Annotated in this window: 51 protein-coding genes and 1 tRNA gene (1 of these 52 running past the window's edge); 26 read left to right on the top strand and 26 right to left on the bottom strand. The window is 68.2% G+C overall.

The window, feature by feature from the left end; all coding sequences use genetic code 11:
• Together E3T61_RS10865 and E3T61_RS22580 are read right to left on the bottom strand one after the other, a co-directional pair.
• Positions 1-142 carry the beginning of a hypothetical protein gene (locus E3T61_RS10865; RefSeq protein ID WP_241992512.1) on the bottom strand. Its footprint begins 1,433 nt before the window's first position, so 142 of the gene's 1,575 nt are visible here — the first part of the coding sequence; it begins with the start codon at positions 140-142; its stop codon lies off the left edge, out of view.
• Complete coding sequence (locus E3T61_RS22580; protein ID WP_338145524.1) at positions 118-2,382, bottom strand: ABC transporter ATP-binding protein; 2,265 nt, start codon at positions 2,380-2,382, stop codon at positions 118-120. Before E3T61_RS22580 ends, E3T61_RS10865 begins: the two co-directional genes overlap by 25 nt.
• Before the next feature lie 440 nt (positions 2,383-2,822).
• On the opposite strand from E3T61_RS22580, the gene E3T61_RS10855 reads away from it, so the two are divergent.
• The 4 genes from E3T61_RS10855 (at position 2,823) to E3T61_RS10840 (ending at position 6,129) form a co-directional block, all read left to right on the top strand.
• Positions 2,823-3,515 (top strand): phosphocholine cytidylyltransferase family protein, encoded by a 693-nt coding sequence (locus E3T61_RS10855; protein WP_134640877.1) that lies wholly within the window; start codon positions 2,823-2,825, stop codon positions 3,513-3,515.
• 70 nt (positions 3,516-3,585) lie between these two features.
• Positions 3,586-4,386 (top strand): ABC transporter permease, encoded by an 801-nt coding sequence (locus tag E3T61_RS10850; protein ID WP_241992511.1) that lies wholly within the window; start codon positions 3,586-3,588, stop codon positions 4,384-4,386.
• The gene (locus tag E3T61_RS10845) at positions 4,386-5,135 is read left to right on the top strand and encodes an ABC transporter ATP-binding protein (RefSeq protein WP_134640876.1); all 750 of its coding nucleotides are present in this window, start codon (positions 4,386-4,388) and stop codon (positions 5,133-5,135) included. Before E3T61_RS10850 ends, E3T61_RS10845 begins: the two co-directional genes overlap by 1 nt.
• A 112-nt stretch (positions 5,136-5,247) precedes the next feature.
• A complete protein-coding gene (locus E3T61_RS10840) occupies positions 5,248-6,129 on the top strand; it encodes a hypothetical protein (RefSeq protein WP_420898482.1) in 882 nt (293 codons plus the stop codon).
• Here E3T61_RS10840 and E3T61_RS10835 read toward each other — a convergent pair.
• The 7 genes from E3T61_RS10835 to E3T61_RS10805 all read right to left on the bottom strand — a co-directional run bounded on the left by E3T61_RS10835 (position 6,126) and on the right by E3T61_RS10805 (position 13,728).
• Positions 6,126-7,409, bottom strand: coding sequence for a hypothetical protein (locus E3T61_RS10835; protein WP_134640875.1), 1,284 nt, complete (start codon positions 7,407-7,409; stop codon positions 6,126-6,128). The genes E3T61_RS10840 and E3T61_RS10835 overlap by 4 nt on opposite strands.
• Before the next feature lie 86 nt (positions 7,410-7,495).
• The gene (locus E3T61_RS10830) at positions 7,496-8,362 is read right to left on the bottom strand and encodes a glycosyltransferase family 2 protein (protein WP_134640874.1); all 867 of its coding nucleotides are present in this window, start codon (positions 8,360-8,362) and stop codon (positions 7,496-7,498) included.
• Between the two features lie 14 nt (positions 8,363-8,376).
• Positions 8,377-9,189, bottom strand: coding sequence for a CDP-alcohol phosphatidyltransferase family protein (locus E3T61_RS10825; RefSeq protein ID WP_134640873.1), 813 nt, complete (start codon positions 9,187-9,189; stop codon positions 8,377-8,379).
• Positions 9,186-10,247 carry a glycosyltransferase family 2 protein gene (locus E3T61_RS10820; protein ID WP_241992510.1) on the bottom strand — a complete coding sequence of 354 codons (1,062 nt, stop codon included), beginning with the start codon at positions 10,245-10,247 and terminating at the stop codon, positions 9,186-9,188. Before E3T61_RS10820 ends, E3T61_RS10825 begins: the two co-directional genes overlap by 4 nt.
• Positions 10,248-10,411: 164 nt before the next feature.
• On the bottom strand, positions 10,412-12,160 hold the full coding sequence (locus tag E3T61_RS10815) for a S1C family serine protease (protein ID WP_134640872.1): 1,749 nt from the start codon (positions 12,158-12,160) through the stop codon (positions 10,412-10,414).
• A gap of 141 nt (positions 12,161-12,301) precedes the next feature.
• Entirely contained in the window at positions 12,302-12,775 is a 474-nt protein-coding gene (locus E3T61_RS10810) for a hypothetical protein (RefSeq protein WP_134640871.1), read from the bottom strand.
• Positions 12,776-13,185: 410 nt separating this feature from the next.
• Complete coding sequence (locus E3T61_RS10805; protein ID WP_134640870.1) at positions 13,186-13,728, bottom strand: hypothetical protein; 543 nt, start codon at positions 13,726-13,728, stop codon at positions 13,186-13,188.
• Between the two features lie 160 nt (positions 13,729-13,888).
• Between E3T61_RS10805 and E3T61_RS10800 the strand changes: the two genes are divergently transcribed.
• Positions 13,889-15,079 carry an aminotransferase class I/II-fold pyridoxal phosphate-dependent enzyme gene (locus E3T61_RS10800; protein ID WP_134640869.1) on the top strand — a complete coding sequence of 397 codons (1,191 nt, stop codon included), beginning with the start codon at positions 13,889-13,891 and terminating at the stop codon, positions 15,077-15,079.
• A 70-nt stretch (positions 15,080-15,149) separates the two neighbouring features.
• Here E3T61_RS10800 and E3T61_RS10795 read toward each other — a convergent pair whose 3' ends face one another.
• Positions 15,150-16,223: an alkene reductase gene (locus tag E3T61_RS10795; RefSeq protein ID WP_134640868.1), complete on the bottom strand. Its 1,074-nt coding sequence runs from the start codon at positions 16,221-16,223 to the stop codon at positions 15,150-15,152.
• A gap of 187 nt (positions 16,224-16,410) precedes the next feature.
• Here E3T61_RS10795 and E3T61_RS10790 point away from each other — a divergent pair, with 187 nt between their 5' ends.
• Complete coding sequence (locus tag E3T61_RS10790) at positions 16,411-17,406, top strand: alpha/beta fold hydrolase (RefSeq protein ID WP_134640867.1); 996 nt, start codon at positions 16,411-16,413, stop codon at positions 17,404-17,406.
• A gap of 93 nt (positions 17,407-17,499) precedes the next feature.
• Positions 17,500-17,886: a DUF7882 family protein gene (locus E3T61_RS10785; RefSeq protein ID WP_241992509.1), complete on the top strand. Its 387-nt coding sequence runs from the start codon at positions 17,500-17,502 to the stop codon at positions 17,884-17,886.
• Positions 17,887-17,899: 13 nt separating this feature from the next.
• Here E3T61_RS10785 and E3T61_RS10780 read toward each other — a convergent pair whose 3' ends face one another.
• Positions 17,900-18,721, bottom strand: coding sequence for a carbon-nitrogen hydrolase family protein (locus E3T61_RS10780; RefSeq protein ID WP_134640866.1), 822 nt, complete (start codon positions 18,719-18,721; stop codon positions 17,900-17,902).
• Positions 18,722-18,826: 105 nt separating this feature from the next.
• Here E3T61_RS10780 and E3T61_RS10775 point away from each other — a divergent pair, with 105 nt between their 5' ends.
• From E3T61_RS10775 to adhE, 10 genes are all read left to right on the top strand, one after another.
• A complete protein-coding gene (locus tag E3T61_RS10775; protein WP_134640865.1) occupies positions 18,827-19,501 on the top strand; it encodes a response regulator transcription factor in 675 nt (224 codons plus the stop codon).
• Positions 19,502-19,514: 13 nt separating this feature from the next.
• Positions 19,515-20,894 (top strand): sensor histidine kinase, encoded by a 1,380-nt coding sequence (locus tag E3T61_RS10770; RefSeq protein ID WP_166793206.1) that lies wholly within the window; start codon positions 19,515-19,517, stop codon positions 20,892-20,894.
• A 108-nt stretch (positions 20,895-21,002) separates the two neighbouring features.
• The gene (locus tag E3T61_RS10765) at positions 21,003-22,550 is read left to right on the top strand and encodes a glycosyltransferase family 39 protein (protein ID WP_134640863.1); all 1,548 of its coding nucleotides are present in this window, start codon (positions 21,003-21,005) and stop codon (positions 22,548-22,550) included.
• A 3-nt stretch (positions 22,551-22,553) separates the two neighbouring features.
• Positions 22,554-23,309 (top strand): polyprenol monophosphomannose synthase, encoded by a 756-nt coding sequence (locus E3T61_RS10760; RefSeq protein ID WP_134640862.1) that lies wholly within the window; start codon positions 22,554-22,556, stop codon positions 23,307-23,309.
• A gap of 127 nt (positions 23,310-23,436) precedes the next feature.
• A complete protein-coding gene (locus tag E3T61_RS10755; RefSeq protein WP_134640861.1) occupies positions 23,437-24,180 on the top strand; it encodes an NUDIX hydrolase in 744 nt (247 codons plus the stop codon).
• Positions 24,177-25,493, top strand: coding sequence for a quinolinate synthase NadA (gene nadA / locus E3T61_RS10750; RefSeq protein WP_134640860.1), 1,317 nt, complete (start codon positions 24,177-24,179; stop codon positions 25,491-25,493). Before E3T61_RS10755 ends, nadA begins: the two co-directional genes overlap by 4 nt.
• Before the next feature lie 2 nt (positions 25,494-25,495).
• Complete coding sequence (nadB, locus tag E3T61_RS10745; RefSeq protein ID WP_134640859.1) at positions 25,496-27,172, top strand: L-aspartate oxidase; 1,677 nt, start codon at positions 25,496-25,498, stop codon at positions 27,170-27,172.
• Positions 27,166-28,026, top strand: a complete 861-nt coding sequence (nadC, locus tag E3T61_RS10740; RefSeq protein WP_134640858.1) for a carboxylating nicotinate-nucleotide diphosphorylase — start codon at positions 27,166-27,168, stop codon at positions 28,024-28,026. The genes nadB and nadC overlap by 7 nt, the downstream gene beginning before the upstream one ends.
• Before the next feature lie 22 nt (positions 28,027-28,048).
• Positions 28,049-29,194, top strand: coding sequence for a cysteine desulfurase family protein (locus E3T61_RS10735; RefSeq protein ID WP_134640857.1), 1,146 nt, complete (start codon positions 28,049-28,051; stop codon positions 29,192-29,194).
• A gap of 202 nt (positions 29,195-29,396) precedes the next feature.
• Entirely contained in the window at positions 29,397-32,150 is a 2,754-nt protein-coding gene (gene adhE, locus E3T61_RS10730; protein ID WP_174777006.1) for a bifunctional acetaldehyde-CoA/alcohol dehydrogenase, read from the top strand.
• 102 nt (positions 32,151-32,252) lie between these two features.
• Here adhE and E3T61_RS10725 read toward each other — a convergent pair whose 3' ends face one another.
• On the bottom strand, positions 32,253-32,912 hold the full coding sequence (locus E3T61_RS10725; RefSeq protein ID WP_134640856.1) for an arsenate reductase/protein-tyrosine-phosphatase family protein: 660 nt from the start codon (positions 32,910-32,912) through the stop codon (positions 32,253-32,255).
• A 10-nt stretch (positions 32,913-32,922) separates the two neighbouring features.
• Complete coding sequence (locus E3T61_RS10720; RefSeq protein WP_134640855.1) at positions 32,923-33,357, bottom strand: arsenate reductase ArsC; 435 nt, start codon at positions 33,355-33,357, stop codon at positions 32,923-32,925.
• 228 nt (positions 33,358-33,585) lie between these two features.
• Between E3T61_RS10720 and arsD the strand changes: the two genes are divergently transcribed.
• The gene (gene arsD / locus E3T61_RS10715) at positions 33,586-34,002 is read left to right on the top strand and encodes an arsenite efflux transporter metallochaperone ArsD (RefSeq protein WP_134640854.1); all 417 of its coding nucleotides are present in this window, start codon (positions 33,586-33,588) and stop codon (positions 34,000-34,002) included.
• Positions 34,002-35,846, top strand: a complete 1,845-nt coding sequence (arsA, locus tag E3T61_RS10710) for an arsenical pump-driving ATPase (protein WP_134640853.1) — start codon at positions 34,002-34,004, stop codon at positions 35,844-35,846. The genes arsD and arsA overlap by 1 nt, the downstream gene beginning before the upstream one ends.
• Before the next feature lie 42 nt (positions 35,847-35,888).
• Here arsA and E3T61_RS10705 read toward each other — a convergent pair.
• From E3T61_RS10705 to E3T61_RS10695, 3 genes are all read right to left on the bottom strand, one after another.
• Positions 35,889-35,962 (bottom strand) — tRNA-Met (locus E3T61_RS10705).
• A gap of 164 nt (positions 35,963-36,126) precedes the next feature.
• The gene (locus tag E3T61_RS10700) at positions 36,127-39,030 is read right to left on the bottom strand and encodes a UPF0182 family membrane protein (protein ID WP_174777005.1); all 2,904 of its coding nucleotides are present in this window, start codon (positions 39,028-39,030) and stop codon (positions 36,127-36,129) included.
• A 109-nt stretch (positions 39,031-39,139) separates the two neighbouring features.
• Complete coding sequence (locus E3T61_RS10695; RefSeq protein WP_134640852.1) at positions 39,140-40,243, bottom strand: YlbL family protein; 1,104 nt, start codon at positions 40,241-40,243, stop codon at positions 39,140-39,142.
• Positions 40,244-40,384: 141 nt separating this feature from the next.
• Here E3T61_RS10695 and E3T61_RS10690 point away from each other — a divergent pair, with 141 nt between their 5' ends.
• The gene (locus E3T61_RS10690) at positions 40,385-41,746 is read left to right on the top strand and encodes a zinc-dependent metalloprotease (RefSeq protein ID WP_420898481.1); all 1,362 of its coding nucleotides are present in this window, start codon (positions 40,385-40,387) and stop codon (positions 41,744-41,746) included.
• A 57-nt stretch (positions 41,747-41,803) separates the two neighbouring features.
• On the opposite strand, the gene E3T61_RS10685 is transcribed toward E3T61_RS10690, so the two are convergent.
• Both E3T61_RS10685 and E3T61_RS10680 read right to left on the bottom strand, forming a co-directional pair.
• On the bottom strand, positions 41,804-42,751 hold the full coding sequence (locus E3T61_RS10685) for a sugar-binding transcriptional regulator (protein WP_134640851.1): 948 nt from the start codon (positions 42,749-42,751) through the stop codon (positions 41,804-41,806).
• A gap of 90 nt (positions 42,752-42,841) precedes the next feature.
• A complete protein-coding gene (locus E3T61_RS10680; RefSeq protein WP_134640850.1) occupies positions 42,842-44,071 on the bottom strand; it encodes an MFS transporter in 1,230 nt (409 codons plus the stop codon).
• A 23-nt stretch (positions 44,072-44,094) separates the two neighbouring features.
• Between E3T61_RS10680 and E3T61_RS10675 the strand changes: the two genes are divergently transcribed.
• Complete coding sequence (locus E3T61_RS10675) at positions 44,095-44,784, top strand: maleylpyruvate isomerase family mycothiol-dependent enzyme (protein WP_134640849.1); 690 nt, start codon at positions 44,095-44,097, stop codon at positions 44,782-44,784.
• Positions 44,785-44,805: 21 nt separating this feature from the next.
• Here the strand turns inward: E3T61_RS10675 and E3T61_RS10670 are convergent, their stop codons facing one another.
• From E3T61_RS10670 to E3T61_RS10650, 5 genes are read right to left on the bottom strand one after another with little or no spacing between them, the layout of a single operon-like run.
• Entirely contained in the window at positions 44,806-45,747 is a 942-nt protein-coding gene (locus E3T61_RS10670; protein ID WP_134640954.1) for a bifunctional riboflavin kinase/FAD synthetase, read from the bottom strand.
• Between the two features lie 44 nt (positions 45,748-45,791).
• Positions 45,792-46,256, bottom strand: a complete 465-nt coding sequence (locus E3T61_RS10665) for a hypothetical protein (protein ID WP_134640848.1) — start codon at positions 46,254-46,256, stop codon at positions 45,792-45,794.
• A 57-nt stretch (positions 46,257-46,313) separates the two neighbouring features.
• Positions 46,314-46,682 carry a hypothetical protein gene (locus E3T61_RS10660; protein ID WP_134640847.1) on the bottom strand — a complete coding sequence of 123 codons (369 nt, stop codon included), beginning with the start codon at positions 46,680-46,682 and terminating at the stop codon, positions 46,314-46,316.
• Positions 46,679-47,659: a tRNA pseudouridine(55) synthase TruB gene (truB, locus tag E3T61_RS10655; RefSeq protein WP_134640846.1), complete on the bottom strand. Its 981-nt coding sequence runs from the start codon at positions 47,657-47,659 to the stop codon at positions 46,679-46,681. The genes E3T61_RS10660 and truB overlap by 4 nt, the downstream gene beginning before the upstream one ends.
• A 21-nt stretch (positions 47,660-47,680) precedes the next feature.
• Entirely contained in the window at positions 47,681-48,328 is a 648-nt protein-coding gene (locus tag E3T61_RS10650; protein WP_134640845.1) for a TetR/AcrR family transcriptional regulator, read from the bottom strand.
• A 93-nt stretch (positions 48,329-48,421) separates the two neighbouring features.
• Between E3T61_RS10650 and E3T61_RS10645 the strand changes: the two genes are divergently transcribed.
• Both E3T61_RS10645 and E3T61_RS10640 read left to right on the top strand, forming a co-directional pair.
• Positions 48,422-49,876 (top strand): DHA2 family efflux MFS transporter permease subunit, encoded by a 1,455-nt coding sequence (locus E3T61_RS10645; RefSeq protein ID WP_134640953.1) that lies wholly within the window; start codon positions 48,422-48,424, stop codon positions 49,874-49,876.
• Between the two features lie 35 nt (positions 49,877-49,911).
• Complete coding sequence (locus E3T61_RS10640; RefSeq protein ID WP_134640844.1) at positions 49,912-50,913, top strand: ketopantoate reductase family protein; 1,002 nt, start codon at positions 49,912-49,914, stop codon at positions 50,911-50,913.
• Here E3T61_RS10640 and E3T61_RS10635 read toward each other — a convergent pair.
• Positions 50,897-51,499: a nucleoside/nucleotide kinase family protein gene (locus E3T61_RS10635; protein ID WP_134640843.1), complete on the bottom strand. Its 603-nt coding sequence runs from the start codon at positions 51,497-51,499 to the stop codon at positions 50,897-50,899. The genes E3T61_RS10640 and E3T61_RS10635 overlap by 17 nt on opposite strands.
• 23 nt (positions 51,500-51,522) lie before the next feature.
• Between E3T61_RS10635 and E3T61_RS10630 the strand changes: the two genes are divergently transcribed.
• The 3 genes from E3T61_RS10630 to E3T61_RS10620 are packed head-to-tail and all read left to right on the top strand — an operon-like array spanning position 51,523 to position 54,746.
• A complete protein-coding gene (locus E3T61_RS10630) occupies positions 51,523-52,476 on the top strand; it encodes an HhH-GPD family protein (RefSeq protein ID WP_134640842.1) in 954 nt (317 codons plus the stop codon).
• Between the two features lie 34 nt (positions 52,477-52,510).
• A complete protein-coding gene (locus E3T61_RS10625) occupies positions 52,511-53,782 on the top strand; it encodes a D-arabinono-1,4-lactone oxidase (protein WP_134640841.1) in 1,272 nt (423 codons plus the stop codon).
• The gene (locus E3T61_RS10620; RefSeq protein ID WP_134640840.1) at positions 53,775-54,746 is read left to right on the top strand and encodes an aldose 1-epimerase family protein; all 972 of its coding nucleotides are present in this window, start codon (positions 53,775-53,777) and stop codon (positions 54,744-54,746) included. Before E3T61_RS10625 ends, E3T61_RS10620 begins: the two co-directional genes overlap by 8 nt.
• 151 nt (positions 54,747-54,897) lie before the next feature.
• Here the strand turns inward: E3T61_RS10620 and rbfA are convergent, their stop codons facing one another.
• Together rbfA and infB are read right to left on the bottom strand one after the other, a co-directional pair.
• On the bottom strand, positions 54,898-55,425 hold the full coding sequence (gene rbfA / locus E3T61_RS10615) for a 30S ribosome-binding factor RbfA (RefSeq protein ID WP_134640839.1): 528 nt from the start codon (positions 55,423-55,425) through the stop codon (positions 54,898-54,900).
• A 207-nt stretch (positions 55,426-55,632) separates the two neighbouring features.
• Positions 55,633-57,671, bottom strand: a 2,039-nt coding sequence (gene infB / locus E3T61_RS10610) for a translation initiation factor IF-2 (protein ID WP_134640838.1), incomplete at its 5' end; no start/stop codon positions are given.

Below are 57,671 nucleotides of genomic sequence, written 5' to 3'. Positions count from 1 at the left end.
AGGCGATGAGCATGGCGAACAGCGCCGCGGCGACGAGCAGCCCGTACAGCAGGCCGAGCACCACTCCCACGACCTGCCAGGGGCTACGCCGGAACAGATTGGCGAGAAGCCTCAGTTTCAGTCCGAGAAATTGTGCAACCACTCCAGGCCCTCCGCAACCTTTCGTCCGCCGGCCAGGTCCACGAAGCGTTCTTCGAGTGACACGTTGCCGCGCACCTCGTCGATCGTTCCCGCGGCCAGCACGGAGCCCTGCACGATGATCGCCACGTGGTCGCAGACCCGCTGGATGAGGTCCATTCCGTGGCTGGAGAGAATCACGGTTCCGCCTGCGGCGACGTAGCGCTGCAGGATCTCGGTGACGTTCACGGCCGACACCGGGTCAACCGATTCGAACGGTTCGTCGAGCACGAGCACCCGTGGCGAGTGGATCATGGCGCAGGCCAGGGCGATCTTCTTGGTCATGCCGGCCGAGTAGTCCGCGACCAGGCGGTTGAGGGCGTCCTCGAGGCCGAACGCCGCGGCCAGGTCGGCGGAGCGGGCGCGCACGGTTTCGCTCTCGAGACCACGCAGAACGCCGGAGTAGTAAAGCAGCTGCGCTCCGGTGAGCCTGTCGAACAGGCGCAGCCGGTCAGGGAGGACCCCGATGGTGCGCTTGGCGGCGATGGGATCTGCCCACACGTCAACACCGTGCACCTGGATCGAACCGGAGTCCGGCCGCAATAACCCGGTGATCATCGAAAGCGTCGTGGTCTTGCCCGCGCCGTTGGGTCCGACGATGCCGTAGAACGACCCGGCCCGCACCTCGAGGTTGACGTCGGCGACGGCGATGTTCTGGCCGAAACGCTTGTTCAATCCGCTGACCGCGATTTCGACGGGGGCGACGCCCCCGACCACTGCGGATGCGCCGGTGCGCGGCACCGACGGCTTGCGCACGACCGAGGGGATGCGCAGCCCGCCCGTGGTCGCGGGACCTGGCACGACCGTGGCCGGGCGGGCGGCGTCTGCGGCCATGACGACGGGTGCCGCAGCCGTGACGGCAGCCTTGCCGGTCAGGGACTCGCCAGGCGCGGCAGCAGCCGGAGACTCCTCACCGGTGACGACCTCGCTGGGCTCGGCCGGCATCTCGGCCGGGGCCACGGTGTCGGACTGCCGCAGGGTCAACCGGGGCAGTTTCCAAAACGGCCGGCGCGACGGCTGGACCGGCTCGGTGACAGGACTGCTCACGGCCCCAGCAGTGCCCAGCACCACGGTGTCGTCCGAGTCGGCTGTGGATGTTGTGAGGACGGCGGTCTCGTCGGCGGCGGCGGGCACGGGCAGGTCGACGTTCTCGTCGGCCGGCCCGGAAGCCCGCGTGATCGGCAGTACCACCGTGTGCGCGATGACGACGGGCTCGTCAACCATGGGCTCGTCAACCACGGCCTCGTCAACTTCGGCCTCGTCGACTACGGGCTCGGCAACTGAAGGCTCGGCGACTACGGGCTCGTGCACGACGGGCTCAGCGGTTTCGGAGCCGGTGGTGACGGGCGCGGCAGCAGCACCGGATGTCGTGTCGTCGACGGCAGCAGAGCGGGCGGCGGCGGCAGCGGCGGCCGCAGCGGTAGCGGCGCGGGCCGAGGCCGTGGCGGCGGTCCTGGCAGCGGCAGACCTCGTCGCGGCGGCCTTCGTTGCGGCAGCGCGGGCGGCGCCGGCCTTGGTCGCCGATTCCGATTTGGCGGCGGCCGCTTTCGCCGCGGCGGCCTTCGAGGCCGCCGTGCGCGCGCTACTCGAGCGCGCCGCTGCGGTGGCGGGCTTGTCGGCAGTCGCCTGAGCGGGGTCGGCGGGCAGGTCCTGGTCGACGACGGCGGCGGCCTCGACGGCAGCAGCGGTATCCGCCGTGGCGGTTGTGGTGGCCGGCAGCCTGATGGCCTTGGCAGGCGCCTTCACGGGCGTCTTTCGGGCAGCGGGGGCGCGGGTCACCGGAACTCGCGGGGCATCCGCGACGGGTTCGGCGCGGTCGACATCGGCGTCGGCATCCGGTACCACGGGCGTCGTCGGGGGCGCAGCCACGTCTTCGGCGAGAGCCTTCGTGACGGGCTTCTTCTTGGCCGGTGCGCGCGGGGTCGTCGCGGCTCGCGGGGACGCGGGGGTGCGCGGTGCGCGGGTGGTGCTCCGCACGGGCTTGACCGGCGCGGCCGAGTCGGCGGCGGTCGCTGCGTCGGGAGTAGCAGCGTCGGGAGCAGTTACGTCGGGAGCAGCCGCGTCGGCCGAGGCCGTCGTGCCGGCGGCATCGGCGGGCGCGCTCGACGCCCCACCGGCCCTGGGCGTCATCGGCTTGGGCGCGGTGGTCCTGGGCGCGCGGCGCACCGGGGTCTTGCGGGGCGGTTTCGCGTCTGTCGGCGGCACGGCCGTAGACGGGGAAACGGGCTCATGGGGGCGGTCCGCAGGGGTGTCGTGTTCGATGGCACTACCCTCACGTTCCGGCTCCGTATCGGGAACGGGCAAGACAGGAGTCTGCTCGTCAGGCTCGGAGTTCGGAGGCACTGGAGTCACCTCGCTAACCTACCAAGGACCGTCTGACCTCGCTGAGGATGGCGCCATCCGCAGGCGTATTCCCACCAAGTTTTCGACCGGATTCACCACTGGAATCCCCGGTCGTGGGGCCGCACCATCGTTACGATCCGGACACGCATTGGGTCGTCTCTTCCCCCGGAACGGGGTGGTCGGCTAGTCTGAAGGTGGCATAACGGAGTGTCTATACGTGAACTTAAGGGTGAACCGCAGGCAAACTCGGCTAAAACGTCCGGCTGCCGCGGGGCCACCCAGATCTTTCTTAGGAGATATTCGTGACCACCCAGGTAGTAATACTTGCAGCAGGAATGGGCAGCCGTCTCGGCCGCTCGCTGCCCAAACCTTTGACCGAACTCAATGACGGCCGCACGATCATGCAGCAGCAGTTCGACAACATCGAGCACGCCTTCGGCAAGAAGACCAAGGTCACCATCGTCGTCGGCTACAAGCTCGAGCACATCATCGAGGCCTTCCCGCAGGCGTCCTTCGTCTACAACGAGCAGTACGACGTGACCAACACGTCCAAGAGCCTGCTGCGCGCCCTTCGCGCATCCGCCAACGGTGGCGTGCTGTGGATGAACGGCGACGTCGTCTTCGATCCCGCCATCCTCGACCGCGCCGCAGCGATGATGAAGCGCGACCAGTCCTTCGTCACGGTCAACACGTCCAAGGTCTCTGACGAGGAAGTCAAGTACACGACGAGCGCCGAGGGCTACATCAAGGAGCTCTCCAAGACCGTGAAGAACGGTCTCGGCGAGGCCGTTGGCATCAACTACGTGTCCGGTGCCGACAAGGCCATGCTGATCCACCACCTCAGCAAGGTCGCCGACCAGGACTACTTTGAGCGCGGCATCGAGCTCGCCATCGAGAAGAACCGCATGCTCGTCGAACCCGTCGACATCTCGGACTTCTACGCAGTCGAGGTCGACTTCGCCGAGGACCTCGAGCGCGCCAACCTGTTCGTCTGATCAGTCTGCAGCCGTGGGGCGCCGCCGCCGATGGCGCGGCGCCCCATTTCGCTCCCATACGATAGAGCGCGTGAGTAGTTACGCTCAGGTGCGTCCTGAACAGCGCACCCCGTTTGCGCGTTACCGTCATTCCCTCTGGCTGCTGACCCAGCGCGACCTGCGGGTGCGGTACTCAACGTCTGTGCTCGGCTACTTCTGGTCGATCCTCGACCCGCTCGTTATGGCCGGCATCTACTGGTTCGTTTTCACCCAGGTTTTCCAGCGCACCGTGGGCAACGACCCGTACATCGTCTTCCTGCTCGCCGCGCTCCTGCCGTGGATGTGGTTCAACGGTGCCGTCTCCGACTGCACCCGGGCCTTCCTGCGCGAAGCGAAGCTGATCCGCTCCACCCGCATCCCCCGCACCATCTGGGTGAACCGCCTCGTGCTCTCCAAAGGCATCGAGTTCGTCGCCGCCATCCCCGTCCTGATCCTCTTCGCCATCTGGTCCGGTGCCGAGATCAGCATTGACGCGATCTTCTTTCCGCTGGCCATCATCATCCAGGCCATCCTCACCGCCGGCGTCGGCTTGATCGTGGCCCCGCTGGTCGTGTTCTTCCGCGACCTCGAACGAGCCGTCAAGCTCATCCTGCGCTTCCTGTTCTATGCGTCGCCGATCATCTACGGCACCAGCGACCTGCCGGAACAGCTGCATTTCTGGGCGGCATTCAACCCGCTCAGCGGTATCTTCAGCCTCTACCGTGCCGCGTTCTTCCCTGGCGAACTGGATTGGTTCGTCGTGACCGTCAGCGCGGTCATGTCCGTGGCCTTCCTCGGGATCGGTCTGCTGGTCTTTTCACGCACCGAGCGCGCCGTTCTGAAGGAGATCTGATGACCGAGACCGTCATCTCCCTGAACGACGTCGGGATCAGGTTCCGCCGCAACCGACGCAGCCGCCGCAGCTTCAAGGACCTGTTCGCCAGCACCCGCCGTCGCACCAGGCCCGGTGAGTTCTGGGCGCTGCAGAACGTGTCGTTCACAGTGCAACGTGGAGAGGCCATCGGAGTCGTCGGCCGGAACGGCCAAGGCAAGTCCACCCTGCTCAAGCTGGTGACCGGCGTTGTCCTGCCCGACGAGGGCACCGTGAACGTCATCGAGGGGGTCGCCCCGCTGATCGAGATCACCGGAGGCTTCGTCGACGACCTCACCGTGCGCGACAACGTCTACCTCACCGCGGGTCTGCATGGCATGACCCGCAAGCAGATCGATTCCAGATTCGACGACATCATCGCGTTCGCCGAGATCGCCGATTTCATCGACACCCCGTACAAGCACCTCTCCAGCGGTATGAAGGTGCGCATCGCGTTCGCCGTGATCTCCAGGCTCGAGGAGCCGATCATCCTCGTCGACGAGGTGTTGGCCGTCGGCGACAAGGCCTTCCGCGAGAAGTGTTACCGCCGCATCGAAGAGCTCCTCGCGGGCGGACGCACCCTGTTCTTCGTCTCGCACAACGAACGCGATCTGCGGCGTTTCTGCGCCAGAGGCCTCTATCTCGACAAGGGCGCCCTCGTCCTCGACGCCCCGATCAACGAGGTGCTCGACCGGTACAACGCTGAATACGGCATCAAACCGGCGACGTAACCCGACCTCAATTCGTCACGGCCAACGCACCGCATCTGACTGGGAATTATCTCGCCGACGCTCAGTTTCGAACCGTAAACTCATGCTTTGCGCACCCGAGGAGGACCGCACCATGGCCAAGAAGCCCACACCACTGCTGTCGCCCACCGGCGGACTGCCGCGGGGCGGCCAGCTGCCCACCGGGGTCGCCACCGGGTTCGACAGGGTCATGGCAATCCACCGCCCGGCAGTTCTCGCGCACATTCGCAGCATCCGCCACCGTCACCCGGATGCCACCCCGGAGCAGCTCGTGCGCATCCTGGAGCGGCGTTATCTCGCCGCGGTGACCAGCGGTGGCGCCGCCGTCGGTGCGACCGCCGTGATCCCCGGAGTGGGCACCGGCATCACCCTCGCACTGTCGGGCGTTGAGACGGCCGGGTTCCTCGAAGCGACCGCGCTGTTCTCGCAGTCCATCAGCGAGGTTCACGGCATCACGGTGAGCGACCCCGAGCGGGCCAGGGCCTTGGTGATGACCATGATGCTCGGCCACGAGGGTTCCGACCTGGTGCGCCAGCTGGCCGGCCAGGTCACCGGCGGCGGCGTGGCGCGCACGGCGTACTGGGGCGAACTGGTGACCACCAGCCTCCCCCGGGCCATCATGGGCCCGCTGACCGACCGCCTGAAGCGTTCCTTCATCCGGCAGTTCGCCGCCAAGGGCGGAGCCAGCCTGATCGGCAAGGCCGTGCCGTTCGGCATCGGCGCCGTCATCGGCGGAATGGGCAACCACATTCTCGGCAAACGCGTCGTCGGCTCGTCCAGGCTCGCGTTCGGCCAGGCGCCCGCCTGGTTCGGCGCCGAGCTGGACCCGAAGGTGCACACCATCACGCTGCAGAACGGCACCGTGGTACCCGGCAACCGGCTCACTCAGTTGGGTCACGGGGCGCTCAAGGCCCTCCCCCGCCCGCTGCGCCGCAGGAGCGCGCCCGCAGACCAGGTCGACCCTGCGGAGGGCTAGACCTCTTCGATCTCGCTGACGTCGTCGACGAACTCGGCCAGGCCGTCATCGACGTCGGCGTTCACCTCGGCGAAGCGGTCCCACTCTGCCATCAGGTGCTCGACCGCTGCATGGAATCGCGCCGTCGGTGCGCCAGGGGTCGGATCGCCGAAGTACTGCTCCACCCAGACCTGCAGCCGCTGCTCGGCGCCACTGTCGCTGACAAGCTCGTCCAGAGTCTCCACGATGCCAGCGGTGTCACCGGCATCGAGCCACTCGCAGTCGGACAGGTATCCGCTGGTGTCGATGGCGGCGTGAGGGTTCAATGGCCGTGTCACCATGAGCGGCTTGCCTGACGCGAGCCGGTCGTAGACCATCGCCGAGATGTCCACGATGGCCACATCAGCGGCGGACAGTTGCCAGCCGAGTTCAGCGCCAGTGTCGACTATGTGCTGGGCACCGGCGTCGCGGCCGTTCGCGGCCGTGATGGCGGCCATGATCTGCTTGTTCGCCACACCGTATTCGTGGTCGACGACTCCGGAGCGCGGGTGCGGACGGTAGATCACCCGGTGCCGGGGGCTTCGCAACAGCGCCGTGACGAGAGCCACGCCGTGTGTGGCGATGGACCCGTAGGCGGCGGCGGCACGGTCGCCTTCCCAGGTGGGCGCGTAGAGCACGACCGTGCGCTCATCGGGCGTGTACGGCAGCAGGCCGGAATAGTGGTCAGCCTGGGGTCGACCGATGGCGATCGCCCGCTTGTCGAAGTCGTAGTCCCAGAGCACCTTGCCGAGCCTGTCGACAGCAGCCTGGCCGGCGACGAACGAGTAGTCATACGCCTTGAACTGGTTGGTGGTCATGTACATCTTGTCGCTCTCACCATGGTTGATGAAAACGTGCCAGCGGCGCCCGTAGCGCATCATCTGGAAGTTGCGGGAATTCTGGTTGACGTAGAGGACGATCCGGATGTCCTGCTCAGCGATCACCCGTTCAAGGTCGACCACCTTGCGCACGTAGGCGACCGGTATCGGGCTTTCCTCGAGCAGCTTATTCGTGCCGCCGGCGGTGCGGCTCAGGATGACCACTGGCCAGGTCTCGGCGAGCTTGGCGAGCGGCTTGTACCACTGGCGCATCTGGTAGAGGTTGACCGGCCCATCCGCGAAGTACACGGCGATCTTGTAGGTATGCGCAGGCAACGGGCCGCGCACGGCGAGGCGCTCGGTCAGGAGACGCTGGGCCTTGCGGGAACCGAGCACATCCTTCACCAGCTTTGCTGCGAGTCGGACGTCTTTCCTGCTTACCACCGTTCCAGCCTACCCACCGAGGTGGGACCTAAGGCCTACTGACCCCCGGATGAGGCGCACCGGTAGCCAATCGTTAGGCGATGCGGTCAGATGACGGGGGGCCGGCCGGCGCGGGTCATCCGCCAGATGGTACGCGCCGACAGCGGCCGCCGCTCGCCCGGGTCGGTGGTCCAGCCTTCCCACCAGCCGCGGAACCAGGCCTTCAGGGCGGCCGGGTCGCGGGCGCCGCGCAGCACCTGGATCACCGTCCAGGACCCCACGTAGAGCGGCATCAACGGCACCGGCAGGTTGCGCCGGGCGATCCACACCCGGTTGCGGGCATTGAGCCTGTAGAAATCGGCGTGCCGGGTGGGCAGGATCACCGGGTGGTTCGCCACCAGGTCGCCGGCGTACCAGGTGCGCAGGCCCTGGTCCCAGACCCGCCAGGCCAGCTCGATGCCCTCGTGGGCGTAGAAGAACGGTTCGGCCCAACCGCCGGTGGCGTCGAAGACCGGCCGCGGCATCAGCACTGCGCCTTCCCACACCGAGAAGACGGCGCCGGATTCGGTGGCTTCGCCCTTGCGGATGCGCGGGATCCACCGGCGCGGCGCGGTGAGACCGGCCGGGTCGACCACTTGCGGTTGCAACAGCCCGATGCTGGGATCGGCGCGCAGCACGGTCACGGCGTCGATCAGGAACCGGGGGTCCGGCAGGCTGGCGTCGTCGTCCAGAAAGAACAGGTAGTCGCCGGTGACGTGCTCCACCCCGCGGTTGCGGCCGGCGGGGATGCCCAGGTTCTCGGGCAGGGCGAGGGCGGCGACGCCGTCGGGCAGTCCGGTGGGCTGCCAGCCGTTGCCGACACAGACGATGTCGAGCTGCACATCCTGCTGGGCGAGCAGACTGCGGATGCCGCGCTCCAGGTCGTCCGGACGACGGCCCTGGGTGAGCACGACGACGCCGACGGTGACGGGCATGCTGTCGCCTGAACTCAGGAGCGCACCCGCTTCGACGCCATGATCGCCAGGAAGTGGCCCATCAACGCGAGGAAGGCGAGCGGAACGAGCACGGCCAGGAAGACCCGGTCGGTGACCGGCTGTCCGGCGACCAGGCCGATGACCGCGGCAACGAAGATCACCATGGTCATTTCCACCGAGTGGTACAGGCGGTGGAACGGCAGGAACCTCGCCAGGCGGCGCAGGGTGGCGATCAGGCCGGCCTGCGGCACCTTCTCGCCCTTGTTGTCGGCCAGCTTGGGCAGGCCGGCGTTGGCGCGGGCCACGTGCACCATGTCGTTGAGCGCCTTGTTGAGCACGATCAGCAGTGCGAGGGCAAGGCCCAAGGTGGTGAACAGGAAGTCGGCCGGTGCCTCGAACGGGTAGGCGGCGGCGCGGATGCCCAGGGCGATGGGGATCAGGGCTTCGGTGGAGTAGTGCCCGACCTTGTCGAGGAACACGCCGGCGGGCGACGATGTCTTGCGCCAGCGGGCGACCTCGCCGTCGCAGCAGTCGACCAGCATTTGCAGCTGGCCGAGCACCAGCGCGAGCAGGGCGCCCCAGATGCCGGGGATCAGCAGGGCCGCGGCGGTGGACCAGCCGACGAGGATCATCAGGCCGGTGACACCATTGGCCGAGATGCGCGTCTTCAGCAGCATCCAGGTGAGATACGGCGACAGATCACGCAGGTAGAGCGAGGCCGTCCAGTGCTCGGCGTTGGCGCGCATCCGCACCTCGGGAGGTTGCGCGACGGCACGAAGCTCGGCGATCGAAGAGGGCCGAGCCGTGTTGGGCGAAGCAGACGTCATTGATGTCTTCCCGTGTGTGCCGAGATGTTGGTGGTGAGCTTGAGGTAACCGAGCAGAAAGCCGACGCCCCAGCAGAAGTGAATGCACGGCAAGACTACGAGAAACCAGAGCGCGACACGAACGCCGTCGGCGCGGGTGGACGCGACCGTGGCGGCGAGAACGATGAGTAGGTAGGCCAGTGGGGCCACGAACCCCAGCAGCAGCCAGCCCGGACCGCCCAGGAGCACCTGGACCAGGCCGGCAAGGCCCAGCAGGATGCCGAGCGAGACGCCGAGCACCATGACGGGCGGAGCGAAGTAGCGCAGCCCGTTCGATTCGGGGTACCTGCGGGCCAGTTCGCCCCGCCAGAGCCCGGTCGAGACCATCTGGCGAGCCAGTCGGGACAGGCTGGGCCGCGGCCGGTAGATGACCTTCAACGCGGGCGTGAACCAGACCGAGCCGCCGTGCTCGCGCAGACGGCGGTTGAGTTCCCAGTCCTGGCCACGCTTGATGCCCTCGTCGAACATTCCCACCCGCAGCAGGCTGTCACGGCGGAAGCAGCCGAGGTACACCGTCTCGGCCTCCCCCTCAGGCCCGCCGACGTGCAACGGGGTTCCGCCCAGGCCGATGCGGGTGCCGTAGGCGCGGGCGACGGCCTGTTGGAACGGTGCGGTGCCCTGGGCATCCATGATGCCGCCGACGTTGTCGGCACCGGTGCGCTGCAGGGTCTCGACAGCGATGCGGGCGTAGTCGCTCGGGAGCACGGAGTGGGCGTCGACACGGATCACGACGGGGTAGCTGGAGGCGCGAATGGCGATGTTGAGGCCCGCAGGGGTCGACCCGACCTCGTTGGCGACGACGCGGATGCGCGGGTCCACCGCGGCCATCTCCTCAACGAGTTCCGTCGTGCCGTCGATGCTCGGTCCGAGGGCGAGGGTGACCTCGAAGGGTCCGTCGTAGTCCTGCTCGAGCAGGCTCTGCACCGCGGCTCGCACATGGCTGGCCTCGTTGAGCACCGGCATGATGTACGAGACGCCGATCAGCACTGTGTCTGCGCTCTCCTGCACTGGGCTGGCCATCTTTCCACTCATTCGGGCAATCGCCTGAGCCTAGCAGCCGAGTCTTTTCACTCGGGTCGCGTTGCCTGTGCGGCACCCGCGAACGGCCGGAACCGGCCGATACGCAGAACTGCGCCGCCGGTTCGGGACCGGCGGCGCAGTTGGAAGGAAGGAGCTGACGCGGGCTAGCTGGTGAGCTCGCCCACGGTGACGGAGACCGTCACGGACTTGCCGTCGCGCACGTAGATGAGGTCGGCGGAGTCGCCGGCCGCGAGGGTGCGCACCTGGGCGGTGAGGTCGGTGGCGTCGGTGATGGGAACGCCGTTGAAGTTGGTGACAACGTCACCGGCCTTGAGCCCGGCCTTCTGGGCGGCTCCTCCGGATGACACCTCGCTGATCAGGGCCCCGACTGTGGCACTGTCGGTGCTGGTGGCGCTGGTGACGCTGGCTCCGAGCAGGCCGTGTGAGGCGGATCCGCTCTCGATGATCTCATCGGAGACCCGCTTGGCCAGGTTGGCCGGGATCGAGAAGCCGACACCGATGCTCCCCGCCGTGGTGGAGGTCGAGCTGCCACCGGCGTTGGCGATGGCCACGTTGATGCCGATCAGTTCACCCTTGCTGTTGAGCAGTGCGCCGCCGGAGTTGCCGGGGTTGATCGCGGCATCCGTCTGGATGACGGAGAGCGAGATGCTGCTCTGCGGGGCCTGGGTGTCGGGGGTCGAACCGTCCCTGTTCGGCAGGTCGTAGTTGAAGAAGTTGCCGTCGCCCTCGTCCGGCGTGGTCTCGTCGGGCGTGGTCGGGGCGGCAGAGGAGGCCACGGTGATGCTGCGGTTGAGGGCGCTGACGATGCCGTTGGTGACGGTGCCGGACAGGCCGAGCGGGGCGCCGATCGCGATGGCGGTGTCGCCGACGTTGAGGTCGCTCGAGTCCGCCCAGGTGATGGGCGTGAGGCCGGACGCGTCGTTCAGCTTGATCACGGCGAGGTCGGAGACCGGGTCGGTGCCGATCAGAGTGGCCTCGTAGAGCTTGCCGTCGCTGGCCTTCACCTGGATAGCCGCGTCGGACGCGGCGCCGTCGAGCGTGACGACGTGGGTGTTGGTGAGGATGTAGCCGTCTTCGCTCAGGATGACGCCCGACCCGGTTCCGCCGGAATCGCCCGCGGCGACCTCGATCGTGACGACGCTCGGTGAGGCCTTGGCGGCAACGGCGGTGATCTCGTTGACGCTCTCGGTGTCGTTGACGACCACAGTGCTCGGCCCCTGGGCCTGGCTGGCCGGGGTGCCGTTGCTCTGGCTCGAGTAGACCAGCGCGGAGACGCCGGCGGCGGAGACGCCGCCGACCAGGGCGGCGATGGCGAGGGCGGCGACGAACGCGACGTTGCCCTTGCGCCGGTTGGGGTCCTTGGGGGCCTTGCCAACGGAGGGCTGGGCGGGGTACCCGTTCGCGTTGGCGTACGCCTGCTGCTGGGCGGCGGTGGGAGCGTAAATCGGGGTGGACCCGTCCGGGCCCGGAATGGGACGACCGAAGGCATCCGTGGGGTAGGCCGCGGCCTGCGCCGGAGCCTGAGTGTAGGGGTGCGTCGGCTGCGCTGCAGCCTGGTGAGCTGCGGCCTGGGCGGCAGCAGCCTGATGGGCAGCGGCCTGGTGGTCGGCTGCGACGGGTGCCGGCGTCTGGGCGGCCGGCGTCTGAGCGGCGGGAGCCTGAGGGGTCTGGGCGGCGACCGTGCCGTCTCCAGAGCCGAGAACCTCGGTGGGCTGGTTGTCTGCCGGCCGGGGAACGGTGGGCTGCACCGCCGTGGGCTGTGCGTCCGTGGGATCGGTGGGCGGAACGTTTGTGTTGCCCGGAACGGCTTCACCCGACGAGTTGACCTCGATCGGTGCGCTGTCCTGAGGCTCGTCGGGGGTGGTGCCCGGGTCCTGAGTGTTGTCGGTCATGATGTGCTCCTTCCAAGCGAAGATAGCTTCTCGCCTGAAGCTGAACGTTTGATATGCGCAGACTGGGAGCAGTCAATGATGAAGCCGTGACCTTGCCCGGCTCGAGGAACTGCGCACCGGAACGATTCACTCAAGTATCGCTCAGCAGCCGGGACCGCTGGGGTTGATGGAGCAGGACTCGGCAACAAGAACCGTGTCTGCCCGGTCGGCGATCGCGATGATCGGGGTCGTCGGCACGAGCACCAGGCCTTGCACGGCGCGCCATTCTCCGCCGGCGAAGCGATATTCGGCCGCATAGGACGCGACCAGGCCGATCGATACCGTGCCGGGTTGCTCGAACACATGGCTGGTTGAGGTTTCTGAGAACTCGGGGAGGTTCAGGGCCGCCCAACTCGCCCCGCCACTCGCCGAGGTACGGGATGTTCCATCGCCGTAGTCCCAGCGAAAACCCACCGGGGTGAACCGTACCTCGGCCGCCGCGCCCAGAAGCGGCCCTGACCGGGCATGCGCGGACGCCGTGGCGAAGAAGTTGGTAGGCACGCCAACCACGATCCAGCCGTTGGGTTCCATCCCCTGGGTGGGCGCGTCGGCTGGGATGCTGACCAGATCGCTCACCCGCACAACGAGATCCGGGTCGCACGGAGTCTGCGGCTGGCACGCCGGCACTGCGGGATCGGCCGGCACCGCGTTTGGCAAGCGCCTCGGCAGTCCGCCAGGGCCGACGGATGCGTCACCCCGGTCGACGGACACACCCCCGGGGACAAAACTGACACCATCGGGCAAGCCGTCCCAGACCCCCTCACGCCAGTCGCCTCCCCCGCTGCTGCCTCCGTCGCCATCACCCTGCCGCCCTGGAGTGAAACCCTCCCGCTCCGCGCCGACGTTCACCCCGCCATCGCCAACGGAAGCCCCTGGGCAAACGCCAACCTGGACTTCATCAACGGAGCAGTTCCCCATTGAGGGTCTGAGCAGCGCATCGAAGTTCAGTGATTGGGTCAGTGAGAGTGAGAGTGCGAGAGCTGTGCTCAACAGAAGTTTTCGCCGGACCATACCTCTGACCTCGATATCTTCAAATCGACTGAAGTGGACGATGTCGCCTCAAACTCGACCTCGAGCGGCATACGCAGCGGTCGGTCAGGTTTAGCAACGGACAAGCCTTCGCTATCAATGACGTCTCCTTGACTGACATCGAGACATAGGTATGTCCTGATCTGCTGCGCTCCGTCCTCGAGCTCTACGCTCTGTAGCTGTATTGAGTCAAAAGTTGTGATTCCAACCGCACGCCATCCGTTCGCTCGCCATTCCTCAATGGATTTTGCATCCCCGTCGTGAGCGCTTCCGGTGGACAGCGACATGTATTCGCCCTCAGACGAACCATCCTCCGCCCAGAATTCGTCATGGACACGGAGGTAGTTCGCGTAGGCCTCGGTGGCCGCGGCGAGCGCCTCCTCGTCGGACGCGAAGATGGGGACGACCGTGGACGTTGGCGACGGCGGAGCGGATTTCGGAGCCGCCGTACAGCCCGCCGCACCCAACAGCAGACCGCCCACACAGGCAGCAGTGATCACCCGTCCTGCACCTCTCCGCACAACGCCCACGATCCCCATGCCGCCACCGTAGGGCAGCCACCCCTCCCCGCGCGGGAGTTATCCACAGGCCCCGGCGGGCGGGCAGGACCGAGTGCAGGGCGGGATGTCGTAAATTTGGGGGTATGCAGCAGGTCACCACATGACGATTTCCGGCGCCTGGCGGCGCACCGCCCAAGGCGCCGGGCTCCTCGGCGCCGACGGCACCATCTCCGCGAGCATTTTCGCTGAGATGAGCGCCCTCGCCATGCGCACCGGTGCCATCAACCTGGGCCAGGGTTTCCCCGACGAAGACGGACCGGCCGTGGTGCTCGAGGCCGCGCGTCAGGCCATCAGCGACGGTGTCAACCAGTACCCGCCCGGGCGGGGAACGCCGGTGCTGCTCGAGGCGATTGCGCGCCACCAGCACCGCTTCTACGGCCTGACCGTCGACCCCGGCACCGAGGTGCTGGTCACCGCCGGTGCCACGGAAGCCCTCGCCGCGACACTGCTCGCGCTGCTCGAACCGGGTGACGAAGTGGTGACCTTCGAGCCGTTCTACGACGCCTACGGCGGCCTGATCGCCCTGGCCGGCGGCGTGCACCGCACGGTGCGGCTGCACTCCCCCGATTTTCAACCCGACCTGGATGAACTCGCCGCCGTCTTGACCGACCGCACCCGGGTCATCCTGATCAACAACCCGCACAACCCCACCGGCACGGTCTTCACGCGGGAGACCCTGGAACTCGTCGTGGCCCTCGCCCACAAGCACGACGCCCTGATCGTGACCGACGAGGTGTACGAACACCTCACGTTCGGCGTGACCCACCTGCCGGTCGCGACGCTGCCCGGTGCTGGCGAGCGCACTGTCACGATCTCCTCGGCCGGCAAGACCTTCAGCACGACGGGGTGGAAGGTGGGCTGGCTGAGCGCGCCGGCCGCCATCGTCACGGCGATCCTCGCCGTCAAACAGTTCCTCACCTACGTCAACGGTGCCCCGTTCCAGCCGGCCACGGCCGTCGGACTGGACCTGCCCGACAATTACTACACGGGCATCGCCACCGACCTGCAGGCCAAGCGGGACGTGCTGGCCCGCGGGCTGAGCGCGGCGGGGTTCACCCTCTCGGCACCGCAGGGGTCGTACTTCATCGTGGCGGATGCCGCCGCGCTCGGCCATCCGGACGCCGTCGAGTTCTGCCGAGCTTTGCCCGACCTGGCCGGGGTGGTCGGGATCCCGATCACGGCGTTCTGCCTGCCAGAGCACAAGGCGCAGTACGCGTCGCTGGTGCGGTTCGCCTTCTGCAAGCGCGTCGACGTGCTCGAGGAGGCCGCCACTCGGCTCGCCCGGCTGTGACACGGCCGGCACACGAAACGGCCCCCTGCAGCAGGGGGCCGTTTCGTGTGCCGGCAGGTGGCGGCTGGGGCTAGTTCGCGTAGGCCGGGTAGTCGGTGTAACCGACGGCATCCGGGCCGTAGAACGTGGCCGGGTTGGGCTCGTTCAGCGGCAGGTTCTCGAGCCAGCGACGCACGAGGTCGGGGTTGGCAATCACGGCACGTCCCACGACGACACCGTCTCCGAGGCCGTCGTCGAGCAGCGCGATCGCTTCCTCGCGCGTGGTGACCTCGCTGAAGCCGGTGTTGACCAGCAGCGGTCCCTCGAACCGGGTGCGCAGGGTGCGCACCAGTTCGCCGGACGGGTCGCGGTTCAAGATGCTGAGGTAGGCCAGCTTGAGCGGCGCCAGCCCATCGACCAGGGCCCCATAGGTGGCCAGCACGTCGGCGTCGTCGGTCTCGAGGGCGTCCTGGATGTTGTGCTGCGGGGAGATACGGATGCCCACCCGGTCGGCGCCGATCGCCGCGGCGACGGCCGTGGCGACCTCGACGACGAAACGGGCCCGGTTCTCGGGCGTTCCGCCGTAGACGTCGTCACGCTGGTTGGAGGCCGGCGAGAGGAATTCGTGCAGCAGGTACCCGTTGGCACCGTGGATCTCGACGCCGTCCATGCCGGCCGCGACGGCGTTGCGGGAAGCCTGCACGAAGCAGTCGATGATGCCGGGCAGGTCCTCGAGGGTGAGGGCGCGCGGCACCGGGTAGGGCAGCTTGCCCTTGTAGGTGTGGCTGTCTCCCTGGATGGCGATGGCGCTGGGCGCGACAATCTGGAGGCCGCCGTTGGTCTCGGGGTGGGTGACGCGGCCGGCGTGCATGATCTGAGCCACGATGCGTCCACCGGCGGCGTGCACGGCGTCGGCGACCTTGGCCCAGCCGTCGATCTGTTCGTCGGTGACCAAGCCTGGCTGGCCGGGGAAGCCCTGACCGGCCTGGTCGGGGTAGACGCCCTCGGTCACGATGAGGCCCAGGGTGGCCCGCTGGCGGTAGTGCTCGATGTTCAACGCGCCGGGGATGCCTTCGACACCGGATCGCATCCGGGTCAACGGTGCCATGACCATCCGGTTGGGCAATTCGAGGGCGCCGAGGTTCAGCGGGGTGAAAAGACTCACGTAGTACTCCTATATCTGTGTGGTGCGGACGCAGTGGATGCGCGGCTGTGCCGCCGAGGTCGGCCAAGCGTCCCGTTCAGCAAACAGTGTTGTCGGCCCCGCTATTCCGGGCCTCGGGATATGAATAGCCGGCGCACAGCCTCGGCCGGGCGCCAATCCGGCCGTCCGGGCGCACCGAACCCTTGTCATGAGCATCACCTCCGACGTATCGGCGTCCGCCGCAGCCACGGACTACTGCCCCGATGCGCTGACCCGTGACGCGGCCAGGCTCGGCCTGCAGACGAGCCTGATCGACACGGCTCTCGGACCCGTGGCGGTGCGCCACGGCCGCCGCACGACCACGGGCGCCCCCGCAACGATCCTGTTGCATGGCGCGGCCGGCTCCTGGACCACGTGGACACCCTTGATCAGCGCGGCAGACCGGCAGACCGGTGCCGGGCTGGCCGACCTGATCATCCCGGACCTACCGGGTTGGGGCGACACTCCCCTGCCGCGCAACGTCGACGCCGAGACCATCGAGTCGTTGGCCGCGGCCGTCGCCGAAATCGCCACGGCCCTGGGCTACCCGAGCTGGCAGGTGTTCGGGCACTCGCTGGGCGGGTTCGTGGCCCTGGAACTCGCGGCGAGCACGCCCCGGCAGACGAGCTTCGTCGGCCTGGTGTCCGCCACCACATTCAGCGTCATCACCAGCGTGCGGCATCCGCTCACCCGGTTCGCAGTTCTGCCCGGCTTCACGGCTCTGCTCGGCGTCATGCGGGTTCTGGCGGCGCTCGGCCCGGTCGGGCGCGGCGTGGCCGCTGGATTACACAGGGTTGGCCTGCTGCGCCCACTGGTGTCCCCGTTGTTCGGTGACATCCGCCGGGTCGACGGCAGTGTGGTGGCCGCCCTCGCCGCCGAGGCCCGGCCGCGCTCCTTCGCCCTGGCCGCCCGCCGCGCCGGGCGGTACGACGCCGAAGTCTCCTGGGCACGCATCGAGTGCCCGGTGCGCTCCGTGCACGGCGACCGAGATGTGTTCGTCACCGCCGACGACGACAGACGGATGGCCGACGTCATCGCCGACCTCGAGGTCACGGTGCTCGGCCGGACCGGCCACTTCGGCCACGTCGAACGGCCGTCGGGTGCCCTGCGGGCTCTGCATTCGCCCGGAACTCTTGCGCTTCCCCGACAGGCAGAGGAGAGTTGACAAATACTCCGGTTCTCTTGTCAGTGCCCCATCATCGCTTTCACCCGTTCCCGGCACCGTGTGTGGCCAATCTGGAAGTGAACGTGAAAACCCATGGGCACCCTGTCCTACGACCGGGTCGTCGTTGAATTTGACGACAGGATCCTGACGCATTTGCAAGTCGTCATCGTGCAAAAACTCCGCAGAGGCGAGAGCTTCCTCTTCTCGTGGCGCAACGCCATCGACGTTGGGGATGGGCGCAGTTCGGCGTGGATGAATCCGGCGATTCCGCTGTACTTCAAGTTCACCGGCGGGCATACTCCAACGCTCAATCCGGAGTGGATCGCCCAGTTGACCCGCTCGGCGAACAGCTCGCAGGGACTCATCGCCACAAGCGAGGAGCGTTGCATCGACTCAGGTCACGCGGGCGGCGCGGATGTGTCGTTCGCGGTCAAGTCGGCGTCAGCGCTGCCGAAATCGTCGGTGGCCGCGCCGGAGTAGAGCGGCAGGCGGGCTACAGCGGCACGGTACCGAATCGGCGCAGGGCCAGGGCGGGGTTGGTCCTGCGCACCTGGGCGAGCCGGGCGGCGGAGATCCACGCGAGCGCGACATCCGTCGTCTCGCCGAGTGTGACCAGTTCGACACCCATCGGGTCGACCACCATGCTCGCGCCGACTCCGCCGGGCGGCGCGTGGTCGGCCGCCGCGACGTAGATGGTGTTCTCGAGGGCGCGGGCCGTCACGAGGGTGCGCCAGTGCTGTTCCTTGAGCGGTCCGCGCACCCATTCGGCGGGCACCAGCACCAGGTCGGCGCCGGCATCGACCAGCCGACGGGTGACCTCTGGGAACCTGATGTCGTAACAGGTCTGCAGACCCACGGTGATCCCGGCCACGTCGAAGGTCTCGGGCGCCTCGATGGACCCGGCGAGCACCCGGTCGGATTCCCGGGCGCCGAATGCGTCGTAGAGGTGAAGTTTGCGGTAGCGCGCCACGACCTGCCCGGCGGGGTCGACGGCGACGAGGGTGTTGTGCACCCGGTCGAGGTCGGCGGTGCGTTCGAGCATGCCGGCGACGACGTGCACTCCCAGATCGGCCGCCAACCGGCCAATGGCCGTCACGAAAGGCCCGGTGAGGGCCTCGGCGGCAGCCACGGAGGCCTCGCCCAACCGGCTCTCGAAGAAGGAGGAGTATTCGGGGAACACCACGATGCGCGCCCCGCGGGCCACGGCGGTGCCGGCCAGCTCCCGCATAACGGCCAGATTCGCGGCCTGATCTGCACCGGGCGCGAACTGCGCCACGGCAACTCCCAGTTCGTCTCGAGCGCGCGCATCCACCATGCCGCCAGCCTAGCGGCGGCTTCCCAGCTTGGCCGTCGGCCGGTTGCAAGCGAAGCGCCCCGCAACGTGCCAGCATGAGATCTGGATGTGAGTGAAGGGTGACGGATGAGAATTTTGGTCGTGGAAGACGATGACCAGATGGGCGCCCTCATCGAACGCGGATTGCAGGCCGAGGGATACGAGACCGCACGGGTCTCCAACGGGATCGACGCGCTCATCGCCATCGCCGGGGATGGCTTCAGCCTGGCCGCGATCGATGTGATGCTGCCGCAGATGTCGGGGTTCGAGATCTGCCGGCGCATCCGCGAGTCTGGCAGCACCATGCCGGTGCTGCTGCTGACCGCACGCGACACCGTCGACGACAGGGTCTTCGGGCTGGACAGCGGCGCCGACGACTACCTCACCAAGCCGTTCGCCTTCGCCGAGCTCTCCGCCCGGGTGCGCGCCCTGCTGCGCCGCCGGTCGATGGGAGCCCCGGCCACCCTGGAGATCGGCCACCTGGTGTTGGACTCCCGGGACCTGCGGGTCACCGTCGCCGGGCGAGCGGTGTCGATGAGTCCCAAGGAGGTGGCGTTGCTGCGCCTGCTCTGCAGCAGGGCCGGCACCACCGTGGACCGCACCACCATCCTCGAAGAGATCTGGAACGGTACCAACCACATCGACCCCAACATCGTCGACCAGTACATCAGTTACCTGCGCCGCAAGATCGACACGGATGCCGCCGGCGTGCGCATCGTCACCGTGCGCGGCAGCGGTTACGCCGTGGAGCTCGCCGAATGAGGCGGCCCGCCCGGTGAGTCGTCTCCGTCGCATCTGGTGGCCGGCACTGTCGATCCGCGCGCGCATCACAGTGGGAAGCCTCCTGGTCGCCACGGTGCTGTTCAGCACCGCTGCGTTCTTCTTCCGCCTCGAGGTGCAGTCGATCCTCACGGAGACGAATGAGACGATGCTGCGAAACGATGCCGAGTCCCTCCTCGGTCAGCTCGCGACCAACCCCACCGAGGCCATTCAAAGCCCGAGCGAGGGCCAGCTGCTCGCGATCGTCGACCCCGCCGGAACCGTACGCAAGTCGTCCCTCCCGCGCAGCCTGGACCGGCAGATCGAAGCTCTCACCGAGCTGGGCGCCGAACCGCAGACCGTGGACACGCCCGCCGCCACCTACCTGGTATCGGCGACGCCGGTGAGTTCGGATGCCGGTGATTGGCTGGTCATCGCCGCTCGCAGCCAACAGGCGCCGACGCTGCTGCTCGACGAGCTCACCGGGGTACTCACCCTCGGCACCCTGATCCTCACCGCGGGCTTCGGGCTGGCCTCGTGGTTGCTCACCGGAGCCGCCCTGCGCCCGGTGACCCGCCTGCGTGAGGAGGCCGAGAGCCTGAGCACCACCGGGTCCTCGGCGCAGCTGCGGGTGCCCGCCGGCAAGGACGAGGTGAGCCAGCTCGCCCGCACCCTCAACGACTTCATCGAGAGGCTCCGGCGCGGGGTGGACCGCGAAAAACAGATCGTGTCGGATGCCAGCCACGAGCTACGCACCCCGCTGGCGGTGCTGCAGGCACAACTCGAGCTGGCCCACCTCGATTCCGGTGATGCCCCGGCCCTCGAGCGGGACATCCGCGACGCGTCGGCGACCGCCGGCCGGCTCAGCCGGCTGGCGACCAACCTGCTCGAACTCAGCAAGCTGGAAAGCGAGCAGGCGCCGCCAGAGACCGACTGGGCCGGACTGGTCGGTGAGATCACGGCGTCGGTCGACCGGGCCAGGGTGGTGCGGGAAGGCCACGAACTCGAGGTGGTCTACCGCATCGACGATGACGACCCGGTGGGCCGGTACGGCATCTCGGCCACCAACATGGGCCAGCTCCTCGACAACCTGATCTCGAACGCCGTCACGGCGATGGCGGGCCATGGCAGCGTCACGGTCTCACTGATGCGCTCCGGCATCGGGGCACTCATCACAGTGGTCGACACCGGCCCCGGCCTGCCGGAGGACTTCATCCCCCTGGCCTTCGACAGGTTCTCCCGACCGGACAACGCGCGTTCGAGCAGTTCCGGCGGCTCAGGGCTCGGCCTGGCGATCGTGCACGCCATCGTCGAGCGTGCCCATGGCACCGTCCTGTTGCGCAACACCGGTACCGGACTCGCGGTCGAGATCCGGCTGCCGCGGCACGTGCGCTAAATCGACGCCGACCAGCACAACAGTCTGCCTCGGCGACTCTGAGAACCTTCGCAGGAGCGTGCGACCCCAGGTCGGCAAACGTTAACCCGAGGGTTCTACGGTCTGGATGTGACGATAGTTCTCGCCTCTCCGCTCGTCGAGGCCTCGGGGCCGACGGCGCGGGATCGGCGCGGCTTCGCCGGCACCGCCGCCCTACTCGGCCTGGTCGGCTTCCTGGTCTCGGCAGCCGGCTCCTGGCAGCCGTCCTATTGGGGTGACGAGGCGGCCAGTGTGCTCTCCGCCGAGCGGCCCATTCCGTCACTGTTTCGGATGCTCGGCAACGTCGATGCCGTGCACGGCATCTACTACCTGCTCCTGCACGGCTGGATCAACCTGTTCGGGGCATCCGAGTTCGCCACCCGGCTCCCCAGCGCCGTGTTCATCGGCGCCGCGACCGCGGGCACCGCCGTGTTGGCACGGATGCTCGTCAACCCGCGGGCCGCCGTTATCGCCGCCCTCGTCTTCGCGATGTTGCCCCGGGTGACCTACATGGGCGCTGAGACCCGTTCAACGGCCCTGGCCACGCTGATCGGGGTGTGGTCCTCCGTGCTTCTCGTGCACGTCGTGAGGTCGCGACCTGCCACCGCGACCCGGTCGGTCACGCTGTGGGCCGGCTACGCGGTACTGCTCGCCGCCGGTATCGGCGTGTTCATCTATGCGGCCCTCCTGGTGCCGGTGCACGCGCTCGTGGTGCTCCTGCTGCGCCGGCAACGCCGACGGTCCACCGTGCTCGCCTGGACGGCCGCGGCGGCGGTCGCGCTGATCCTCGCGTCCCCGATCCTGGTCTGGTCCATCGCTCAACGCCACCAGGTCTCCTTCCTGGCCCACCGCGTCCAGGCCGGCGTGCTCGACGCCGCCGTGCAGCAGTGGTTCGGTGCGCCGGCACTGGCTTTCCTGGCCTGGTTGCTCATCGCCGTCGGCTGCCTGGCCACCTTCGTGCCGCGTTTCCTGAACCGACCGGCGGGCTTCCCGCTCGAGCGGGCCCCGCGGGCCGAGCTGCTGATCCTGCTGGCCTGGCTGATCGTGCCCAGCACCACCCTGCTCATCGGCACCCACCTGATCTCGCCGATGTACTCGTTTCGTTACCTCTCTTTTTGCGCCCCGGCCGCGGCCATCCTGATGGCCGTGGGCATCGTCGGGCTGCGACCGCGCTGGGCTCAGGCGCTGACCCTGCTGCTTGTGGTCGTTCTCGCAGCGCCGGGCTACCTCGCGCAGCGCACCGAATTCGCCAAGGACAACGGAAGCGACTGGCGCCAGACGGCCGACATCCTGCGCACCGAGGCCCGGCCACGAGACGCCGTGGTCTTCGACGAGAGCACCAGGCCGTCTCGCCGCCCGCGCCTGGCCATGCACCTTTACCCGGCGGCGTTCGTCGGGCTCAACGACGTCACCCTGGATCAGCCCTTCCAGGACGGCGACGGACTGTGGGACAGCACGATCCCGCTCGCCGACGCCACCTCCCGCCTGGCCGGCACCCACCGGGTGTGGCTGCTGCAGAACGTGGGCAGCAGCGAAACCACTGCGGGAACCGACCTCGACGTGCTCCGGCAGGCGGGCTTCTCCATCGCGACGTCTCGCACGATCAACCGCACGATCCTCATCGAAATGACAAGGTAACCCATGCCATCCACCGTGGTCATCATTCCCACCTACAACGAGCGTGACAACATCCGCCCGATCGTCGCCCGCGTGCGCGCCAGCGTGCCTGATGCCCACGTCCTGATCGTGGACGATGCCTCGCCGGACGGCACCGGCGCGATGGCTGACCTGCTCGCGGCATCGGACGAACGGGTGCACGTTCTGCACCGCAGCAAGAAGAACGGCCTCGGCGCGGCCTACCTCGACTCCTTCGGCTGGGCCAGGGAACGCGGTTTCGACTATCTTGTGCAGCTGGATGCCGACGGCTCGCATCAGCCCGAGCAGCTGCCAGACCTGCTGGCGGCCGCGCGCACCGCCGATGTGGTGCTCGGTTCCCGCTGGATTCCGGGCGGCCGGGTGCAGAACTGGCCGTGGCACCGCCAGATGCTCTCCCAGGGCGGCTCGGTGTATTCGCGACTGCTGCTCCGGCTGCCCCAGCGCGACGTCACCGGCGGGTACCGGGTGTACAGCGCCGACGCTCTGCAGAAAATGGCGCTCGGCACCGTGGACAGCCTCGGCTACTGCTTCCAGATCGACATGCTGCTGCACGCCGTCCGTGCCCGCTTGCGCGTGGTGGAGGTGCCGATCACCTTTGTCGAACGCACCCTGGGCAGCTCGAAAATGAGCGGGAGGATCGTTCTGGAGGCGATGGTGCGGGTCACGATCTGGGGCCTGACCGGCCGCGGCGCCCGGCACAGCAACCCGGCTTCTGTGCGCTCCGCCCAGCTTGGACGCTGAGCCCGCTCCCCACCCGCTCCGGGCATCGCGGCTGCCACTGCGAGCGCAGTTGCCACTTCGGGTCACAATGACTATATGATGGACATCACGTTAGAGTCACCTTGACCTTTACTCGATGGATGCCCCGATGACCGATCCACACCCGCCCGTGCTTGCGGTTTCGACGGTCATTTTCGCGCTCCGGCCCGACGTGGAGTCTGGTTTCATGACGCTCTGGCTGCCCCTGGTGCGCCGCACCAGGGACCCCTACCTGGGCCTGTGGGCGCTGCCGGGCGGCTGGCTGCCGCCGGAAGAAGAACTCTCCACCGCCGCGGCCAGCACCCTGCGCGAGACCACCGGCCTCTCCCCCAACTACCTCGAACAGCTCTACACCTTCGGCGACCTCGGCCGTTCCCCGGGCAGCCGGGTCGTCTCGATCGTCTACTGGGCCCTGGTGCAATCCACCGAGGCCGAACTCGCCGCCGTCGGCGACAACGTGCAGTGGTTCCCCGCCGACCGGCTGCCCGAACTCGCGTTCGACCACAACCACATCGTCGAATACGCGCTCTGGCGTCTGCGCACCAAAGTGGAGTACTCCCGCATCGCGCATGCCTTCCTCGGTGAGACGTTCACCCTGGCCCAGTTACGCGACGTGCACGAGGCGGTCCTGCGCCGCGCACTGGACCCGGCGAACTTCCGCCGCATGATCGAGTCGTCCGGAACCGTCGTCGACACCGGCCTCCGACTGGCCGGCGTGCCGCACCGGCCACCCCGGCTCTACCGCTACAACGACTCCCAGTCCCTCACCGAACAGAGCCCGCTTGGCCCGTCGGCCGGCTGGCCGGAGACTCCCCTCCAATCCACCCCGCACCCCCCGAGGAGCACGACATGACCATCGCATCGGTCGACCGCACCATCCGCTTGATCAGCACGGGCGAAACCGCCGGCAGCACCTGTACGCCAGACCTCGCCGTCGATCCCTGGTATTTCGACGACAAGGCCCCCGGCTACGGTCCGGGCTCCTCGATGGGTGACGTCATCCCCACCGGCTCCCCCCGCCAGGGCGAGCTGCCCGCGCGGTACCGCACGGCCTCGAACGGTGAGCTGGGCGACTGGATCCGCGCCGCCAAGGCCACCCTGGGCGAGAGGGTCGTCGTGCTCGGCCACTTCTACCAGCGCGAGGAGGTGCTCCAGCACGCCGACTTCGTCGGTGACTCGTTCCAGCTCGCCGTGGCCACCCAGAGCCGGCCCGACGCCGAAGCCATCGTCTTCTGCGGCGTGCATTTCATGGCCGAGACCGCCGACCTGCTCTCCCGCCCCGAGCAGGCCGTGATCCTGCCCAACCTCGCCGCCGGCTGTTCCATGGCCGACATGGCCGACATCGACTCCGTCACCGAGTGCTGGGAACAGCTCGAGGAGCTCTACGGCACCGAACCGGATGCCGACGGGCGCGTACCCGTGATCCCGGTCACCTACATGAACTCCTCCGCCGCACTCAAGGGCTTCTGCGGCGAGCACGGCGGCATCGTCTGCACCTCCTCGAACGCCGAAACCGTGCTCGAGTGGGCCTTCGAACGCGGCCAGCGGGTGCTGTTCTTCCCCGACCAGCACCTGGGCCGCAACACCGCCAAGGCCATGGGCGTGCCCCTCGACCGGATGCCGATGTGGAACCCGCGCAAGCCCCTCGGCGGCAACACCGAGAACGAGCTGGAGAACTCGCAGGTGATCCTCTGGCACGGCTTCTGCAGTGTGCACCGCCGATTCACCGTCGACCAGATCGACGCCGCACGTGCCGAGCACCCCGGCGTGCGAGTGATCGTGCACCCCGAGTGCCCGATGGCCGTCGTCGACGCCGCTGACGAATACGGCTCCACCGATTACATCGCCAAGGCCATCGCGGCCGCCCCGGCCGGCTCGACGTTCGCGATCGGCACCGAGATCAACCTCGTGCAGCGCCTAGCCGCCCAGTACCCGCAACACACCATCTTCTGCCTCGACCCGGTGGTCTGCCCCTGCTCAACCATGTACCGCATCCACTCCGGCTACCTCGCCTGGGTGCTCGAGGCGCTCGTGGGCACCGAAGACGTGCCCGCCGAAGTGCTCAACCGCATCACCGTGGCCGACGATGTGGCCGGGCATGCCCGGATCGCTCTCGAGCGGATGCTCGCGGCCAAGCCGCCGGTTGCCACCCCGGTGGGAGCCTGACCATGGCACGTGTGCTGGTCGTCGGCAGCGGACTCGCCGGCCTGCTCGCCGCCGTGCGGGCCACCGACACCGGGCACCGGGTGACCCTGGTGACCAAGGCCGCGCTGCCCGAGAGCAATACCCGCTATGCCCAGGGCGGCATCGCCGCGGCGCTGTTCCCCGACGATTCGGTGGATGCGCACATCCTCGACACCCTGCGGGCGGGCGCCGGGCTGTGCGACCCGGCCGCTGTGCAGGTGCTCTGCTCGGAGGGCCCGGCCCGGGTGCGCGACCTGATCCGGTTCGGGGTCGACTTCGACCGCGACGAATCCGGTATCACCCGTGGGCTCGAAGCCGCGCACTCCCGCTCCCGGGTGCTGCACGCCGGCGGCGACGCCACCGGCGCCGCGATCGAGGCCGCCCTGGTGGCCACGGTGCGGGAACGGGCGAACCGTGCCCACGCGCTCGGCGGCGACCAGATCACCATCCACGAACACAGCATGCTCGTCGACCTCGTCGTGCATGACGGCCGGGTCACCGGCGCCACCCTGCTCGAGTCCGGCGGTGCCAGACCCACCGTGACTGTCGACGCCGTGATCCTCGCCACCGGCGGCGCCGGCGCGCTCTACACGCACACGACGAATCCAGCCATCGCCACCGGCGACGGCGTCGCCGCCGCCTGGCGCGCCGGCGCGGCCGTCGCCGATGTCGAGTTCTACCAGTTCCACCCCACCGCCCTGGCGGTTCCCGGCACTCCCTTGGTCTCGGAGGCCGTGCGCGGCGAGGGAGCCGTGCTGCTCAGCAGCACCGGTGAACGCTTCATGACGGCCATCCATCCGGATGCCGAACTCGCGCCCCGCGACATCGTCGCCCGCAGCATCGCCGCCCAGATGAAGGCGCAGGGCGGCGCCCCGGTCATGCTCGACGCCACCGGCCTCGGCCGTGAGCTGCTCGAAGGCCGCTTCCCCACCATCACGGCGGCCTGCCGCGACGCGGGCCTGGACTGGGCCGTCGAAGCCATCCCGGTCGCACCGGCCGCGCACTACTGGATGGGCGGCGTCGCCACCGATGCGTGGGGCCGCACCTCCCTGCCCGGGCTCTACGCCGTGGGCGAGGTAGCCCGCACCGGCGCCCACGGCGCCAACCGGCTGGCCTCCAACTCGCTGCTCGAAGCCGCCGTCTTCGCCGACCGGGCCGTGCGCGCACTGGGTGAACCCGAGCAGCAGGCACCGCGGTTCGGCGACGAAGCGGCCACGGCCGGCTACCCCAGCGGCACCGACCTCGACGACGAGCTCGCCTACGAGCTCGACAGTGCACGCAAGACCATCGCCACCGGGGTGAGCGTCGACCGCGGCGCACTGCAACAACTCCTCTGGGAGGCCGCCGGCGTGCACCGCTCGGGCGCCGGACTCACCCGCGCCGCGGTGACGCTGGCCGGCTGGCGGGCCGCCGACCGCGACACGGCGTCCGTCGCCGAGCTGGAAACCGGCAACCTGCTCGATCTCGGCCGCCTGATCGTGGCCGCCGCCCTCGCCCGGGAGGAATCCCGCGGAGCCCACCACCGCGCCGACTTCCCCGACAGCAGGCCCGAGCTGGCCCGGCCACACGTCACCCGCCGCCGGGACCTGAAGTCCCGCAACCTGATTTCTGTTTCGTCACAGCCCTCATCACCGCAGCCCTCGGAGGCCATCGCATGCTGACCAGTCACGCCATCGACACCGTCGTGCGCGCCGCCCTCGACGAGGACGCCCCCTGGGGCGACCTCACCTCCGAAATGCTGATCCCGGTCGACGCCGTGGCCACGGCCCAGCTCGTCGCCAGGGAACCCGGCGTCTTCAGCGGCGGGGCCGTGTTCGCCGCCGCCTTCCGCCTCGTCGACCCACGCATCGTGGTGCACCTGCACCTGGCCGACGGCACCCCGTTCGCCGCCGGCGAGCTGCTCGCCGAGGCCTCGGGCCCGGCCCGCGGCATCCTCACGGCCGAACGCATCGGACTCAACTTCGTGCAGCGCATGAGCGGCATCGCCGCGCTCACCGCCCGCTACGTGGCAGAGACCGTCGGCACCAACGCCCGCATCGTCGACACCCGCAAAACCACACCGGGCCTGCGCGCACTCGAACGCCAGGCCGTGCGCGACGGAGGCGGCCACAACCACCGGTTCAGCCTGTCCGACGCCGTGATGGCCAAGGACAACCACCTGGCCGTGCTCAGCGCCGGCGGCATCGGCCTCACCGACGCCCTGCTCGCCGTGCGCGCCAAGCTCTCGCACACCACCCACTTCGAGGTGGAGGTGGACACCCTCGACCAGATCGAACCGGTGCTCGCCGCGGGCATCGACACCATCATGCTCGACAACTTCGACGCGGGCGACCTGCGCGAGGGCGTGCGCCGGGTCGCCGGCCGCGCCATCGTTGAGGCCAGCGGCGGGGTGTCGCTGGACACCGTGCGCCGCATCGCCGAATCCGGTGTCGACGTGATCTCGGTGGGCGCCCTCACCCACAGCGTGCGTTCCCTCGACCTCGGCCTCGACGTCGTGATCATCACCGAGGATTGAAACCAGCAGGGGCGGAACAGCCATGATCTACCTGGACAACGCGGCCACCACACCGCTCCGCCGCGAGGTGGCCGAAGCCATCTGGCCGGTCATGACCCGAGGCTTCGGCAACCCGTCCAGCCACCACCGGGTGGGCGAGGCCGCCGCGGCCACGCTCAAGGCCGCCAGGGCCGACATCGCCCGGGTGCTCGGCTGCCGGCCGGGTGAGATCACCATCACCAGCGGCGGCACCGAGGCCGACAACCTCGCGGTCAAGGGGCTCGCGCTCGGCAGCCCCCGCGGCCGGCACATCATCACCACCGCACTCGAACACGAGGCCGTGCTCGAGTCCTGCGACTACCTGCACCGGGTGCACGGGTTCGAGATCACCCTGCTGGGCACGGATACCACCGGCCGGGTCGACCCCGTCGAACTCGCCCAGGTCATCAGGCCGGAGAGCACCCTCGTCACCGTGCACTACGCCAACAACGAGATCGGCACCGTGCAGCCCATCGCCGAGCTCGCCGCAATTGCCCGCGCCGCCGGGGTGCCCTTCCACACCGACGCCGTGCAGGCCGCCGGCTGGCTGCCGCTGAACGCGGCAGACCTCGGCGTCGATGCTCTGAGCATCTCCGGGCACAAGCTCGGCGCCTCCCCGGGCATCGGCGCGCTCTACCTGCGCGGCCGGCTCACTGTCGAACCGGTGCTGCACGGCGGCGGCCAGGAGCGCGGCAAGCGCAGCGGCACCGAGAACGTGGCCGGTGCCGTGGGACTGGCGGTCGCCCTCAGGCTCGCCGAGGCCGAACGCACAGGGCTCACGCCCCGGCTGACCGCGCTGCGGGACACCTTCGTGGCCGCCGTGCTCACCGGCACGCCGGGGGCCGCGCTCACCGGGCATCCGCTGCACCGGCTGCCCGGCCACGCCTCCTTCACCTTCGCCGGAACCGGCGGCGAGGCCGTGCTGCTCGAACTGGAACGACACGACATCGTCTGCTCGAGCGGGTCGGCCTGCGCCGCCGGCAGCGACGAGCCGTCGCACGTGCTCACCGCCCTCGGCATCCCCGCCGACCTGGCCCAGACCGCCGTGCGGTTCACCCTGTCAGCGGGTACCACGGCCGCGGACCTCACCGAGGCCGCCGCCCGGGTGCACGACGCGGTCGCCGCCGTGCGCGGCCTCGCCACGTCATAACTGTTCCCCCGAACGGACAATTGCGCCCGGTGCGCCGGGCGCAATTGTCCGTTCGGGCAACAATTAGGCCTGGGCGAACGGATGCTGAACGGGCGGGAAATGGCGGGGAGGTGGGACCTTTGGCCCGTGTTCTGGGTGGTGCTGCGCTCTATGTTTGAACCAGAGACAAAGATCCCAGATCGGGTTGTCCAGGAGGAAAACTATGACGATCACAGACCAACCAGTCGCCACTCCCATAGCTACGCAGATCGACACCTTGGTTGCCGCCGGCAACGTCGCGCTGAAGGATTACGCTGACTTCACCCAGGAGCAGATCGACTTCATCGTCAAGAAGGCCTCCGTCGCCGCTCTGTCCCAGCACGCCACGCTCGCCGTGCACGCCGTCGCCGAGACCGGTCGTGGTGTCTTCGAAGACAAGGCCGTGAAGAACCTCTTCGCTTGCGAGCACGTCACCAACAGCATGCAGAACCTCAAGACCGTGGGCATCATCAGCCGCGACGAGCTCACCGGCATCACCGAGATCGCCGAGCCCGTCGGCGTCATCTGTGGCATCACCCCGGTCACGAACTGTACGTCCACCGCGATCTTCAAGTCCCTCATCGCGCTCAAGACCCGCAACCCCATCATCTTCGGCTTCCACCCGGCCGCGCAGGAATCCTCCGCCGCCGCCGCACGCGTCGTCCGCGACGCTGCCATCGCAGCCGGCGCCCCCGCCAACTGCATCCAGTGGATCGAACAGCCTTCCCTCGAAGCGTCCACCCTGCTGATGAACCACCCCGGTGTGGCCCTCATCCTCGCAACCGGTGGTAACGCTATGGTTCGCGCCGCGTACTCCTGCGGCAAGCCCGCCCTGGGCGTCGGCGCCGGAAACGTGCCCGCCTTCATCGAGAAGAGCGCCAAGCTCAAGCGTGCCGTCAACGACGTCGTGCTCTCGAAGGCCTTCGACTACGGCATGATCTGCGCCTCAGAGCAGGCCGTCATCATCGAAGAGCCCCTCTACAACGAGGCCATGGCCGAGTTCAAGATCCTGCACGCGTACCGCACCAACAAAGAAGAGAAGGCCCTCCTCGAAGAATTCATCTTCGGTGTACAGGCCAACTCGGAGAACTGCGCCGGCGCCAAGCTGAACCCGAACGTCGTCGGCAAGTCGCCGGTGTGGATCGCTCAGCAGGCCGGCTTCAGCGTTCCCGAAGACACGTCCATCATCCTGGTCGAGGTCTCCGGCGTCGGCCCGCACGAGCCGATGACCCGCGAAAAGCTCGCACCGGTTCTCGCCGTCATGCACGCCAAGGATGCCGAAGAGGGCATCTCGCTCTCCGAGCAGATGGTGGAATTCGACGGACTGGGCCACTCGGGCTCGATCCACAGCGAGAACCCCGCAATCATCGAGGAATTCGGCAAGCGCGTCAAGGCTGTCCGCATCATCACCAACGCCCCCAGCTCGCTCGGTGGCATCGGTGACATCTACAACGCGTTCATCCCCTCGCTCACGCTGGGCTGTGGTTCGTACGGACACAACTCCGTGTCGAACAACGTGTCAGCGATCAACCTGATCAACATCAAGCGCATCGGCCGGAGGAACAACAACTTGCAGTGGTTCAAGATCCCCGCGAAGACCTACTTCGAGCCGAACGCCATCCGGTACCTGGCCGACATGCGCGACGTCACCCGGGTCACCATCGTCACCGACTCGACCATGACCCGCCTGGGCTTCGTCGACAAGATACTCGACGTGCTCAACCGCCGCGAGGGCCGCGTTGCCCTGCAGATCATCGACAACGTGCTCCCCGAGCCCACCGTTGCCGCCGTCGAGAAGGGCGCAGAAGAAATGCGCGCCTTCAAGCCGGACACCATCATCGCCCTCGGTGGCGGATCTCCGATGGACGCCGCGAAGGTCATGTGGCTGCTGTACGAACACCCCGAAATCGAATTCTCCGACATGAAGGAAAAGTTCTTCGACGTGCGCAAGCGCGCGTTCAAGTTCCCCGACCTCGGTGAGCTCGCCAAGCTAGTCTGTATCCCGACCACCTCGGGTACCGGCAGCGAAATGACCCCGTTCGCCGTCATCACCGACGACGTCACCGGTGTCAAGTACCCGCTGGCCGACTACGCGCTGATCCCGTCCGTCGCGATCATCGACCCCGTGCTCACGGCCATGATGCCATCGTTCCTCGCCGCCGACTCCGGCTTCGACGCCCTGACCCACGCCACTGAGGCGTACGTCTCGGTCTACGCGAACGACTTCACCGACGGCCTGTGCCTGCACGCGATCAAGCTGATCTTCGAGAACATCGAAACCAGCGTCAAGGGCACCATCGGCAGCACCGACGACACCGTGATCAAGGCCCGCGAGAAGATGCACAACGCCGCATCGATCTCGGGCATGGCCTTCGGTAACGCCTTCCTGGGCATAGTCCACGCCATGGCGCACGTCACCGGCGCGCAGCTGCACCTGATCCACGGCCGGGTCAACGCGACCTACCTGCCGCACGTGATCCGGTACAACGGCACCGTGCCGACCAAGCTGACCAGCTGGCCCAAGTACGAGCACTACATCGCCCCGGAGCGCTTCCAGGAGATCGCCAAGCACCTCGGCCTCCCGGCTTCGACCCCCGCCGAGGGCGTCGAGTCCTACGCCAAGGCCGTCGAGCAGCTGCGCGACAAGGTCGGCATCAAGCCGTCCTTCCAGGCACAGGGCGTGCCGGAGGAAGACTTCATCAGCCGCCTCGACTCGCTCGCCATGGGCGCCTACGGCGACCAGTGCGCACCGGCCAACCCCCGGATGCCGATGCTGGACGACATGAAGACCCTCATGGAAGCCGCGTACTACGGCACGTCGTTCGCCGAGGTTCGCGCTGGCCGCGCAGCCGTGGGTGACGCCGCGCTCGAGACCGGTGCAGAGGTTGCCGCCCCGGCCGCCGACGCCAAGAAGCCGGCCCGCAAGGCCGGCAAGTAGGCTCAACGGTCACAGCAGCACCCGTTCGACCTGCACCACCACAACGGCCCCGCACACTCGTGCGGGGCCGTTCTGCGTTACCCGGGCGAGGCCCGGTGCGGCTCAAGCCTCTGCCCGCACCCCCACGCTGTCGAGCAGGGCCAGGACCTGCGCCCTGATCTTGTCGCGAATGCCGCGCACGGTTTCAAGGGACTGCCCGGCCGGGTCGTCCAACTCCCAGTCCTGGTAACGCTTGCCCGGGTAGACCGGGCATGCGTCTCCGCAGCCCATGGTCACGACCACGTCGGCTGCCTGCACCACGTCGTCGGTGAGCGGCTTGGGGAATTCCTCGCCCAGGTCCAGGCCGATCTCACGCATGGCTTCGACCACGGTGGCGTGGATCTCACCGGTCGGCATCGACCCGGCGCTGCGCACGTGCACCCGTCCGCCCGAGAGATGCGCCGTGAGTACGGCGGCCATCTGGGACCGGCCCGCGTTCTGCTCACACACGAAGAGCACCTCGGGGACGTCGCGCGTGATCGCACCCTTGGCTTGGGCCAGCGCCGTCAGCCGGTCGGTGGCGAACCGCACCGTGCGAGCGGCGACGTGCGCGCGCACCGTCGAGCCGCGCAACAGACCGGTGTAGGACTCCAGCACGTACCGCTCCACGGTCTCGAGACCGAAGATGCCGGAGAACTTGACCGACAGCTCATCGGCCAGACGGTGCAGGTACGCCTCAGGGTAGGCGAGCCCGGGCAAGGGACGACGGTCCGAAACATCCATTGTCGCGGGGCTAAACGGTGGCGGGCAGGATCTCGGCGAGCAGCTTCTGGATGCGCGCCTTGATGTCGTCGCGGATCGGGCGCACCGACTCGATGCCCTGGCCGGCCGGGTCGGCCAGCTCCCAGTCCTCGTAGCGCTTGCCGGGGAAGATCGGGCAGGCATCGCCGCAACCCATGGTGATCACGACATCGGAGTCCTTGACGGCCTCGACGGTGAGGATTTTGGGCACGTTGTTCGCGATGTCGATGCCGTCCTCGGCCATCGCCTGGATGGCCACCGGGTTGATCTGGTCCTTCGGCTCCGAGCCGGCCGAGAGCACCTCTACCTGCCCCTGGGAGAGCGCCGAAAGGTAGCCGGCGGCCATCTGGGACCGGCCCGCGTTGTGCACGCAGACGAACAGGACCGTGGGCTTGGCGGCGGACGAACCGGCAGTGATGTCAGGCATGAGGGCTTCCTTCGGATTGCGATTGATCGACATCTGTCAATATAGACGATTCACGGCAACATCGGCATCCGGGGCCGATCCGTCACGCCCTGGACGCCTCCTGTTCAACGTCCGTTCACCTGGCGACGAGCGCCGGACACCATATTAGAAATCGATGAACGTCGATATACTGGAGGGGCTGGACGTGCCCGACAGTGTGTCTTGTCACCCGGCGGATCAGAGGCTCCCATGACGACCATCCAGATCTTCGAACCGGGCCTGTGCTGCGGCACCGGCATCTGCGGGGTCGACGTCGACCAGCAGCTTGTGACGGTGTCGGCAGACATCGACTGGGCGACCTCGGCCGGTGGCAACGTGCGCCGGTTCAACCTCGCCCAGGAACCGCTCGCATTCGCCGAGAACGAGACCGTGCGCAGCTTCCTGCACACAGTGGGCCAGGAAGGACTGCCGGTCACGATGGTCGACGGTGCCACCGTGCTCACCGGGCGCTACCCGTCCCGCCCCGAACTCGCCAGGTGGGCCGGTCTGGGCGCTCCCGCGGTCGAGGACCGGCCGTCGCTGCTGGCGTCCGCCCAGCCCGCGGCCACGCCCGACGCAGCCGATGCCGGCTGCTGTGGCGGCGGGGCGGGCGAAGGCTGTTGCTGATGCCGCTGGGCACCGACACTCTTCCAGGCACAGACAGCCTCACCTCCCCCGCCTTCCTGGCGGATGCCCCACGGTTTCTCTTCTTCACCGGCAAGGGCGGCGTGGGCAAGACCTCCATCGCCTGCGCGAGCGCCATCCGGCTGGCCGAGGGCGGCGCATCCGTGCTTCTGGTCAGCACCGACCCGGCTTCGAATGTCGGCCAGGTCTTCGGTGTCACCATCGGCAACACCGTGACGCGGATTGACGCCGTGCCCGGGCTCGCTGCGCTGGAGATCGACCCGGAGCAGGCCGTCCAGCAGTACCGCGAACGCATCGTGGGCCCGGTCCGTGGCCTGCTGCCCGCCGCAGAAGTCGCCTCGATCGAGGAGCAGCTCTCCGGCGCCTGCACCACCGAGATCGCCTCGTTCAACGAGTTCACCGACCTGCTCACGGATGCCGCGTGGACCGCCGCGTACGACCACATCGTCTTCGACACCGCACCGACCGGGCACACCATCCGGTTGCTGCAACTGCCCGGCGACTGGACCGACTTCCTCACCACGGGCAAGGGCGACCCGTCCTGCCTGGGCCCGCTGTCCGGCCTCGAGAAGCAGCGCGCCGTGTACGCCCAGGCTGTGGATGCTCTCGGTGATCCTGAGCGCACCCGGCTGGTGCTCGTGGCCCGCGCCCAGCAGTCCACTCTCGCGGAGGCCGCGAGAACCCACGGTGAACTGGCCGCCATTGGCATGAGCCGTCAGTACCTCGTCGTGAACGGGGTGCTGCCGGGCGAGAATGCCGACCCGCTGGCCGCCGCCATCCGCCGACGTGAGCGGCGCGCTCTCGACGCCCGCGACCCGGCCTTGGCTGCGCTGCCCACCGGCTACCTGCCCCTGATGGCCGCGAATATGGTGGGCCTGCCCGCACTCCGCAGCCTGCTCCCCCGCGACGGCACCGCCGTGGGCATGGACTCTGCCGCCGAGCTGCTCACGTCCGGACCAGATGCCCCCGTGCACAGGGGCAACTCGTCCGATGCGGCGCAGCTCGGTGCCGTCGGCCTCTCGACCCTGGTCGATCAGATCGCCGCCGACGACCACGGCCTGGTGATGCTGATGGGCAAGGGCGGTGTGGGCAAGACCACCATGGCCGCCGCCGTCGCCGTCGCCCTGGCCGAACGCGGCTTTGCCGTTCACCTGACCACGACAGACCCCGCCGCGCACCTGACCGACACGCTCGACGGCGAGCTCACCAACCTCGAGGTTTCCCGCATCGACCCGGCGGTGGAAATCAAGCGTTACACGGAGCACGTCCTGGCCACCAAGGGCGCCCGCCTCGACGAGCAGGGCCTGGCCATGTTTCGCGAGGACCTCCGGTCGCCGTGCACCGAGGAGATTGCCGTCTTCCAGGCCTTCTCCAGGGTGACCAGGGAAGCCAGGAACAAGTTCGTGGTGCTCGACACCGCCCCCACCGGGCACACCCTGCTACTGCTGGATGCGACGGGGTCCTATCACCGCGAGGTCGCCCGTCAAATGGGCACCACGATGCACTTCGTCACCCCGATGATGAAGCTGCAGGATCCGGCCCAGACCAAGGTCCTTCTGGTGACCCTGGCCGAGACCACCCCGGTGCTCGAGGCCGCCGGGCTGCAGGAGGACCTGCGTCGAGCCGGTATCGAGCCGTGGGCGTGGATAGTGAACAACTCGATCGCGGCGGCGGCACCGACCTCCCCGTTGCTTCAGCGCCGTGCGGCCAACGAACTGCCCGAGATCGACGCGGTGCACCGATACGCTGCCCGCACGATCGTGGTTCCGCTGCTGGCCGTCGAGCCGATCGGCATTCCGGCCCTGGCCGGCCTGTCGGGCCGTTAACGCAAAAGTCCCGGTCTCTTTCGAGACCGGGACTTTTTCTTGTTGCGGGGGCAGGATTTGAACCTACGACCTCTGGGTTATGAGCCCAGCGAGCTACCGAACTGCTCCACCCCGCGCTACAAGAACTAAGTTACCACAGTTCTCCAAGCCCCTCGAATCGGCCCCTCCCCCCGGGCGAGTCGCACTCGGTCGGGTCCGGCATCGGTGCCTGGCACACAGAACGCGGGTGGTGCGACCGGGGTTTCCCCGGCGCACCACCCGCGTGGGATGGAGCTGGTGACTACTGCCCGATCAGCGTGAGCATGCTCTCCACGGTGTCGGAGAGCTTCTTGTCGGCGACTCCGAACGCGGCCAGGTCGTTGGCGGCCAGGGCCGCCTGCTTGTCGGCGATGGCTTGCTTCGCCTGGGCGAGGAGAGTCTGCAGCTGGGCGTCGACTTCCGGGTTGCCGGTCTCGGTCGACGGCACTGTCGTGTCGCCGTCGGTTCCGGGCTCGGTCGGCGTCTCGACGGCCGGCACGTCGGTGTCGCCGGCGTTAGCACCGGATTCACCGCCGAAGAGCACGTTGAGCGCGGTATCCAGGGTGTCCTCGAAAGCGATCTGGTCGCCGAAGGCCACCAGGACCTTCTGCAGCAGCGGATAGCTGGTCTCACCGGTGGACTGCACGTAGACGGGCTGCACGTAGAGCAGACCGCCACCGACGGGGAGGGTCAGCAGGTTTCCGTTGAGCACAGTGGACTGGCCCTGCTTGAGCAGGTTGAGCTCGGCGGAGATCGTGGGATCACCGTTGAACTTGGCCTGCACCTGGCCGGGGCCGGGCACCGTGATGTCGTTCGGCAGGGTCAGCAGGCGCAACTTTCCGTAGCCGTCCGCACGTTCACCGTCGGTCGCACCCGCATCCGCGTCTGCGGCAAGGTACCCCGTCAGCACGTTTCGGCTGGTCTCACCGGACGCGTTCGGGATGAACGTCGAGTACAGCGAGTACGACGGTGCTTCCTGGCCGGGCATCTGCATCGTCAGGTAGTACGGCGGCTGCAGGGTCGTGTTCGTCGACGGCGACACCGGGTCGTTCGGCGTGGTCCACGCGTCGTCTTCGGAGTAGAACGAGCCCGGGTCGGTCACGTGGTACTTACCGAGGACCGAACGCTGCACCTTGAACATGTCGGCCGGGTAGCGCACGTGGCTCATCAGGTCGCCGCTCATCTCGCTCATCGGCTCGACGGTGGTCGGGAAGATCTTCTGCCACGTCTGCAGCAGCGGGTCTTTCTCATCCCAGGCGTACAGGGTCACGGAGCCGTCGTAGGCATCCACTGTCGCCTTGACCGAGTTACGCATGTAGTTGATGTTGTCCAGCGCAAAGGGCTGTTCGGGCGTCTCGGTGTCGGCAATGGCATCGCTGAGGCTCACCGCGGTGGAGTACGGGTAGCTGGCCGAGGTCGTGTACGCGTCGACAACCCACTTGATCCGGCCGTCAACGACGGTCGGGTACGGGTCGGAGTCGAGCGTGAGGTACGGGGCAACCTTCTGCACCCGGGTGATCGGGTCACGGTCGTAGAGGATCTGCGACTCGTCGTTGACGGCGTTGGCCAGGAAGATCTGCTCGGATTGGAACTTGAGCGCGTAGATCAGCTTGTTGAACGGACCGCTCAGGCTGGGGCCGCCCTCTCCGCTGAAGGTCGTGTAGGTCTGCTGGGCGCCGTCCTCGCCGGACGGGTAGTCCAGCTCGACCGGGTCACTGCCCTCGGGGGCACCGACGATCGAGTAGGTCGGCGAGGTCTCACCGAAGTAGACCCGCGGCTCGAATTCGCCCAGGGCTCCTGAGGTGGGGATGCCGTTCTCCAGGAACACCGGCTGGCCATCGGCCGAGCGCTGGTTGCCGTAGGCGGCGACGACGCCATAGCCGTGCGTGTAGACGACCGAGGAGTTGACCCAGGTCTCGCTGCTCAGGCCGCCGAGGTCGAGGTCACGCACGGCGACCACGGTGTCCTGGGACTTGCCGTCGATCGTGTATCGGTCCACATCGAGGTTGGCGGGGAACTGGTAGTACTGCTTGAACTGCTCGAGCTGGGCGAACGCATCGCTGACCAGTGCGGGGTCCAGAATACGGATGTTGGCCGTGGTCTCGGCGTCCGCGCGAAGCGCACCTGGGGTGGCCTCTGTGGTGGCTGTGTAGGGGATCTCTTCCACGTCGGCGACGCCGTAGGCGTCCCGGGTGAGGTCGATGTTGCGCTGGATGTACGGGGCCTCGAGGGTCTTGGCGCTCGGGTCCACCTGGAAGCGCTGCACGACCCAGGGGTAGAGCGAGCCGATCAGGAGGCTGCTCACGATGAGCAGTGCGGTGCCGATCACCGGCAGGCGCCAGCGACCGATGAACGCGGTGACCAGGAACAGGATGGCGACGAAGATCGCGATGCCGGCCAGGATGGCGCGGCCGGGGATGGTGGCACTGACGTCGGTGTAGCCGGCGCCGGTGATCAGATCGTTGGCCTGGGTGAGGGTGGAGTACTGGTCGAGCCAGATGCTCACGCCCTGCAGCAGCAGGTAGATCGCGGCGGTGACGGCGATCTGCACGCGCGCGGCCTTGGCCACGAAGACCTCACGGCCGGTGATGCGGATGGCGCCGTAGAGGTACGAGGTGGCGAGGGCGACGAGCGCGGAGATGAGCACCACCGCGGAGCTGAAGGCCAGGAGTGACTGGTAGAACGGCAGGTCGAAGAGGTAGAACGACACGTCGAAGCCGAACTGCGGGTCGGTGGTGCCAGCCTCGGTGCGGTTGAGCCACATCAGAATGGTCTGCCAGTGTGTCGCGGCGGCGACACCGGCGAACAGGCCGAGCAGGGCGGGGATGCCGTACATCGCGAGCCGGCGCAGCGGCTCGATGACCTGCTGGTAGCGGTCGACCTGCGAATTGAGCTTGGCGTAGACGGGGCGCAGGCGGTAGGCGAGCTGGATACTCACCCACACCGGTACGGCCATGCCGAGGAACCCGATGACGAACAGGACCGCACTGGCGATCCACTGGGTGGTCAGCACGCTGAGGAATCCGAGTTGGTCGAACCACAACACATCCGCGTACAGCCCGGCGAAGATGAAGAATAAGATCACCAGCCCTGCGATGATCGCTGCCGTGATGGCGAGCGGGGCACGGCTCCGGCGTGGAGCGTTTCCGGCGGATGATGTGGTCACGAATTGGCCTCTTGCTCTGATAGATCGGGGGTCAGACCCTCATTCTATGCAAGCCTCCTCAGGGCAAACCCCCAGTTCGCTGAGGGCTCGCCCAGAAGCAGCCCTGCTATCAGCCGGCTGGGCAGGTCGGCAGGTCGCCGATATCGGCTCCAGTGCGGATGGCATCCAGTGCGGCCAGGGACTCGTCCAGGGTGCTCACGGCCAGTACGGTCAGCCCGTCTGGAACGTGCCCCGTGACCTCGTCACAGTTCGCCGTTGGCGCCAGGAACCACTCCGCACCGGCTTCTTTGGCCCCGAAGAGTTTCTGGCGGATTCCGCCGATGGGGCCGACGGTGCCGGACTGGTCGATGGTGCCGGTCCCGGCGACATCCGCCCCGCCCTGGATCGACCCGGGGGTGAGCTTGTCGATGATGCCCAACGCGAACATCATGCCCGCGCTCGGTCCGCCGACCTTGTCGAGCTGGATGTTGACGTCGAACGGGAACTTGTAGTCCGACTTGACGTTGATGCCGAGCACCACGTTGCCGTCGATGTCGACGGGTGCGACCTCGACGCTCTGTTCGGTGCCGTCGCGGTTCAGCCCGATGGTAACAGGGGTGCCGGCGCCGCTGGCCGTCAGCGCGGTCCGCAGCGCCGTGATATCCGCCACGGTTTCGCCGTTGACGGACTCGATGAGGTCTCCGGCCTGGATCAGCCCCTCGGCCGGGGCGCCGTCGGCCAGGGACACGACGCTCAGTTCGGTGGGGTAGTCATAGCCGAGGCTGGTCAGGGCTGCGGCGATGGCGTCCTGCTGGGAGTTGACCATGGCGACCTGGTTCTGCTCATCGCGCTCCTCGGTGGTGACGTCGGTCGGGAAGACCGACTCAAGCGGCACCACGGCCTGGCTCGGGTCCAGCCAGGCTGCCGCGACAGTCAGCCAGTTCAGCCGGTTGTCCGGGTTGCCGAGCACGGAGACGGTGAGGAGGTCGAGGCTGCCCTCGGTCGGGTACACGGTCTCGTCGGGGATCGTGATGAGGTCGGTCTTCTCACCGTCGTTTTCGGCCGAGCCCAGGGTGTTGTACACCGGACCCGGCCTTTCCACGACGTACGGCGACGGTACGACGGCCAGGGTGAGCCCGGTGACCAGCGCGATGCCCAGTACCACCCAGCCGGTGCGGGAACCCCGGCGGGGTCGGTCGGCGCCTGAATGCGGGTCAGCGGTGAAGAGGGCCACCAGGCTCCTTAGAAGGATGAACGAGAAGTACGCGGCCTGTTCGCTACAGGCGACAACGCAAGAACCCAGCGTAGGTCATTTCCCAGTTCTAGCCGGGGTTCTCGGGCTAGCGTAGAGGCACGCAACTGAGAGGTGCCTGAAGTGGCCGATGACTCCCGACCCGACGAGGGTCAGAATCCAGAAGACGAATTCCGGGACATGCTCCGGGACATCCTGTCCGGCAAATCGTCGATCGACCCCGGCCAGTTGGCCGGCGCTGCCGGGCTTCCCAACGACCCCGCGAGTGTCGCGGCCCTGATGAGCCAGTTGCAGGGCGCCCTGAAGGGCGGCGGCGACGGCGGCATCAACTGGGACATCGCCCTTCAGCAGGGCCAGGAGCGCGCCGCCGCCGGAGCGCTCAGCACGACCGATGCCCAGCGAGCCGAGCTCGAGCAGGCCTTCCACATCGCGGCGCTCTGGTTGGACGATGTGATCAACGTTGCCGAGCTCACCGTCGAACCTCGCCTGATGACCCGCAGGGAGTGGGTGAGCGCCACCATGCCGCTGTGGAGCCAGCTCTCCGAACCTGTGGCCACCAGCATCTCGGATTCCCTCACCAACGTGCTCACCGAGCAGGCCCCCGAGGAGCTCAAGGGCATGCTCGCCGGCGCCAGCCAGATGATGCGCAGTCTCGGCGGCACCCTGTTCGCCATGCAGCTGGGCCAGGTTGTCGGCCAGCTTGCCAGCGAGGTCGTCTCCGGCGGCGACATCGGCATCCCCCTCTTCGGCGATCAGCAGGCCGCCCTGCTCCCCCAGAACGTCGCCGAATTCGGCGAAGGCCTGGATGTGCCGGCCGACCAGGTGCAGATCTACCTCGCCGTGCGCGAGCTCGCCCACGCCCGGCTGTTCAGGCACTCCCGCTGGTTGCGTCTGCACATGATCAGCTCGATCACCGATTTTGCGCATGGCATCACCATCGACACCGAACGCCTGGAGTCCCTCGCCGAGGGCTTCGACCCGTCGAACCCCGAGGAACTGCGCGACGCCATGGTGAACGGCTCGCTGATCCCGCCCAAGTCCGACGCCCAGCTGGCCGCGCTCGGTCGCCTCGAGACCATGCTCGCCCTGGTCGAGGGCTGGGTCGACGTGGTCACCCTCGAGGCCACCAGCCGGTTGCCGCGCGCGGATGCGATCAACGAGACCGTCAAGCGCCGCCGGGCATCCGGTGGCCCCGCCGAGTCGGCTTTCGCCACCCTGGTGGGCCTGGAGCTGCGCCCCCGCCGGCTGCGTGAGGCTGCCGCGATGTGGCAGGCGGTCACCGACGCCGTGGGCAACGAGGCCAGGGACGCCCTGTGGGCGCACCCCGACATCCTGCCGACGTCTGCGGACCTCGACGACCCGCAGTCGCTGGTCGCGCGGCTCACCTCCACAGCCAAGGGTGAGCCACCGGTGCTGGACGACGTCGACCAGGCCCTGGCCGACCTCCTCCGCGACGACAACCCCGACCGTCCCCACGAGGCGTGACTCCCCCTCGCGAACTGTGAGTTAAGCACCCAAAACGGGCGTTTTCCGGTGCTTAGCTCACGGTTCGCGAAGTAGGGCGAGGGCGGTGTCCTCGTCGGTGATCAGAACCGTGCAGAGGCCGCTGAGCACAACGGAGCGCGCGATCGCGTGCTTGCGCGGACCGCCGATCACGGCGATGGCGGTCTTCGCCCGGCGCAACTGCTCCAGCTGGATGCCGAAGGTGCGTTCGTCCAGCGCAGGGTCGACGATCTGGCCCGCGCTGTCGATGAACCTCCCGACCACGTCGCCGACGGCCCCCTTGCGTACGAGCTCGGCCACCTGCTCCGGCGTGAGGTACCCGCTGTCGACGTGGGCAGAGTCCTCGTCGGCCTGGCCCGCGCTGAACAGGTAGGCCGAGGCCGCTGAGCCCATCTCGAGCACTGCCGCGACCGAGCGGTCGGAGGCGATGGCCTGCTTGGTCTCCATCCGCTCCAGGATGGCGGGACTTGGCAGCAGGGTGAACTGACCTGCGCCCTTCTGGGCGATGCTCACGGCGGTGGCTGCGGCCGTTCCCGGGCGGGCATTCAGGCTCACGCCGCCGTTGATCTGCACCACGTTGACGCCGCTGGCCCAGCCGGGCTTGAGCTGCACCGAAATGTCGTACAGGGTGCGGCCCCAGCTGATCCCGAGAGTGCGCGGCACCGGGCGCAGGGCGGTGAGGTAGTCCGCGGCCGCCTGCGCGGTGCGCTTGTGCAGGTCGAGCTCGTCGACGACTCCGGCAGTGGAGACCACGATGGCGTCGGTGAGGCCCGTGGCTTCGCGCAGCTGACGTTCGATACCGAGACGACGCGCGCGGGGATGCACGATTTCGATACGTATGAACCCGTTGGCCTTGGCTTGGGCCAGCAGCCTACCGACCTTCCACCGGGTGAGCCGGAGGATCGTGCCGATCTCGTCCTGGGTCTTGTCTTCTTCGTAATACAACTCGGCCGCCCGAATGGAGCGCAGTTCGTCGATGTCGGTCATTCGCTGGTGCCTTCCCACGTGGCCCTAGCGTAAGTGGAGTTCTCCGACCGGGACAACACTCGTTGCAGATCTTGCTCATATGAGCAGCGGCTACAGGCGGTGTCGGCGATCCAGATCGTCCTCGAGCAGGTGCGGGCGGGCGATGACGGCACCGGCCACGGTGACCGCGAGCGCCGTGCCGATCAGGAACAGCAGCGGCGCCGTCCAGCCCCCGGTGACCTCGTGCAACAGGGCCACACTGAGCGGGCCGATCGCGCCGAGCGTGTAGCCGACGCTTTGCACGAACCCGCTCAGGGCCACCGACCCGGCATGGGTTCGGGTACGCAGGTTGATCAGCACCAGGACGAGGGGGAACAGCAACGGTCCGAGGCCGGCCATGACCACCCAGAGCCAGGTCAGCGTGCCGGGGGCCAGGAGCAGTCCCAGGTCGCCGATCAGGAAGACCGCGGCGCCGAGGTACACGAGGCCCGCCACGTTTTTCATCCGGGCGGTCAGCCAGGGAATCAGCAGGGCACAGGGAATCCCCATTGCCGCGTACACCGAAAGCAGGGTGCCGGCCTGCGCGGGGGTGACGCCGGCCGTGTCGATGAGCAGCTGCGGCAGCCAGGCGAACATCGCGTAGGCGTTGAGCGACGATGCCGCGAAGACCACGGCCAGGGCCCAGGCGATCGACGAATGCCAGATCCGGCCCACCAGCGCCGGTTCGGCCTCCTCGACGACTGTGCCGGGAGCCACCTGCACCCTGTGCCGCACGAACATGGTGACCCAGGGCACGAGGGCGACCAGCACCGGCAGCAGCCAGAGGCCGAGGGACACCCGCCAGCCGGCGGCATCCGCCACCGGCACCGCGATCAGCGGGGGGAACAGGGTGCTCAGCGACAGCATCGTGACGTAGAGCGACGTGACCAGGCCGATCCGGTCGGGGAAGTACTTCTTCACCAGCGGCGGCAGCAGCACGTTGCCCACGCCGAGGCCGGCGAAGGTGACCACACTCCCGATCACCAGGACCGGGAGAGAGCCGGCCAGGCCGCGGGTGAGGTGCCCGATCATCATCGCGGTGAGGGCGAGCACAAGAACGTTCTCCAGGCCGAGCCGGCGCGTGTAGACCGGGGTGAAGATGCCGAATACGGCGAAGCAGACCGGCGGCAGCATGCCGAGGATGCCGATGGCCGTTGCGCTCAGCGGAACGTCGGTGGAGATCTGGCTGACGATGGGCGAGAGTGCCGCGACGGCGGTGCGCAGGTTGGCGGCGACGAGGACGATGCCCAGCAGCGCCAGGGTTCGCCCGGCCCACAGGGAGCGGGGCGAGGTGGCTGACACTCAGCAAGTCTAGGCTGGACGGCATGGCAGAATTCGCACGACTCCTCCCCCTCAGCTTGCGGAGCGTCGGCAATGAATCCGGAGTCAACGCGCGCTGGTCCGGGCATCTGGCCGCCACCCTCACGGCCATAGCCGATCTGCTCGCCGGGCTGGCTCCCGAGCAGTGGGAAGCGCAGAGCCTGTGCGCCGGGTGGCGGGTGCGCGACGTCGCCGGGCACCTGGTCTGGCGGCTGGGCAGCAGCAAACGTGAGCTCCTCGGCAGCGCCACCCGCGCCTACGTCGGGCACCATCTGCGCCCGGCGCGCGCCATCGAGGCCGTCAGCCGGGCCGCTGCAGCGGCCGAGCCGGACCAGCTGGTGCTCCGGCTGCGCGAAATCGCCGCAGCCAGGGCGGCCACGGGCCGAGGCGGCATCACCGACCTGACCGAGGCCGTGGTTCACGGCTTGGACCTGGCGCATCCGCTGGGCCTGACCCTGCCCATTCACCCCATGGCCGGCGGTGCGGTGGCGCTGCGACGCAGCCTGATCGCGCCTACCGAGATCAAGGCCGTGCTGCGCACCCGCCGGCTGGTGGCGACGGATGCCGAGTGGAGCGTCGGCCATGGCACCCCGCTCCGCAGCACCGCGCCGGAACTGATCCTGTTCCTGTTCGGCCGCGGGCCGTTGCCCGCGGACACGCCGGAGCAGATACCGCCGGTGCAGCCGACCGTCTGACCTGGCGCCCGACCGGCCCGTTTATCCCAGCGGGAGGTTCAGGATCGCGCGGGTCTTCACCACGTCGTCCTGCATCTGCCGGATCAACGGCTCAATGCCGGTGAAGGCGACCATGCCGCGGATGTGCTCGACGAAGGCGACCTCGACGACGTGGTCGTAGAGGTCGATGTCCTGATCGAGCACGTACGCCTCAACCTGCTTCTGCGGCACACCGTCGAAGGTGGGGTTGTTGCCGATCGAGATGGCGGCCGGGTAGCGCTCCCCGTTGTCGGTGAGCCAGCCGGCGTAGACACCATCCGCGGGGATCAGCCCCTCAGCCTCTGGCGAGAGGTTCGCGGTGGGAAAGCCGAGTTCGCGACCTCTGGCCGCGCCGTGCACCACCACTCCGCGCACTCCGGGGGTGTGCCCGAGCAGGCGGGTCGCGGCCCGCACGTCACCGGCGGAGAGCAGCTCGCGGATCCAGGTGGACGAGACCCGGCGCTCCCCGTGCGGCATGACGTCGTCGATGAGGCGCACATCGAAGCCGTAACGGTGGCCGAGTTCGGTGAGCAGGTCGGCGTCGCCGGCACCGCGGGCGCCGAACCTGAAGTCCCGCCCCACCATCACGTGGCGAGCGTGCAGGGTGTCCACCAGGATGCCGCGCACGAAGTCCTCCGGCGGCAGCGACGAGAGCGCGGTGTCGAAGGCGAGCACCAGGGTGGCGTCGATGCCGGTCTCACCGAGCAGGTCGAGCTTCTGCTGCACACTGACCAGTTCGGCGGGGCACTTGGCCGGGTTCAGCAGGGCGAGCGGATGCCGGTCGAAGGTGACGACAACGGCCGCCAGGCCCTCCCGGGTTGCGTGAGCCTTGAGCTCACCGATCACGGCGCGGTGGCCCGCGTGCACCCCGTCGAACTTGCCGATGCTGACCGCCGAGGCCGGCCAGTCGGCCGGAACGGCGCCGAGGCCGTTGAGCACCTTCATCGGCGCCTGCCTGGGCACGTTCGTGGGTGCGGTCCTGGCGGCGCTCACGCTGCGGCTCCGGTTCCGCCGGCGCGTTCGGGCGCATGGCGCGCCAACCACCACATGCCCAGGACCGGCAGCACCAGTGGGATGAACAGGTAGCCACGCCCGTACACCGACCAGACGGTGTCGTGCGGGAACAGCTGCGGGTCGACCAGGCTGAGGGTGCCGATCACCAGAACGCCCAGGAGCTCGAAGCCGATGGTGATCCAGGCGATCCGGTACCAGGCCTGACCCCGATTGATCAGGGCGATGGTGGCGACTATGTAGACCACGGCGGCGAGCGCCGACAGGGTGTACGCCAGCGGAGCCTCGTCGAACTTGCCGACGATCTGCACGAAGGAGCGACCGGTGGCGGCCAGGGCGAGAACTCCGTAGACCATGATCAGCACACGACCGATACCGGTCACCCGACCGGGTTTCGTCGTGCCGGTGGCGTTGTCTCCGGAGTCGGTCTTGAGCTCATTCATCGCTCAGTAATTATCGCAGCATCTTCGGGCCGAACGGTGCCGGGCGCGAACCTCGGCTCAGACGCCCTGCACGGTCCAGATCTGCAGCATCCGGTAGACCATGACCGCCACCGACAGGCAGACCACGCCGAGGATCACTGTGCTCCACCGGCTGCGGTCGATCAGCGCCCACACTCCCCCGAAGATCGGCAACAGGATGGCGCTGATCAGGTAGGTGTAGAACTCGAGCAGGCTGCCGGTGGCCTGGTTCCCGGTGAGGGGCGCGACGATGGCGACCACGAGTTGCCCGATCAGCAGCAGCTCGACCAGCAGCGTCGCCCCCATGCTGAGGTCGGTGGGTTTGCGGCCGACAAAGCCGAGGCCCAGGCAGAGCAGACCGGCGGCGGTGGCGACGGCCAGCTGCAGATAGGTGAACCACTCGATCACGATGCATCCTCCGGCGCGGCGGGCTCGGCGGGATCGGCCACAGTGACCGGATCAGCGGGGGCGTCCGGCGGGAAGTTCACGATCGACTTGGCCTGCCCGGCGCGGTATTCGACGAGTCCGACGAGCCGGCCGTGCGGGTCGACCGCGGCGACCGGGCCGCCGTCCACGGCGCCGGCCGGCGCGTCGATGCGCTTGCCCTGACCGAGATCGACGGCCTGCTTGTCGTCGAGGTCGAGCCTCTCGAACAGCCTGCTCGCGGCATCCGCCGGCCCGATCATGGCGCGGGCCACGTCGAGCTGGTCGAGCGGGTCGGCGTCCTGGATGCCGAACGGGCCGATGCGGGTGCGACGGAGGCTGGTGAGGTGCCCGCCGACACCCAGTTCGGCGCCGAGGTCTCGGGCGAGCGCCCTGATGTAGGTGCCCGAGGAGCAGACCACGCGCACCTCGAGGTCGAGGAAACCGTCGAGCGGGGTGCTGCTGACCAGCTCGAACTCGCTGACGGTGACCGGGCGGGCGGGCAGTTCGACGTCTTCGCCGGCCCGCACTCTGGCGTAGGCGCGTTTGCCGTCCACCTTGATCGCGCTCACGGCGCTGGGGCGTTGGCTGATCGCCCCGGTGAGCCCCCGGATGCCCGTGGTGATGGCCGCCGCGGACACCGCGGCGACAGACTCGGCGGGCGCGCGGGTGAGCTCCTCCCCCTCGGCATCATCGGTGGTTGTCGCCGCGCCCAGCCGGATGGTGGCCAGGTATTCCTTGTCGAGGCCGACCACGTAGGTGAGCAGCCGGGTTGAGCTGTTGATGCCGAGGATCAGCAGTCCGGTGGCCATCGGGTCGAGAGTGCCGGCGTGGCCGACCTTGCGGGTGTTGGCCAGGCGGCGGGTGCGGGCGACGGCGTCGTGGCTGGTCCAGCCCTGGGGCTTGTCGATCAGCACGAGGCCGCTGGTGGTGCTGCCGGGCTTGCGGCGGGGGGCGTTCACGGGAAATCCTTCTTGGCTGGGTCAGGCATGCTCTGCGGCCTCGGCTGCCGTAGCGCCGAGCACAACATCGAGCTTGCCACGGAACGTGCAGCGCATGAGTTCCTCGGCGTCGGGATCCTCGTCGAAGATGTCGGGCAGCCGGATGGCCAGCAGCGTGTTGAACAGCATCCCGTCGGCCAGGAACTCGCGGATGGCGTCCGGCGGGAAGCCGGCCTCGTCGCGCAGCATCCGGTAGATCTCGAGGAAACCTGCCCTGGCCTTGGCTCCGACGACCGGGTTGTGCCCGCTGATGAATGCCTGCATGAGCGAAAGCAGGATGCCGCGGTCTTCGATGAGGTCCACGTACGCGGCGCCGAGCCGTGCGGCCAGCAACTCCACCTCATCGTCGCCCGGTTCACGCGGTTCGGCGATGATCTGCCGGAAGCCGACGATCAGACGGTCCAGGGCGCGCGCCAGAACCTCCAGGAAGAGCTTCTCCTTGGTGCCGAACATCCGCACCACATAGGGCTGGCTGATTCCGGCCGCCTTGGCCACCTGGTCGGTGGTCGCGCCGGAATAGCCTCGCTCGCCGAAGACCACGCTGGCCGCCGCCAGGATCTGCTCGCGGCGTTCGGCGGCGGGGATGCGCTCGGTGGGCTGGGCGGCTGCGGTGCCGGATGTCTCGTTCACACTTGACAGGTTATCAGTCGATTACTACTCTCCTATCTTGTAATCATTCAATTACAACATCCTCTGTCTCCGTACCCGAAGGGACCTCCCATGATGACCACCGCCTCCACCCCACCGGTCGCCCGGCGCCTGAACCGGGTGCCCGTCTGGCTTGCCGTCGTCGCCGCGTCGCTGCCCATGTTCATGGCCACCCTCGACAACCTCGTGGTCACCAGCGCCCTGCCGGTGATCAATACAGATCTGAACGCCACCATCGAAGAACTGCAGTGGGTCGTCAACGCCTACTCGCTCAGCTTCGCCACCTTCATGCTGATGGCCGTCGCCATCGGCGACCGTTTCGGCCGCCGGTCGGTGTTCCTGGCCGGCATCGCCCTCTTCACCGCCGCATCGGCGCTCTGTGCGATGAGCGTCGAGCCGTGGATGCTGATCGCGGCCCGCGCACTCCAGGGCGTCGGTGCCGCGGCGCTCATGCCGCTCTCCCTCACCCTGCTCGTCGGGTCGGTCGCCGACCGGTTCCGGCCGGCGGCGATCGGCATCTGGGGCGGCATCGCCGGACTGGGTGTTGCGCTCGGCCCGCTGATCGGCGGCGCCGTGGTGGAGGGCTGGAACTGGGAGGCCATCTTCTGGCTGAACGTGCCGCTCGGCCTGCTGTCGATCCCGCTCGCGCTGATCGCGTTGCCCAATAGCTTCGGCGCCCGACTGCGCGCCGATGTGGTGGGCCTGGTGCTGGCCGGCGGCGGGGTCTTCGGGATCGTCTACGGCATCGTGCGGGGCAACGAGGCCGGCTGGACGAGCACCGAGGTTCTCACGGCGCTCATCGGCGGCGGAATCCTGCTGCTGGCCTTCGTCTGGTGGGAGGGGCGGGCATCCGCCCCGCTGTTGCCGCTGCGGCTCTTTCGTGACCGCAGTTTCACGGTGGCGAACCTGGTGGGGATCACGTTCAGTTTCGGTATCTTCGGGTCTATCTTCATCCTGATCCAGTTCCTGCAGATCGTGCAGGGCCACAGCCCGCTCGAAGCCGGCGTGATGACCATGCCGTGGACGCTGGCTCCGATGATCGTGGCACCGCTGACCGGGATGCTCAGCCCGAGAACGGGAACCAGGCTGCCGATTGTGCTGGGCCTGGCCCTGCTGGCCATCGCCATGTTCTGGGTGGCCGTCACGATGTCCGTCGACGTCGAATACGGCGAGCTGGTGGGCGCGTTCATCCTGGCCGGGCTCGGTATGGGGTTGGTCTTCGCGCCGAGCTCCACCGCCGTGCTGGCCAATATGGTGCCCGACGATCAAGCCAAGGCGTCCGGCACCAATTCCACCTTCCGAGAGATCGGCGTGGCGCTGGGCGTCGCGGTGCTCACCGCGGTGTTCACCGGCAACGGCGGCACGCTCACGCCCTCCGGGTACGTGGATGCCGCGGTGCCCGCCGTGATGGTCGGCGCCGGGGTACTCGCCGTCGCGGCGGTGATCGCCCTCGCGCTGCCGTCCGGCCGCCGGGTGGCCCCGACGCCGTCGACGGCCCCGGCCCCGGCAGACTCCATGCTCGTCGGCTAGTCCTGGCGACGCGGTGGGGCTCCTAGGCTGAGAGCATGCGAATAGCTGTGATCGGTGCCGGCGCCCTGGGCGGAACCTTCGCCACCCTGCTCAGCGCGGCGGGTCATGACGTCTCCGTCACGGCCCGCGGTGCCGGGCTGGCCGCGATCCGCGAGCGGGGTATCCGGCTTGAGGGCGGTTTCGGCCGGGCGGCGGCGCGCCCCACTGCCCTCGAACGGCTGGTCGAGACACCCGACCTGGCTCTGGTGTGCACCAAGGCACAGGATGCCGAAGAGGCGATCCGGGACAACGCCGCCGTGCTCGACGGTGCCGCGGTGATCGTCATCCAGAACGGCCTCGACGGTGTTGACACCGCCACGCGGCTGCTCCCGGGTTCGGACTGCTTCGGCGCCCTCTCGATCATCGCCGCCAACTACACCGAGCCGGGCCTGGTCACCGTCACCACGGCCGCGCCCACCTACCTCGGCCGGGGCACCGGACCCGCCGACGCGGCCACCAGGCACTGGCAGGAGGTGCTCGCCGGGGCCGTGCCCTGCCGCACCATCGACAACTTCGTCGGCGCCCAGTGGACGAAGCTGGTCGTCAACATGCTGAACGCCCTGCCGGCGATCACCGGGCTGAGCGTGCAGAGCGTGGTCGCCCACCGGGGGCTGCGCCGGGTGATGACCCTGAGCATGCGGGAGGCCGTGCGGGTGGGCATGCGTCGCGGCATCCGCTTCGGTGCCATGCAGGCGCTCGACGACGTGCGGCTGCGGCTCTTCTCTCTGCTGCCGGCCTGGGCCGGGCAGGTGCTGCCGCTGCGGATGCGCGCCCGCATGGGCACGGTACCCAACCTGGGTTCGACTCTGCAGAGCGTCACTCGCGGCCAACGCACCGAGGTCGACTTCCTCAACGGCGCTGTGGTGCGGGAGGCCGCCGTGGCCGGCATTTCCGCGCCGGTGAACCACCGGCTGACCGCCCTGGTCCACGAGGTCGAGCAGCGCGGGTCGTTCCTCGGCCCTGATGAGGTTCTGGCGCGGTTCAGCAGGAGTCGCTGAACACCCGCTGGGGCAGATGCCGCTGGCTGAGGTCGATGACGGCCGACACCACCTGGCGAGGCCGTTCCTCCTTCTGGTAGAGGTAGTCGGCCTCAGAGGTCGCTTCGCTCTCCAACAGGATGCGGTAGTTCCAGGCGTCCCGCAGCTCGCCGCGGTTGATGAACTCGCCGTCGATCACCAGCATCGCGTCGGCCGGAGCTGTGGTCCACGTCGGTTCGATCCAGACATCCCGGTCGGGGTCGAAGACCTGGGTGACAAAACCTGTGCTGCCGCCGAGGCGGAACGGTTCGAGCAGCACCCGGCGCAACGCCGAATAGTCGTAGCCGTGCCGGTAGTGGCGCTCCGGGGTGTCGGCACCGAACCGGGCGGCGTCTTCACGGGAGCGTTGGAAGTAACGCAGCGACGCCCGGAAGGCGGGGGTTCCGGCTTCGTCGAGCACCGCCGCCAGGTCGTCGGCGAAGGCGGTGCGCGCGGCGGCGTCGGCGCCGTCCACGGCGACGATCACCCTCCCCCGGCCGTTCAGGTTGAGGATCTCGGCCGCGAGGGTACGCAGGTACTCGACGCGAGGAGTGGAAACGAGCTTCATGAATCGAGCCTAGGTTAGAACCGATGAACGTCACAGCCCACAGCGCGGCCCCCGTCGACAGTGCCGCACTCGAGAGTGCCGCAGCCGAGACTGCACCCGCCAGTCCGGACCTCAGCCGCAGCATCAGTCTCTGGTTCGGCGAGAACGCCCGCGACCTGCCCTGGCGGCGAGACGGGTTCAGCGCTTGGGGCACCCTGGTGAGCGAGTTCATGCTGCAGCAGACCCCGGTGAACCGGGTGATCCCCCGCCTGAGCGAATGGCTCGAGCGGTGGCCGACTCCGAAGGACCTGGCCAGCGTGCCGCCCGGTGAGGCCGTTCGGGCCTGGGCGAGCCTGGGCTACCCGCGCCGGGCGCTGTGGCTGCACGCCGCCGCGGGGCAGATCACCGAACGGCACGGCGGCATCGTGCCTGAGGACGTCGACGACCTACTCGCCCTGACCGGGATCGGCGACTACACGGCCAGGGCCGTCGCGGCGTTCGCGTATGGCCACCGGCATCCGGTGGTCGACACGAACACCCGACGGGTGATCGCCAGGGCCGTGACCGGCCAGGCCGAACCTGCGCCGCCCAGCCGCGGCCGGGACCTCGAGGCGATGTCGGCGCTGCTGCCCGCAGAACCTGCCGCGGCAGCGGTGTTCAACGCGGCCATCATGGAGCTCGGGGCCATCGTCTGCACCAGCCGCAGCCCACGCTGTGCGGTCTGCCCGATTCAGGATGCATGCGCCTGGCGGGCGGCCGGCTACCCGGCATACGACGGGCCGAAGAAGGCCGTGCAGAAGAAGTTCGAGGGCAGCGACCGGCAGGTGCGCGGGCTGATCATGGCCGAGTTGCGTGCCACGCATCATCCCGTGACCGATGCGGAGATCGAGGGCCTCTGGCCGGATGCCGTGCAGCGCAGCCGCGCCTTGGCCGGCCTCCTCGCGGACGGCCTCGCCGTCACGACCGAACCCGGGATGTACGCTCTTTCCCAGGGGTGACAACCCCGCGTTCTCTCCAACAGAAATGGTTTCGATGAAGAACTGGGCCGGCAATGTCGAGTATTCAACCGACGACGTCAGGCATCCCGCCACGACGGCGGAGGTCTCGGCCATCGTAGCCGCGGCCGACTCCGCCGGTGGCCGAGTGAAGGCCCTGGGCTCGAGGCACTCGTTCTCCACCATCGCCGACACCGCGGGCACCCTGGTGGCGCTGGACCGCCTGGATGCCCCGCCCACGCTGCAGTTCGGCGACGACGGCGCCCCGGTGAGCGTGCGGGTCGGCGCCGGCAGCACCTATGCCCAGGTGGGCGCCTATCTGGCCGACCAGGGGTTGGCCCTGCCCAATCTCGCCTCGCTGCCGCACATCTCGATCGCCGGCGCGATCCAGACCGGCACGCACGGTTCCGGCGTCCGCAACGGGTCGCTGGCGTCGTCGGTGCTGGCTTTGGAGATCGTGCGGGCGTCCGGCGCTGTCGAGGTCGTCGGGGAGCACGACGCCGATTTCGCCGCCTCGGTGGTGGGCCTCGGTGCCGTGGGCATCATCACCGCCGTGACCCTGCGGGTGCAACCGCACTTCCAGATCTCCCAGTACGTGCACCAGGGACTCTCCTGGACCGCCGCCCTGGCCAACTGGGCCGCCATCATGTCCAGTGGTTACAGCGTCAGCGTGTTCACCACCTTCCAGGGCGAGAACACCCACCAGGTGTGGTCGAAGCGTCGACTCGATGTGGACGGCCCCGAGCTGGACCTCGCCGCCCTGGGTGCAACGGAGGCCACTGTGGCGTTGCATCCGCTGCCCGGTGTCGCCGCAGACAGCGTGACCGGCCAGCTGCGCGAGCCCGGTCCGTGGAACGAGCGACTGGCGCACTTCCGGAGCGAGTTCCAGCCCAGCCACGGTGAGGAGATCCAGTCCGAGTACCTGATTCCGGCCGAGCACGCCGTCGCCGCGATCACGGCGCTGCGCGCGATCGGCGACCGCATCGCACCCCTGCTGCACATCTCCGAGCTCCGCAGCGTGGCCGCTGACACCGCCTGGCTCAGCCCCAGCTACGCCCGTGACTCGCTCGCCATCCACTTCACCTGGAAGCCGGTGCTGCCTGCGATCCTCGCGGTGCTGCCCCTGATCGAGCACACGCTCGAGCCGTTCGCGCCCCGCCCGCACTGGGGCAAGGTCGCCACGATGTCCCCGGCCCGGCTCCGCCGTGCCTATCCCCGCCTCGATGATTTCGCGGCACACGTGCGCCGGGTCGATCCCGACGGACGCTTCGAGAACGCCTACCTGAAACGAGTACTGTCCCATGACTGACGCCGCCGTCGCCACCGGTACCCCCACCAGCACGGATGCGCCGGTGCTGCCGCGCTCCGGCCTGCAGTACACGATCAGCCACGGCGGCTACTCGGCCACGATCGCCAGCGTCGGAGCGAGCCTGCGCGAGCTCACCTGGCACGAACGCGACCTCGTGGTGCCGTTCGCCGCCGACGAGGTGCGGCCCGGCTACCGGGGTGCCGTGCTGGCGCCCTGGCCCAACCGGGTTGTCGACGGCACCTACACCTTCGACGGCGTCGACTACCAGCTGCCGCTCACCGAACCCAGCCGCGCGCACGCCCTGCACGGCCTGGTCTGCTGGGCCGACTGGACGCTGCAGGCCCGATCGAACGATTCCGTGACCCTCGGCACCACCATCGTGCCCAGCGACGGCTACCCGCATCGCATCGCCCTCCTCGCCACCTACAGCCTCACCGACCACGGCCTCACCAGCACCGTGACCGCGGAGAATCTCGGCGCGGCCACCGCCCCGTACGGCACCGGCCCGCACCCCTACCTCGTGGCCGGCCCCGGCACCGTCGACGACTGGACGCTCGAGTTCCCCGCGGCCAGCTACCTCACGGTGACCCCGGACCGGCTCAGCCCCGTGGCCACCGTGCCGGTGGAGACCACGCCGGAATTCGACTTCCGCACCCCCCGTGCGATCGGCGACACCTTCATCGACCACGCCTTCACCTCGATCGCACGTGAAGCGGATGGGTCGGCCGGCGTCACACTGAGTAGCCCGGCCGGCACCGGAGTGCGCATGAGCTTCGGCGCCGAGCTGCCCTGGCTGCAGGTGCACACCGCCGACCGTCCCGCGCCGGAGCGCAGCCGGATCGGTCTGGCCGTCGAGCCGATGACCTGCCCGCCTGACGCCTTCTCCACCGGGGAGGACCTGGTGCTGCTGGCCCCCGGCCAGTCCCACTCCGCCGCCTGGACCATCGCGGCCACCGAGGCCTGACGCCGAGTTACCGCAGAAGCACCCATCGCGCCCGTCGAAGGGGAATTCAGCGGCGATTCGCGGCATCCTGCTGCGCTCAGAGGAAGCAAAATGCCCCTTGACACCAGGTCAAGGGGCATTCTGAAGCAACTCGTTGCCGGGCTGCCGAGGGCTACTGAGCGTCGGGCTCCGTCGGGGCGACGTGACGACCGGTGTGGGCCGGGGCAGCCTCCACCTCGTCTTCGTCGGAGTCGTCTTCGTCTTCGTCGTCCTCCACGTATTCGCGGGGCTTGACGTACGGGTCCTCGTCGCCGGCGTAGACGGCCGTACGGGCCATCTCGTCGACCTGGGTGTCGCGCTCGCGTGCTTCACGGAGCAGGTCGTCGATGAGGGCGGCGTTCTCCGGGATGCCGTCGGCGATGAACTCGATCGACGGGGTCAGTCGCGCGGTGATGTTCTTGCCCACCTCGCTTCGGAACATGCCGGTGGCGGCCTTGAGGGCTGCGGCGCTGTCCTTGCGCTCCTCTTCGGAGCCGTAGACCGTGTAGAACACCGAGGCGTGCTGCAGGTCGCCGGTGACCTTGACGTCGGTGATGGTCACGAAGCCGAGCCTCGGGTCGCGGATGCCGCGTTCGAGCCGCTTGGCCACGATGACCTTGATGCGGTCCGCCATCTTCCTAGCGCGTGCCGGATCTACCATGTCGAACTCCTATAAACCTAAAAATTACGGGGTACTTCTTAANGCTCTTAAGCCCCCCCCCCCCCCCCCCCCACCATCGAATTGACGCTGGCATTTCTCAGGGACTGGGGCGGAGCTCGATCCCCCCTAAAAAGGGAATCGGGGTAGGGGTCCCCGCTCTTCCCTTTTTAGGGGGGATCGAGCGGAGACCCCTTGCCACCATAGCTATTAGCTACGCGGCTTTTCCTTCAATTCGATCGTCTCGATCTCATCGCCGATCTGGATGTCATTGAACTTACCAAGCCCAATACCGGCCTCGAAGTCCGTACGGACCTCGGTGACGTCATCCTTGAAGCGACGCAGCGACTCGATGGCGAGGTTGTCGCCCACAACGATGCCGTCGCGGATGACCCGCGCCTTGGCGTTTCGCGTGATCGTTCCCGAACGCACGATGACACCGGCGACGTTTCCGAACTTGGACGAGCTGAAGACCTCGCGGATCTCGGCGATACCACTCTGCACTTCTTCGAACTCGGGCTTGAGCATTCCGGTGAGGGAAGACTCGATGTCCTCGAGCGCGTTGTAGATGACGGAGTAGAAGCGCACGTCCACGCCTTCACGAGCCGCACGTTCGCGCGCCTTCGTGTCGGGGCGAACGTTGAAGCCGATGATGATGGCGTTGTCGACGGTGGCGAGGTTGACGTCGCTCTCCGTGACAGCACCGACACCGCGGTGGATGATGCGCAGCTGAACGGAGTCGTCGACCTCGATCTTGAGCAGCGACTCTTCCAGGGCCTCAACGGCACCGGAAACGTCACCCTTGATGATGAGGTTGAGCGATTCGACCTTGCCCTCTTCGAGTGCACGGGTGAAGTCCTCGAGGCTGATGCGCTTGCGGGCCTTGGCCAGCAGGGCGTTGCGCTCGGCGGCTTCGCGCTTCTCGGCGATCTGACGCGCGGTGCGGTCTTCCTCGATGACGAGGAAGGTGTCACCGGCGCGGGGAACGCTCGAGAGGCCCTGCACCTGGACGGCACGGGACGGCACGGCGGCGAGCACGGGGTTGCCGTTCTCGTCGGCCATGGCACGAACACGGCCGTAGGCGGTACCGGCGACGATCGAGTCACCGACGTGCAGCGTTCCCGACTGGATGAGCACGGTGGCAACTGCACCGCGACCCTTGTCGAGCTTGGCCTCGATGGCCACACCGCGGGCATCCTTGTTCGGGTTGGCGCGCATGTCGAGTCCGGCGTCTGCGGTGAGCAGGACGGCGTCCAGGATCTCCTGGATGCCGACCTTGTTCTTCGCAGACACGTCGACGAACATGACGTCTCCGCCGTACTCTTCGGCGACGAGACCGAATTCGGTGAGCTGCTGGCGCACCTTCTGCGGGTTCGCACCGGGCTTGTCGATCTTGTTCACTGCGACCACGATCGGCACGTTGGCGGCCTGTGCGTGGTTGAGCGCCTCAATCGTCTGCGGCATGATGCCGTCATCGGCGGCGACCACGAGGATCGCGATGTCGGTGACCTGCGCACCACGAGCACGCATGGCGGTGAACGCCTCGTGACCGGGGGTGTCGATGAAGGTGATGGCACGTTCGATGCCCTCGTGCTCGGTGACGACCTGGTAGGCACCGATGTGCTGGGTGATGCCACCGGCTTCACCTGCGGCCACCTTGGCGTTACGGATGGCGTCGAGCAGCGCGGTCTTACCGTGGTCGACGTGACCCATGACGGTGACGACGGGAGGACGGACTTCAAGCTCTTCGTCGGTCTCGTCGGCCAGTTCCTGGTCGATGTCGATGTCGAAGGCGAGCAGCAGTTCGCGGTCTTCGTCGTCGGGCGAGACCATCTGGATCTTGTAACCCAGCTCGCTGCCCAGCACGTCGAAGGTGGCCTCGTCGAGCGACTCGGTCGCCGTGGCCATCTCACCGAGGTGGAACAGCACGGTGACCAGGTTGCCCGGACTCGCGTCGATCTTGTCGGCGAAGTCCGTGATGGAGGCACCGCGGCGCAGACGCACCACGGTTCCGCCGTCGCCACGGGGAACGCTCACGCCACCCAGCGACGGGGCCTCGCGCAACTCGAACTCGGCCCTCTTCGTCCGCTTGGACTTGCGAGCCTTGTTCTTGCCGCCACCGCGACCGAACGCACCAGCGGTTCCACCGCCGGGGCCACGGCCACGGCCGCCGGCGCCGCCGCCACCGGCGGGGCGGGGCGGGCCGAAGCCGGGCGCACCGGCAGGGGCACCCGGACGGGTGAAGCCGG

The organism is Cryobacterium lactosi, assembly GCF_004403945.1.
Taxonomy (GTDB): domain Bacteria; phylum Actinomycetota; class Actinomycetes; order Actinomycetales; family Microbacteriaceae; genus Cryobacterium; species Cryobacterium lactosi.
Note: the sequence above shows the minus strand (reverse complement) of the source record. Positions and strands in the feature narration are given on the sequence as shown.

Coding starts and splice junctions, on each gene's coding strand:
- E3T61_RS10635 (WP_134640843.1), bottom strand. CDS start 51,499: ATGAAGCTCGTTTCCACTCCTCGCGTCGAGTACCTGCGTACCCTCGCG.
- E3T61_RS10735 (WP_134640857.1), top strand. CDS start 28,049: ATGATCTACCTGGACAACGCGGCCACCACACCGCTCCGCCGCGAGGTG.
- adhE (WP_174777006.1), top strand. CDS start 29,397: ATGACGATCACAGACCAACCAGTCGCCACTCCCATAGCTACGCAGATC.
- E3T61_RS10755 (WP_134640861.1), top strand. CDS start 23,437: ATGACCGATCCACACCCGCCCGTGCTTGCGGTTTCGACGGTCATTTTC.
- E3T61_RS10665 (WP_134640848.1), bottom strand. CDS start 46,256: ATGAATGAGCTCAAGACCGACTCCGGAGACAACGCCACCGGCACGACG.
- E3T61_RS10790 (WP_134640867.1), top strand. CDS start 16,411: ATGAGCATCACCTCCGACGTATCGGCGTCCGCCGCAGCCACGGACTAC.
- E3T61_RS10800 (WP_134640869.1), top strand. CDS start 13,889: ATGACGATTTCCGGCGCCTGGCGGCGCACCGCCCAAGGCGCCGGGCTC.
- arsA (WP_134640853.1), top strand. CDS start 34,002: ATGCCGCTGGGCACCGACACTCTTCCAGGCACAGACAGCCTCACCTCC.
- E3T61_RS10785 (WP_241992509.1), top strand. CDS start 17,500: ATGGGCACCCTGTCCTACGACCGGGTCGTCGTTGAATTTGACGACAGG.
- E3T61_RS10725 (WP_134640856.1), bottom strand. CDS start 32,912: ATGGATGTTTCGGACCGTCGTCCCTTGCCCGGGCTCGCCTACCCTGAG.
- E3T61_RS10775 (WP_134640865.1), top strand. CDS start 18,827: ATGAGAATTTTGGTCGTGGAAGACGATGACCAGATGGGCGCCCTCATC.
- E3T61_RS10675 (WP_134640849.1), top strand. CDS start 44,095: ATGGCAGAATTCGCACGACTCCTCCCCCTCAGCTTGCGGAGCGTCGGC.
- E3T61_RS10625 (WP_134640841.1), top strand. CDS start 52,511: ATGAAGAACTGGGCCGGCAATGTCGAGTATTCAACCGACGACGTCAGG.
- arsD (WP_134640854.1), top strand. CDS start 33,586: ATGACGACCATCCAGATCTTCGAACCGGGCCTGTGCTGCGGCACCGGC.
- E3T61_RS10630 (WP_134640842.1), top strand. CDS start 51,523: ATGAACGTCACAGCCCACAGCGCGGCCCCCGTCGACAGTGCCGCACTC.
- E3T61_RS10670 (WP_134640954.1), bottom strand. CDS start 45,747: ATGAAGGTGCTCAACGGCCTCGGCGCCGTTCCGGCCGACTGGCCGGCC.
- E3T61_RS10640 (WP_134640844.1), top strand. CDS start 49,912: ATGCGAATAGCTGTGATCGGTGCCGGCGCCCTGGGCGGAACCTTCGCC.
- E3T61_RS10720 (WP_134640855.1), bottom strand. CDS start 33,357: ATGCCTGACATCACTGCCGGTTCGTCCGCCGCCAAGCCCACGGTCCTG.
- E3T61_RS10840 (WP_420898482.1), top strand. CDS start 5,248: ATGGCCAAGAAGCCCACACCACTGCTGTCGCCCACCGGCGGACTGCCG.
- E3T61_RS10620 (WP_134640840.1), top strand. CDS start 53,775: ATGACTGACGCCGCCGTCGCCACCGGTACCCCCACCAGCACGGATGCG.
- nadA (WP_134640860.1), top strand. CDS start 24,177: ATGACCATCGCATCGGTCGACCGCACCATCCGCTTGATCAGCACGGGC.
- E3T61_RS10830 (WP_134640874.1), bottom strand. CDS start 8,362: ATGCCCGTCACCGTCGGCGTCGTCGTGCTCACCCAGGGCCGTCGTCCG.
- nadB (WP_134640859.1), top strand. CDS start 25,496: ATGGCACGTGTGCTGGTCGTCGGCAGCGGACTCGCCGGCCTGCTCGCC.
- E3T61_RS10760 (WP_134640862.1), top strand. CDS start 22,554: ATGCCATCCACCGTGGTCATCATTCCCACCTACAACGAGCGTGACAAC.
- rbfA (WP_134640839.1), bottom strand. CDS start 55,425: ATGGTAGATCCGGCACGCGCTAGGAAGATGGCGGACCGCATCAAGGTC.
- E3T61_RS10845 (WP_134640876.1), top strand. CDS start 4,386: ATGACCGAGACCGTCATCTCCCTGAACGACGTCGGGATCAGGTTCCGC.
- nadC (WP_134640858.1), top strand. CDS start 27,166: ATGCTGACCAGTCACGCCATCGACACCGTCGTGCGCGCCGCCCTCGAC.
- E3T61_RS10685 (WP_134640851.1), bottom strand. CDS start 42,751: ATGACCGACATCGACGAACTGCGCTCCATTCGGGCGGCCGAGTTGTAT.
- E3T61_RS10820 (WP_241992510.1), bottom strand. CDS start 10,247: ATGGCCAGCCCAGTGCAGGAGAGCGCAGACACAGTGCTGATCGGCGTC.
- E3T61_RS10815 (WP_134640872.1), bottom strand. CDS start 12,160: ATGACCGACAACACTCAGGACCCGGGCACCACCCCCGACGAGCCTCAG.
- E3T61_RS10645 (WP_134640953.1), top strand. CDS start 48,422: ATGACCACCGCCTCCACCCCACCGGTCGCCCGGCGCCTGAACCGGGTG.
- E3T61_RS10825 (WP_134640873.1), bottom strand. CDS start 9,189: ATGACGTCTGCTTCGCCCAACACGGCTCGGCCCTCTTCGATCGCCGAG.
- E3T61_RS10780 (WP_134640866.1), bottom strand. CDS start 18,721: ATGGTGGATGCGCGCGCTCGAGACGAACTGGGAGTTGCCGTGGCGCAG.